Source organism: Dysgonomonas mossii DSM 22836, from assembly GCF_000213575.1.
In the GTDB taxonomy this organism is placed as follows: Bacteria; Bacteroidota; Bacteroidia; order Bacteroidales; family Dysgonomonadaceae; genus Dysgonomonas; species Dysgonomonas mossii.
Genome location: NZ_GL892005.1, coordinates 1 through 57,671 on the forward strand (window position 1 = coordinate 1; position 57,671 = coordinate 57,671).

43 protein-coding genes are annotated in these 57,671 nt (G+C 38.5%); 14 read left to right on the plus strand and 29 right to left on the minus strand.

Annotated features, from left to right (window positions below; all coding sequences use genetic code 11):
* Positions 1 to 492: hypothetical protein (locus tag HMPREF9456_RS17540; protein WP_006842092.1), on the plus strand; the 492-nt coding region annotated here is incomplete at its 5' end.
* A 73-nt stretch (positions 493 to 565) separates the two neighbouring features.
* On the opposite strand, the gene HMPREF9456_RS03580 is transcribed toward HMPREF9456_RS17540, so the two are convergent.
* From HMPREF9456_RS03580 to HMPREF9456_RS03655, 16 genes are all read right to left on the minus strand, one after another.
* On the minus strand, positions 566 to 1,009 hold the full coding sequence (locus tag HMPREF9456_RS03580) for a PH domain-containing protein (protein WP_006842093.1): 444 nt from the start codon (positions 1,007 to 1,009) through the stop codon (positions 566 to 568).
* A 187-nt stretch (positions 1,010 to 1,196) separates the two neighbouring features.
* The gene (locus HMPREF9456_RS03585) at positions 1,197 to 1,625 is read right to left on the minus strand and encodes a TraQ conjugal transfer family protein (protein WP_006842095.1); all 429 of its coding nucleotides are present in this window, start codon (positions 1,623 to 1,625) and stop codon (positions 1,197 to 1,199) included.
* 36 nt (positions 1,626 to 1,661) lie between these two features.
* The gene (locus HMPREF9456_RS03590; protein WP_006842096.1) at positions 1,662 to 2,123 is read right to left on the minus strand and encodes a DNA N-6-adenine-methyltransferase; all 462 of its coding nucleotides are present in this window, start codon (positions 2,121 to 2,123) and stop codon (positions 1,662 to 1,664) included.
* 3 nt (positions 2,124 to 2,126) lie between these two features.
* A complete protein-coding gene (locus tag HMPREF9456_RS03595) occupies positions 2,127 to 2,702 on the minus strand; it encodes a conjugal transfer protein TraO (RefSeq protein ID WP_006842097.1) in 576 nt (191 codons plus the stop codon).
* 1 nt (position 2,703) lies between these two features.
* Positions 2,704 to 3,690 (minus strand): conjugative transposon protein TraN, encoded by a 987-nt coding sequence (gene traN / locus HMPREF9456_RS03600; protein WP_006842098.1) that lies wholly within the window; start codon positions 3,688 to 3,690, stop codon positions 2,704 to 2,706.
* 43 nt (positions 3,691 to 3,733) lie between these two features.
* Positions 3,734 to 5,029, minus strand: a complete 1,296-nt coding sequence (gene traM / locus HMPREF9456_RS03605; protein WP_006842099.1) for a conjugative transposon protein TraM — start codon at positions 5,027 to 5,029, stop codon at positions 3,734 to 3,736.
* A 13-nt stretch (positions 5,030 to 5,042) separates the two neighbouring features.
* On the minus strand, positions 5,043 to 5,384 hold the full coding sequence (locus HMPREF9456_RS03610) for a TraL conjugative transposon family protein (RefSeq protein ID WP_006842100.1): 342 nt from the start codon (positions 5,382 to 5,384) through the stop codon (positions 5,043 to 5,045).
* A gap of 10 nt (positions 5,385 to 5,394) precedes the next feature.
* Positions 5,395 to 6,018 carry a conjugative transposon protein TraK gene (gene traK, locus HMPREF9456_RS03615; RefSeq protein WP_006842101.1) on the minus strand — a complete coding sequence of 208 codons (624 nt, stop codon included), beginning with the start codon at positions 6,016 to 6,018 and terminating at the stop codon, positions 5,395 to 5,397.
* A gap of 61 nt (positions 6,019 to 6,079) precedes the next feature.
* Positions 6,080 to 7,072, minus strand: a complete 993-nt coding sequence (gene traJ / locus HMPREF9456_RS03620; protein WP_006842102.1) for a conjugative transposon protein TraJ — start codon at positions 7,070 to 7,072, stop codon at positions 6,080 to 6,082.
* Positions 7,073 to 7,091: 19 nt separating this feature from the next.
* The gene (locus HMPREF9456_RS03625) at positions 7,092 to 7,721 is read right to left on the minus strand and encodes a DUF4141 domain-containing protein (protein WP_006842103.1); all 630 of its coding nucleotides are present in this window, start codon (positions 7,719 to 7,721) and stop codon (positions 7,092 to 7,094) included.
* Positions 7,722 to 7,754: 33 nt separating this feature from the next.
* Positions 7,755 to 10,253 (minus strand): TraG family conjugative transposon ATPase, encoded by a 2,499-nt coding sequence (locus HMPREF9456_RS03630; protein WP_006842104.1) that lies wholly within the window; start codon positions 10,251 to 10,253, stop codon positions 7,755 to 7,757.
* A complete protein-coding gene (locus HMPREF9456_RS03635) occupies positions 10,250 to 10,585 on the minus strand; it encodes a DUF4133 domain-containing protein (protein WP_006842105.1) in 336 nt (111 codons plus the stop codon). Before HMPREF9456_RS03635 ends, HMPREF9456_RS03630 begins: the two co-directional genes overlap by 4 nt.
* Complete coding sequence (locus HMPREF9456_RS03640; protein ID WP_026177017.1) at positions 10,585 to 10,884, minus strand: DUF4134 domain-containing protein; 300 nt, start codon at positions 10,882 to 10,884, stop codon at positions 10,585 to 10,587. The genes HMPREF9456_RS03635 and HMPREF9456_RS03640 overlap by 1 nt, the downstream gene beginning before the upstream one ends.
* A 131-nt stretch (positions 10,885 to 11,015) precedes the next feature.
* A complete protein-coding gene (locus HMPREF9456_RS03645) occupies positions 11,016 to 11,588 on the minus strand; it encodes a hypothetical protein (protein WP_018074742.1) in 573 nt (190 codons plus the stop codon).
* A gap of 118 nt (positions 11,589 to 11,706) precedes the next feature.
* A complete protein-coding gene (locus HMPREF9456_RS03650; protein WP_006842108.1) occupies positions 11,707 to 12,114 on the minus strand; it encodes a DUF3408 domain-containing protein in 408 nt (135 codons plus the stop codon).
* 4 nt (positions 12,115 to 12,118) lie between these two features.
* Positions 12,119 to 12,880: a ParA family protein gene (locus HMPREF9456_RS03655; protein ID WP_006842109.1), complete on the minus strand. Its 762-nt coding sequence runs from the start codon at positions 12,878 to 12,880 to the stop codon at positions 12,119 to 12,121.
* A gap of 889 nt (positions 12,881 to 13,769) precedes the next feature.
* Here HMPREF9456_RS03655 and mobA point away from each other — a divergent pair.
* From mobA to mobC, 4 genes are all read left to right on the plus strand, one after another.
* Positions 13,770 to 14,204 carry a conjugal transfer protein MobA gene (gene mobA, locus HMPREF9456_RS03660; RefSeq protein WP_026177018.1) on the plus strand — a complete coding sequence of 145 codons (435 nt, stop codon included), beginning with the start codon at positions 13,770 to 13,772 and terminating at the stop codon, positions 14,202 to 14,204.
* The gene (gene mobB, locus HMPREF9456_RS03665; RefSeq protein WP_006842112.1) at positions 14,188 to 15,405 is read left to right on the plus strand and encodes a conjugal transfer protein MobB; all 1,218 of its coding nucleotides are present in this window, start codon (positions 14,188 to 14,190) and stop codon (positions 15,403 to 15,405) included. Before mobA ends, mobB begins: the two co-directional genes overlap by 17 nt.
* A 58-nt stretch (positions 15,406 to 15,463) precedes the next feature.
* Positions 15,464 to 15,781 carry a DUF493 domain-containing protein gene (locus HMPREF9456_RS03670; RefSeq protein ID WP_006842113.1) on the plus strand — a complete coding sequence of 106 codons (318 nt, stop codon included), beginning with the start codon at positions 15,464 to 15,466 and terminating at the stop codon, positions 15,779 to 15,781.
* A 158-nt stretch (positions 15,782 to 15,939) separates the two neighbouring features.
* Positions 15,940 to 17,943, plus strand: coding sequence for a conjugal transfer protein MobC (mobC, locus tag HMPREF9456_RS03675; protein WP_006842114.1), 2,004 nt, complete (start codon positions 15,940 to 15,942; stop codon positions 17,941 to 17,943).
* A gap of 166 nt (positions 17,944 to 18,109) precedes the next feature.
* Here the strand turns inward: mobC and HMPREF9456_RS16940 are convergent, their stop codons facing one another.
* The 6 genes from HMPREF9456_RS16940 to HMPREF9456_RS03705 form a co-directional block, all read right to left on the minus strand.
* Complete coding sequence (locus HMPREF9456_RS16940) at positions 18,110 to 18,616, minus strand: RteC domain-containing protein (protein WP_018074743.1); 507 nt, start codon at positions 18,614 to 18,616, stop codon at positions 18,110 to 18,112.
* 210 nt (positions 18,617 to 18,826) lie between these two features.
* A complete protein-coding gene (locus HMPREF9456_RS03685; RefSeq protein WP_006842116.1) occupies positions 18,827 to 19,987 on the minus strand; it encodes an alpha/beta hydrolase in 1,161 nt (386 codons plus the stop codon).
* A gap of 12 nt (positions 19,988 to 19,999) precedes the next feature.
* Positions 20,000 to 22,846, minus strand: coding sequence for a glycoside hydrolase family 2 protein (locus HMPREF9456_RS03690; RefSeq protein WP_006842117.1), 2,847 nt, complete (start codon positions 22,844 to 22,846; stop codon positions 20,000 to 20,002).
* Between the two features lie 3 nt (positions 22,847 to 22,849).
* Positions 22,850 to 24,508 carry a carboxylesterase/lipase family protein gene (locus HMPREF9456_RS03695; RefSeq protein ID WP_006842118.1) on the minus strand — a complete coding sequence of 553 codons (1,659 nt, stop codon included), beginning with the start codon at positions 24,506 to 24,508 and terminating at the stop codon, positions 22,850 to 22,852.
* A gap of 16 nt (positions 24,509 to 24,524) precedes the next feature.
* Positions 24,525 to 26,003 carry a glycoside hydrolase family 30 protein gene (locus tag HMPREF9456_RS03700; protein ID WP_006842119.1) on the minus strand — a complete coding sequence of 493 codons (1,479 nt, stop codon included), beginning with the start codon at positions 26,001 to 26,003 and terminating at the stop codon, positions 24,525 to 24,527.
* A 99-nt stretch (positions 26,004 to 26,102) separates the two neighbouring features.
* Complete coding sequence (locus HMPREF9456_RS03705) at positions 26,103 to 26,969, minus strand: AraC family transcriptional regulator (protein ID WP_006842120.1); 867 nt, start codon at positions 26,967 to 26,969, stop codon at positions 26,103 to 26,105.
* 156 nt (positions 26,970 to 27,125) lie between these two features.
* On the opposite strand from HMPREF9456_RS03705, the gene HMPREF9456_RS03710 reads away from it, so the two are divergent.
* The 9 genes from HMPREF9456_RS03710 to HMPREF9456_RS03750 all read left to right on the plus strand — a co-directional run bounded on the left by HMPREF9456_RS03710 (position 27,126) and on the right by HMPREF9456_RS03750 (position 40,622).
* A complete protein-coding gene (locus HMPREF9456_RS03710; protein WP_006842121.1) occupies positions 27,126 to 28,703 on the plus strand; it encodes a sodium:solute symporter family transporter in 1,578 nt (525 codons plus the stop codon).
* A gap of 38 nt (positions 28,704 to 28,741) precedes the next feature.
* Positions 28,742 to 29,758 carry a glycoside hydrolase family 130 protein gene (locus HMPREF9456_RS03715; RefSeq protein ID WP_006842122.1) on the plus strand — a complete coding sequence of 339 codons (1,017 nt, stop codon included), beginning with the start codon at positions 28,742 to 28,744 and terminating at the stop codon, positions 29,756 to 29,758.
* Positions 29,759 to 29,851: 93 nt separating this feature from the next.
* On the plus strand, positions 29,852 to 32,992 hold the full coding sequence (locus HMPREF9456_RS03720; RefSeq protein ID WP_006842123.1) for a SusC/RagA family TonB-linked outer membrane protein: 3,141 nt from the start codon (positions 29,852 to 29,854) through the stop codon (positions 32,990 to 32,992).
* Between the two features lie 11 nt (positions 32,993 to 33,003).
* A complete protein-coding gene (locus HMPREF9456_RS03725) occupies positions 33,004 to 34,542 on the plus strand; it encodes a RagB/SusD family nutrient uptake outer membrane protein (protein WP_026177019.1) in 1,539 nt (512 codons plus the stop codon).
* A 15-nt stretch (positions 34,543 to 34,557) separates the two neighbouring features.
* Complete coding sequence (locus HMPREF9456_RS03730) at positions 34,558 to 35,520, plus strand: hypothetical protein (protein ID WP_006842125.1); 963 nt, start codon at positions 34,558 to 34,560, stop codon at positions 35,518 to 35,520.
* Between the two features lie 50 nt (positions 35,521 to 35,570).
* Positions 35,571 to 37,034 (plus strand): hypothetical protein, encoded by a 1,464-nt coding sequence (locus tag HMPREF9456_RS03735; RefSeq protein WP_006842126.1) that lies wholly within the window; start codon positions 35,571 to 35,573, stop codon positions 37,032 to 37,034.
* Positions 37,035 to 37,046: 12 nt separating this feature from the next.
* Entirely contained in the window at positions 37,047 to 38,531 is a 1,485-nt protein-coding gene (locus HMPREF9456_RS03740; RefSeq protein ID WP_006842127.1) for a hypothetical protein, read from the plus strand.
* Positions 38,532 to 38,542: 11 nt separating this feature from the next.
* On the plus strand, positions 38,543 to 39,727 hold the full coding sequence (locus HMPREF9456_RS03745; RefSeq protein WP_006842128.1) for a glycoside hydrolase family 26 protein: 1,185 nt from the start codon (positions 38,543 to 38,545) through the stop codon (positions 39,725 to 39,727).
* Positions 39,728 to 39,818: 91 nt separating this feature from the next.
* A complete protein-coding gene (locus tag HMPREF9456_RS03750) occupies positions 39,819 to 40,622 on the plus strand; it encodes an alpha/beta hydrolase (protein WP_006842129.1) in 804 nt (267 codons plus the stop codon).
* A 160-nt stretch (positions 40,623 to 40,782) separates the two neighbouring features.
* On the opposite strand, the gene HMPREF9456_RS03755 is transcribed toward HMPREF9456_RS03750, so the two are convergent.
* The 7 genes from HMPREF9456_RS03755 to HMPREF9456_RS03785 all read right to left on the minus strand — a co-directional run bounded on the left by HMPREF9456_RS03755 (position 40,783) and on the right by HMPREF9456_RS03785 (position 57,660).
* Positions 40,783 to 43,368 carry a beta-mannosidase gene (locus HMPREF9456_RS03755; protein WP_006842130.1) on the minus strand — a complete coding sequence of 862 codons (2,586 nt, stop codon included), beginning with the start codon at positions 43,366 to 43,368 and terminating at the stop codon, positions 40,783 to 40,785.
* A gap of 10 nt (positions 43,369 to 43,378) precedes the next feature.
* Positions 43,379 to 45,610: a beta-glucosidase BglX gene (bglX, locus tag HMPREF9456_RS03760; protein ID WP_006842131.1), complete on the minus strand. Its 2,232-nt coding sequence runs from the start codon at positions 45,608 to 45,610 to the stop codon at positions 43,379 to 43,381.
* A 158-nt stretch (positions 45,611 to 45,768) separates the two neighbouring features.
* Entirely contained in the window at positions 45,769 to 47,658 is a 1,890-nt protein-coding gene (locus HMPREF9456_RS03765; protein WP_006842132.1) for a hypothetical protein, read from the minus strand.
* Between the two features lie 107 nt (positions 47,659 to 47,765).
* Positions 47,766 to 53,360, minus strand: coding sequence for a helicase-related protein (locus HMPREF9456_RS03770; protein WP_006842133.1), 5,595 nt, complete (start codon positions 53,358 to 53,360; stop codon positions 47,766 to 47,768).
* The gene (locus HMPREF9456_RS03775; protein WP_006842134.1) at positions 53,350 to 53,769 is read right to left on the minus strand and encodes a DUF1896 family protein; all 420 of its coding nucleotides are present in this window, start codon (positions 53,767 to 53,769) and stop codon (positions 53,350 to 53,352) included. Before HMPREF9456_RS03775 ends, HMPREF9456_RS03770 begins: the two co-directional genes overlap by 11 nt.
* A gap of 218 nt (positions 53,770 to 53,987) precedes the next feature.
* The gene (gene topB / locus HMPREF9456_RS03780) at positions 53,988 to 56,123 is read right to left on the minus strand and encodes a DNA topoisomerase III (protein WP_006842135.1); all 2,136 of its coding nucleotides are present in this window, start codon (positions 56,121 to 56,123) and stop codon (positions 53,988 to 53,990) included.
* A 130-nt stretch (positions 56,124 to 56,253) separates the two neighbouring features.
* Positions 56,254 to 57,660: a DUF3945 domain-containing protein gene (locus HMPREF9456_RS03785; RefSeq protein ID WP_006842136.1), complete on the minus strand. Its 1,407-nt coding sequence runs from the start codon at positions 57,658 to 57,660 to the stop codon at positions 56,254 to 56,256.
* Positions 57,661 to 57,671: the final 11 nt, after the last annotated feature.

Genomic DNA, 57,671 nt, shown 5'->3' on the forward strand with positions numbered 1-57,671 from the left:
AAGTACCCACGGAAGAAAGTAACCGTTTATCATTGTGCCTACGATAAGCGGACAGGCTTACAGACAGGGTTTAATTTCCTATTATCAAAAGTCGCATCGGCAAAAGCGCAGATAACCAAAGTCGAACGAAAAATAGCGAAATATATCGACTATATGACGCACAACGATTTATTCTTCAATCCCGAAACGGATGAGCCATTACTCAAAGCCAACGCCAAACTGGAACAGAAAAAGAGAAATTATAATGAAGCCTATGCTATTTTACAGGCGGAAGTAATCAAACACAAAAATAACAAGGATATGTATAAACTATTTGTAGGATTTAAGAAATTAGGTGAGTTCAAGAGTATATTGGAAGCCAAACAGTTTGCCGACAAGTGTGGAGAAACGGGAGTGTTTAATCTGATAGGTCATCTGTATAAGGACAGTTGGTATGTCTTTGAACATCTGAAACCTAAAGAAGATAAAGAGGACAATGATAATGCGGACTGAAAATTTCAGTCCGTTTCTTTTTTCAATGAGCCTGAGCGGATAAAAAAGAAACAAAAAACCGATAGCGAAATTTTCAAATTTGATTATTTATTGCATTTCGAAATTTCATAGGATTAGCAACAAATCTGAATGTATTGGTAACACCACCGGTTGTAACGAGGATTGAACCAAAGCCGAGAATACGCCCCATAACCCCTTGATTTATACGCAGACCTTCGCATTTTGTCAAAACCAATTCCAAGGCATCTCTACTGAAAACACCGGATTTGAGGATAACCCGTTTATTGGTTACAACATATTCCGTACCCATCTTTAATAAAATCCTTTTTATTAAACTAAGACCTCCTAACACCAACAATCCTAAGCCTATGTAATGCAGAAATGAGCTTGTTGTAACAGGATAGAAAATAAGTCCAAGTAATAGTAGAACAGCAGGAAACACAAAAATATACCAGTGTATATTTGCTTTATATACTATAGTTTCTCCTGTTTGTAGATTATTATTTATATAGCTCATTGTAGTTTGTTTTTATGTATTCACAAATATAGTGAAAATAAAAATCGGATAAGATTTAATTATCCGACTTTTTAACATTTTATTTAATCAATCTCCTCACTCCATAATTTAACATCACTTGGAGCCGTTAGATACGAATAAGTCATACTTATCCAGTTGATAATATACAAAATCACCATCATGGTCATCATACTTCCTCCTCTCCGTTATCATTATTGAATGTAAAGCTCAGAGTCACATTGTTCCCTCTGTTATCGAAAAAGTAAATATCAATCACCTGTTGCTCATCAGACAGAGAAGTATAATAGAATCTGAATGATTCCTTTGTCAAATCATAATAATCATTTGGCAGGAACGGTTCACTTTCATCTATTCTCAACTCCCCTTTCCCATCAGGCTGAAAATACCTAAACCGATAAGTCGCTTCATCAAAATAGCCACCTCGTTCCAACTGACATCTGATTTCAGCAGTTTCTCCGACTTTCAGTTTTTTCGGCACAGGCAAGTGAGTAATCTGGAATTCATAGCCTTGGCGAATATCAATATCATCGCTACAGGCACACGCTATTGCAGCCAGCAATAGCGTAAAGATTATATATGATGCACATTTTTTCATTTTATATTTATTTTATATTGTTTTATTTCCAATTACTTACAAGAAAAGGAATTTCCCTTTCAGTGTATTATTCATAAGTATTTCCGCATTACTCATACTATAAGCAATCAGCATAGAGCCATTCCTTGGTTGCATTCCTTGTGTTCCATCCGGCTTATAAAATCGGATACGGTTATACAAGAACTTAATAGCTGTAGCATATTGGAGAACAATATCATGGAACCACTTGGCTTCAATTTTGGCAAATACCAAAGCAATACCATTGTTATGTTCAGCCATTTTCATAAGAAATTGTTGGATTAAAGGATTGGAATATGGAGGATTGAGCCACACTCTCCCTTCCCATTCCTGTCTTAAGCCATTTTCCTTTGTTGTATATATTTTCCTTGCGGATTTATTCAGTTTGTAAGCCTCTAAAGATGTTGCAGGATCTAAATCAAATTCTCCTAATGATTGAATAATTTCTTTCGGAGTATACCATTCGTCATTCTCTTTCATCTGCTAATTGATTATTACTTTAAACCCAATTCCGACCTGTGTATGGAATTTATTAATCTCTGAACCAAAGAGTATCCGTTCACGGGCATTGATAAGCAAAGCGAACCTGTCCGATAAAAATGTTTCAATCTCAAATGACACCGCACCACCATATAAGAAATTGTCTTCATTGATAATGGTTGCTCCATCAAACAACAGTTCCTCTCCCCAATTCACAGTTTCATAACCAGCCATAGCAGAAGCTCCAATAGAGAAAAATACTGTTTTATTTGCATCAGATAAGAATTTCAAATAGTAACCGCCTTCTACTGTTATCTGCGATACAGGAATCAGCATATCTCTATATTCATGTGATTTCTGCATATATTCTGCTCCGAATACCCAACGGTTACCATTCTTGGTATAAGTAGATAGAGCCAGACCAGCGAAGAACGCCTGCCCGTCTTTCTTTTCCAACGTAAAACCATCAACAAGACCACCCGTTACCTGTATGCCTTTCTGTCCCGGTAGATAGCGTTGAGCCTGAGCCTGTCCTATTAGGGCAAGGCTCAGAATAAAAAATAGTGTTATACGCTTCATCTTATTTGACCTTTAGTTCGTTAATCTCTTCCGCTCTCAACAGATCCTCATTCTCAATCACAAAGGACTGGTTACGTCCGCCATTTTTTTCAAATAGTTCTATAACCAGCTTCTTATCATTAGGGATCGTTATTTTATCGATTGTAAATACAGTTCGTTCTGTTTGATTACCACCAACTGTTGACATAAAATTGTATGCACGGAGTGGATAGATGACTGTTTCCTGAATAGCGGTTTGCTTCATCATTTTCTTATCGACAACTTTCATCCGCACAAAGTCAATATCGAAAGGAATATTTGAAGAGTTCTTGATAGATGTATGCAGATACAACAGGTTATTATGCGAATAGACACCTTTCAACAGATATTGAATACCAAATCGTTTGGACCCGATATGTTTAACAATCCGTTTATCTGTATTGTATATCGCTCTGTTTATCAAATAGACGATGCGAGGCGATTCGCTTCCCAATTCCTTCAAGTAAATATCCATCGAATTATTCGGGCGGTTGGTCGCAATACCATCGTGCATAAAATCTTTCATTTCTATATTGAGCTTCTCCGGCTCATTGGCATACTTTACATTAAAGGTGTAATAGCTACCTTCTTCGGTTATCACAGCCATATTGGTCTCCGTCTCAAAATTGCGGAGAGCAGCTTTTACCCGAAGGATATTTTCTGATGTTCCCGCTTTACCTGCAATAATACGGTTTGAACCTAAGTCCACATATTGGATTGCAGCAGGAAATATAATATGTACCGTCTTGTCGAATGTTACCTCTAGTCCGTATGGCGGTATCATTCGGTCAAAGGTTATTTTCTTGGATAGACCCTCATAATAATCCCCATAAGTAGGTTTAAGAACCTGTTGCAGATCCTCCTGCATCTGTTCCTGTGTTTCCATTGTTGCAGGAGTTGTTTCTTCTGTTTGAGCATTAGCTGTCATTGTTATAATAGCTAATGCGAATAATAAAATATATTTCTTCATTGTTCAATCTTGTTTTAATTTGATAATAAATAGGTCTGTGACCTTAATTGGCTTTCGGCATTAGCATTACCTTATAGCCCGATTTGAGTGTAACCTTTACTTCCTTTATCTTCTTCTGCATATATGCTGATAGGCCCTGTATAGCACCTTTTGTCAGGTCAGAGGTCAGTTGAGCACCAGTACTCTCAGTCATGGTAAAGCTTGTACCGACACTATTTCCCATGTTCGCCATTATTTCTTTAGCAGCGTTCATCTCCAATGAGCCGGGAATATAGATGCCCCGCTGCCCGTCCGAATCATAGGCGGACATTTCCACCGGAATAATGGTCCCTTGATATTCAATCGAAGATATTTGTATATCCATCCGTTCGCCTTGAATCTTGGCTACTCCTGTAACTATGGTATTCTCCGGAATAATCATTGTTCCTGCCATCAATGGCTCTGTCAGCCGCAAGCGGGTAGTCTGCCCATTGATTACCGTCTGATCGTCATGGATGACAGCCGATATGGTATTTTTCTGCGAAACGCCCATTTCTCCACCCATTGTGTTGAAACTTGTATTTCTGGGTTGGTCATACATGAGAAAATAATCTTCGTCGGATAATCTTTGGGACAAAGCAGAAACCGTTTGATTCTGTATCTGCCTGATGGGAGTAACTTTTGTCTTACCATTGCTATTTTTCACTGTCCCGTTAGAGATTCGTTTACTCAGGCTTTCTGAATTGCTGCCATTATCCTGTTGTGCTTGTGGTAAATACTTCGCAGCCATCTCATAGGATTTTTCCATCAGTAGCAACTGTTCGTCCATTGCACTTTTCGCACTTTCCTTTTCCTCTATACGGGATTCCAGTTCCTCCAGCTTCTTTTTCAGTTCTTCTTTCTCAGGGTCGGTCTTAGGCTTTTCGTAGAAACTACCTAATGTTTTATTGATATCCTGATAAGCAGTAACCGAGTTACTTATCGGTGCCTTTTTGTCCTGCTGTTGATTCGGCTGTTGCTCCGGTTCATCAACAAGGGAAAGCGTTACTTGTTGCTTATCTTTGGTTTCACCCTCCAGAATATCCATATATCCCTGTAAAGACTGCATCCTGTCTTTCTGCTTGTTTTGCATCTGTTCCTGTTCATAGGCATCTTTCTTGTCGCCGATAAGACCGCCACCATCAGGATCAGGTATGTCGGCATTCAGCCCGATACCTTCCTGTTCTTTGGCTTTATCCGCATCCGAAGGAGCAAATATTAGCCACATACAGCCTGTAAAAACAATCGCCATCAATGCAAATACCGCATACTTTTTAAGCTTTTGTTTTTGCTCCGAACTTATTCTTGATTGTTCGCTCATATTCTTTAAATCTCTACTTGTTAATACTTATATTATCAATAGAATCTTGCTTCATTCGTTGTTTTTCCAAATCAAGCAAATCTATATCGGTAGGAAAATCCATAAAATCGTAGACATCCTTTCTCTCCTGTTCCAGTTCCAACTGCCTGATATGCTCTATCTCCATCTGTTCTTTTTTCTCGCTATCTTTTCCCCAATTATAAATTGTGGAGAATGTGAAGTAGAGATTGCCAATTGTTAGTATCAGGAGCATTATCAAGATGATTACTATCCGTTTGTCAGGTGTCAGTTCCCCACACAGGTCTTTGAGTTTATCTTCAATCCAATACCGGACCTCTCTCAATCTTTCTTTCATAGGCATGGTTTTAGCGAGTAAGCACCCTTATATCTTTATTCTCTTTTACTTCAAATCCTTCGATAGTAAATCCATGCGGATTGTTATCGGAACGGACGGAGTTTAATAACCGGCAATAGGTTACCAAAGAACGTTCGGTAATGTTACTCTCGCGGATAATCATCTGTTTACCATAGGTAGCCACCTGATAGGGATAGACATTCAGATTACATACAACGCTGTCTATCTGCATCATCTGATTGATATTGCCTGATATAATCCGGTTATAATATCCTTTCTCCGATAAATCCTTATAATAATTGAAAGCTGTTTTATCGGAAAGGAGTAATGCCCTGTTGATATTGCTTTCGATAGCACTCTTATCAGGAGACAGGGTAAAGAAGAGCTCATGAAAACGCCTGACGTGTTCCCTCGCTTCTACAGGTCGGTTTTGCGATAAATCCTGCGAAAGAGCGAGCATCAGTGATTTTCCATTGTCCAGTACATATATTTTCTGACGTTGGGCTTCTGCGAAGTCGTATGCGCTATACACGGAATAACCTGTAATGATAGTACACATACACAGGAACACAATGCCGAAAATGCGGAGTTGCTTAAAGCTTGTTTCTATATTTTTTAATGATTTAAATTCCATCTTTCAAATTTGTTAATTAGCCTATTTTGTCAGTCTTATAGGAATAATTGGGAGCGGTGGCTCACCGCCCTTTTAGGCGACCAACTATATTCCCCCCGGCAGCTCCCGCAGCACCTCCGGCTATTGCCCCACCTTTAGTTGCTGTTTGATTTATGTTCTTACCGAAATTCCCCATGCCTCCGGCAGATATTATCCATCCGGCAACAGTCGGAATGGTAAAATACCCGACAATACCTATAATCAGGAATACAATGTAAATGGCATCCGAACTGTCCAGTGAGAAATTAGGGTCAGCTTGCATCCGTTCAATATCGGCTTGCAGCATTAGTGATTGGAGTCGTGCTAATATCGTACTGAACAGATCCGAGACGGGCAGCCACAGATATACGGAAACATACCGTGTTATCCATTGAGTAAGTGTCGATGAGAATCCATCCCAAACAGATATAGCAAAAGCTATAGGTCCGAGTATAGCCAGAACTATCAGAAAGAAGGTCCGGATTACATCTATCACCAATGCAGCAGCTTTGAAGATAACCTCCAGTATTTCCCGGAATGCTTCACGTATCCATTTCTTGGCATTGTATAATCCCCGCTCGATATACATTCCCGCTATCTGTCCTGCATCGGTAATTCCCAGTTCATCCAGTTGAGCCTCGAATATCTCGTTATCGACTAGATAAGCCGTTTCGGGATTTCTCCGCATGGCTTCATATTCCAGCTTATCTTTCTGCTCTGCGTATTTTTGCATATCGAATGTTTCTGATTGAAGCATTCCATGTGTTCCCTGAACGACAGGACTCATTATGCTGTTGATCGTTCCTAATACGACACTTGGGAAAAACATGATGCAAAGACCGATGGCAAAAGGACGAAGCAAGGGATAGACGTCAATCGGTTCTGCACGGGAAAGGGATTGCCAAACCCGATGGGCAACATAGAATAATGCTCCCAGTCCGGCTATCCCTTTAGCCACCCCGACCATGTTGCTGCACAAGGGCATCATCTGGTCATATAGAGTCCGCAGTGTTTCGTGAAATTGGTCAAAATTCATTTTTCAATTATATTATAGATTACCAGTAACGTTCGTTTGGATTGCCATACAAGGCATTAACTCGTGCAGTCTCTCCGCTTTTCTTTGCTCTCAGGTATGATACACCGATATTCTTGTTGGTATAGTAGCGAACGAGATTCCGATAGCTTACCATCGAGTCGTGACAATTATCCACTACTTCCATACGGTCTTTGTCTGTCAGGGAAAGAGTACTGATATTTACAACTCCTTTCAGTTCGTTCAATATATCATTGCTCTGTTCCAACAGTTTGGCGTATCCTGATGCGATGGCATTCAACTCATCAATGGAGTAATTGGGATCGGACATCATCTTTTGGAAATTGTTGACATAGATATCCGAAATCTCACCAACCATCAAAATGGTTTTCTGTACTTTTCTGGCATCTTTTACCAGATTATTCACCGCTTTCAGCGCATCATAGTATTGTTTTCCCTGGTTATAAACCTTTTGAACTTCCTTGAAATTGTTTATCATATTTGTCGCTGTGGTAGTAGTCTGGGTAACATTACGGGTTGTATTGACAATTCCTTGCGCCAGATTTGAAGGGTCTACTACTGTCCATTGGGCACTCATATTCGTTGTGAGAAGTACAAGGCTTACGCACAACATGAAAATTTTTGCTTTCATATTGAATTTGTTTTTAATTAAAAAAATGAATGTTTACTGACTTCGTTTACTCTCTGCCAGTTGTTTAATAGCCAGTTCTATATTCCCGTCCAGTTTATTGGCAAGGTTGAATAGCTCCAGCTTCTCGGTTTCTTCAGTCGTGAACGTAAAATATTCTTCAAGACTTACTTCGGTAGCATACACAGCCGATTGCACTCCACCTAGTCCAATCCAAACTTCCTTATAGAGCCTGTTCGGATTGTTCGCCATATTGATGGAGAGAATCTGTGCTCGTTCTTTATCGGTCAGCCCCAGCATCGCTTGTATCGAATCAAACTTGTTCATGTATTTGCGCTGGTCAAGCAGGATTTTACAGTCGGAATTGTTGATAATGGATTCCTTAACGATGGGAGACGAGATTATATCATCCACTTCCTGCGTTACGACAATGGCTTCTCCGAAGAATTTACGGACAGTTTTAAAAAGATATTTTATATAATCTGCCATCCCTTCTTTGGCTATAGCCTTCCACGCCTCTTCTATCAATATCATCTTACGGATACCTTTTAACCGCCTCATTTTGTTGATGAAGGTTTCCATAATGATGATGGTAACTATCGGGAACAGGATTTTGTGGTCCTTTATCGCATCTATTTCGAATACGATAAAGCGTTTGTTCAATAAATCCAGTTCCTTGTCCGAGTTCAGCAGGAAGTCATATTCTCCTCCGGCATAATATGGCTCCAGTACATTCAGAAAATTATCAATGTCAAAATCCTTTTCCCTGACTTTCTTATCATCCAATATTTGTCGGTAATCTGTTTTTACAAATTCATAGAACGTATTAAAAGACGGTTTGATAGTATCATTTGATTTGATAAGATCTATATACTGGCTGACAGCATTTGATAAGGCAACCTCTTCTGAGCGAGTGGGTGGCTCATCATCCCGCTTCCATAGGGTAAGGATAAGCGTTTTGATAGATTCCCGCTTCTCTATATCAAATACATTGTCTTCGGTGAAAAATGGGTTGAAAGCTATCGGGTTCTGTTCGGTATATGTGAAATATACACCATCTTCACCATTTGTCTTGCGGTTTATCATCTCACATAGTCCCTGATAAGAATTACCCGTATCTACCAACAAAACATGCGTGCCCTGCTCGAAGTATTGCCTGACCATGTGATTGGTAAAGAAAGATTTTCCACTACCTGATGGACCGAGGATAAACTTATTACGATTGGTAATAATTCCCCGCTTCATAGGTAAATCGGAAATATCCAGATGCAGCGGTTTACCTGTCAGCCTGTCAACCATTTTGATACCGAACGGAGATGGAGAGCTTTGATAATTCGTTTCCTCGATAAAGAAGCACAATGCCTGCTCTATGAAAGTATAAAATGATTCCTCCGCAGGAAAATCCCCCGCATTACCTGGAATACCTGCCCAGAACAAGGTCGGGGTATCTACCGTATTGTGACGGGGTTTACATTCCATCAATGCCAACTGGCTACCGACATCGTTCTTTACCCGTTTAAGTTCTTCCTTATCATCGCTCCAAGCCATCACATTGACATGACAACGCACTGATGTCAGCCCATAGCTATGGGCTTCGTTCAGGTAATCTTCGATCCACTCTTTGTTAATTTGATTGGAACGACTATACTTGGATAAAGAGTGCATATTTCGTGCCTGCTTCTCAAAGTGTTTGAGGTTTTCCGTATGGTCATCAATAAAAATAAGCTGATTGACGATATGGTTACAGGATAGCAATACACCTATCGGAGCAGCAAAGGACAAGCGACAATCACTTCTATCTGTTGACAGACGTTCGTAACGAGTATCGGTTTGCACTTGATTCGGCAAATCTTCAGTATCGGACAACGTATGTAAACACAAATATTTGTCTCCGATTTTCATTTCACCTGAAGCAAGAGCAATATCCTGTAAACAAGTTGTATTCTCTTGCGATAAGGAAAAATACTTTTCAACCAGACCCGCTTGATTTTCTGTCCCTACGATCTCATCGGTTGTCAATCGGGTTAGTTTGATAAATCCCGAGTCATTGACTATCCGCTCAAACTGTCCGACCGATTCCAGAAATTTCAATGCCGTTTCTTTATCCTGCATTTCTTTGGGAATAATGAAACTTCTGGTCAGTGCATTGAAGTTACTTTGTTGTCGTGACCGTTCTTTAGTAGTCTTTGTCAAATACAGATAACTGGTATGGTTCAGATATGGCCGTTCATTAAAATGTCGCTCGAAACTCCGTGACAGAAAACTGATATCCTCTTTATTCAATTCGGGCTTGTAGTTTTCTTCGATGAACCAATCCTGTTTACATACAATCGAATAATTGGGCAACACTTTGATGGCTTTGAGCCATGTAGCGTGTATTGCTTCATATTCGGAAGAAGTAACAGTAAAGAGTTCGGGTAATTCTACTTTATAAGCTACTGTTATATCCGCATCTTTACTGAGGATACAATCATGCTCTACAGCCAGTAAAGGGAACTTGCTTTCCAATGTAGCGGCTTTCATTATATTTCTCATTCGTTTCCTCCTTTCTGTTTTATCCGCATAAATAATCTAGGTATCTGCAACCGGTTGATGATGTACTTGGGAAGGTTAGCGATTGCTTGCACTTTCATCAATCCGAATTCTCCGTATTTATCATTCAGGTGGAAAGTTCCCCAGACCAGTATGCCGGCGGCAGTTCCTCCAAAACCAATGCAGATAACCTGATCAATACCTATCATGTACATAATCACAAAAACTATGAATACTGACAGCAAGCCACCTGCGAAGATGAATAGGTACTGAGATTTGAGTCCCCGAAACTCGGCGGGCTTTCCTATCCCTTTGTTGATTGAGAACTCTGCCATTAGAGGAAAAATGAGCGAAGTATAGTTGCTGCTACAATCAGGAAGATACAGGCTCCGAACCACGAAGCAGCCGTCTTAGAAGTATCAGGGTCACCACTCGAAAACTTACCATATACTTTTACACCACCGATAAGGCCGACTACAGCCCCGATAGCATAGATAAGTTTTGTGCCGGGATCGAAATAGCTGGTCACCATATTGGTGGCATCGTTGATACCTTGCAAACCATTTCCTTGAGCAAAAAGAGTTGAACCTATCGCTAAAAACATAGCCATAGAAAGAAGGATTTTCTTTCTCATAAAATCTTGATTTGTTTTAATTGCCGTGAGGGTGGATAGTCCCCACAGCGGGTTAGACTTGAATAATTTTATTTTAATTGGATAATTAGCTTGGTCTGAGACCGTTTTTAGTTTGTTCTACATAGGCTGATTCATTTAGGATTTAAAAACTTATTTACATCAAAGCTTTCCAGCTCCTCGGATTCTTTTATCTCTTTGGGCTTACCATGTTCTTGTTGATGAAGCGTTATATGTAGGTCAATCAGTCCGGATATTATATTTGCTGTTTTCCCTGAAGAAAGTTGCTCCACTATTTCGGTTTCTTTGTTTTCATATAATATCCTTCCTGCTTCCTGCCGTTCGCCTTGAGTTACTTTCGAAGATTCAATAACGTGTTTAATTTTTTGCAACTCATCAATTTCCACTCCCGAAGCGTAACACACATCTTTTCCGAATATCTCCTTTAGCTCAATAGCTTCTTCATCTTCATTAAGATTGTCCTCATTATCTGGTTCTCTGTCGAAAGAATAATCGATATCCATCGGAGCCGGATCACTTTCCGTTGCAAAGGTATGTGCATCGGTTTCGATTACCGGCTCTTTTGCTACAGGGGTGGTAGTGGTTGGCACAGGTTGGCTTAGAGTAAAGGTACTTTTGCCGACTATCGAGGCTTCTTTTCCTGAAGTTATCGGTTTATCTGAAGCCTTCGTCTTCTCCTTCTCCATCTGTTTTTTGCCTAAATGGAAAATGTGATATAACCGCATTATCGTTGGATACAGCAGAATCCAAAGTAGTAATAGTGTTGCTGAAATGGTTATTATTAGTGGTAACATATCCTCCGGTTTATATATTCTTCCGTAAAAGTTCATTTATCTCATCTTCATACATATTGAAGTGATTTTCCAATATATTATCAACATAGCCGAAGTAGGACAGCTCATTATCCGGGATTATGCTGATAATTTTCCTGATTTTATTATGAAATTCCTGACGTATATTTATATTCTTACCATTTCGGGAAGATGTCCTGTTTTCCTTCAGAAAGGTCGAAACAAAGTTAGGAGCTTTAGCTCTTCGCTTTTTTGATTCTTCTTTTGCCTGTACCGGTTCCTCAAATGTTTGTTCTTGTACTTCGGATTGCTTTTTTTCACTTGGAACAGGTTGTTCTATTTCGGGTTTCTTTCCTTTCATTAAGGACCTTAGGATCAAATCTTCATCCGACTCGTCTTGTGTAATTATCTTTTTGCCCATACGATTATTGATTTATAATTTGTAGGATTTCTTCAGCGAGCTGGTTCAGCCTCGCCTGTCGTATCATCATCTTATCGGCAGGAAACAAGGTAGAGCGGAATATGGTCTTTTGGGAGGATAGTAAATCCTTTCTGAATTTCTTGGTATCTGGCACAAAGCTTTTAAGTAGTTGAAGCCCCAGTTCTCCAGTTACTTTTTCATAAACATTGTAGATATCTGTCTTTTCCCGTCCGTCTACCATATTCCAGAAGAGGTGCATCCCTTTAATATTGCCTTTCCCGATTGATAGGTAGCCTTCATTCATAGCGACAGCAAATTGCAGGGTACTTTCAACAGCCAGCCTGTCCGCAATCATCGGAGGAAAAATATAATCCATATTGGCGATAAGGGTCAACACTCCTTTTGTGTTGAGTGTCCCAGGTAAATCGAAGAATATTACATCAAATTCTCTGTCGGAAGAATCGATTAATTGCCGTGCTGTAGTTATGGCATCCATCGTATTGCTGGGAATCACTGGATAAACTCCTCTGCTGTCAGATTTAAACTGGTTAAGAGCTAATTTCTTGTAATAAGAATCATTCATCACAAGTTTGCTTTCCCGCTCCCGTTCTTCATTGATACTGTGCTGCGGGCTATCGCAATCAATAATCGCAACATTCTTTCCCAATACATAATTAAAATAACTCGCCATTAATACGGTAAATGCACTTTTGCCAACACCACCTTTCTGGTTGCTGAAACTGATAAATAAGGGTTCTTTTTTCATGTCGTTTTTCTTTTAGTTTGATAAATCTATATTTCTTTCGATAGAGCTATGGATTCTTCTATCGTCTTGAATATTTATAGCTCATTATATCTTTTATTCTATCTATTGATCTGTATATCAGTCGATAAATATATAGGTGTATGAATCTATAGAGAGATATTTCTTTCTGGATATCTATGTATAGTCCTATCATTCTTTAGTTATATGGATAGATATATTCTTCGTTCGACTTTTCGATATATCTATAGTTCGATTGTTAGAAAATTCTATCAAAAGAAAGAATCATATATACCCGAATCTATCCATCTGTTTTTATATCTGTCGATTGATAAACAGATACATTTTCTTTACTATCTATCATTCGATAGAACAAAAGTAGAATAGCATCCTTCTTTAATCATTCATTTTCATAAGGGGTGGTAGCCGTTGGCAGTTGTTGGCATAGGTAAAGTATTATTTCAGCTCTCTGCAAGCCTCTAACTTTGCACAGTCGGAGTATAAAGATGCTCTAATCTTGAAATTGCTTATTGAAAAGAAGCTGGCTTTTTAAGGATAATAGATGTGCATAACAATGGTAATATTCGGGATAGTTATTCTCATTTTCCATTTGATAGCATCAGTCATTTTCGAAGCTAACGTTAATCCACCCTTTCAAGGTGGATTTTTATTGTCGTCAGACAATAGCAAGGTGGATTTTTATTGTCGTCAGACAATAGCAAGGTATGTTTTGAGTACACTCAAAACCGTTTTAAGTGCCTTAAAACACCTTGCCCGCTCCTTTGAAAGTAGGGGGGTAATCTTACTCCGAAGTCGTAAGATTTTGAAGAAACAGTATTAATGAATGGTCGTTTTTTAACGACAAGGCTAATTATCCAAATGTCATATGAATATGAAAAGAAATGAATCAAGAAAAGGAGGGCGAATCCCCAAAAGAGATCCAGCGAAGAATCGCCATGTTTTCTATCTGAATGATGAAAAAGAAGCTAAGTTCTTGTCATTGTTTGAGCTGTCGGGAGCAAAGAACAAGGCTCATTTTATTACATCCTGCATCTTCAATAATCCTGTAAAGGTGGTCAAAATAGACAAAGGACTACATGATTATTATATGCGCCTGACTACTTTTTTCGGACAATTCCGGGCAATCGGAGTCAATTATAATCAGGTTGTGAAAGCTCTTAATTCCAATTTTTCGGAGAAAAAGGCACTCGCATTTCTCTATAAACTGGAAAAAGCGACCATTGATTTGGTGGATTTACAGAAAAAGATTGTGACTCTAACCAACGATTTAAAACAAAAAATCAGTAACGATGGTAGCCAAAATTAGCGCAGGAAGTTCATTGTTCGGGGCATTATCCTATAATCAGGAAAAGGTTGAACAGAGAGAAGCAAAGGTCCTTTTCGGCAACCGTATTGTTGAAAATATGGATTCCGGATATACAATGCAAAATATGATAGAATCTTTCAAACCTTATCTGGATGCTAACAATAGAACTGAAAAACCTATACTTCATATATCAATCAATCCTCATCCCGATGATAAACTGACAGATGCGCAACTGTTGGAAATCGGACAAAAGTATATGAATCAGATGGGGTATGGCGACCAGCCTTACCTCATATTTAAGCATGAAGATCTGGACAGGCACCACCTACATATTGTGAGCATTAATGTGGATGAAACAGGTAAGAAAATCAGTAACTCCAATGATTTCTATAAGTCGAAGAAGATTACTAGAGCATTAGAAAAAGAGTATAATCTATTCCCTGCCGAGAAGCAAAAGCAATCGGATAATCTACCTCTCAAACGAGTAAATTATAAAGCAGGCGATGTCAAAAAACAGCTTTCAAATGTGGCGAAAGCTGTGATGAAAGATTATCGTTTCCAAAGCTTCAACGAATATAAGGCTGTACTTTCAATCTATGGAGTGACAGTAGAAGAAGTCAAAGGCGAAGTCAGAGGCAAAACCTATAATGGATTAGTGTATTCTGTACTAAATAAGAAAGGAGAAAATGTTGGTAATCCGTTTAAAGCATCATTGATTGGGAAAGCAGTCGGTTATGATGCCCTGCAAAAACGGATTACTTTTTCCAAACAATCGATGAAGGACAAGATTATATATAATAGGAGTCGGGATATTATATCTCCACTTCTAGCGAATAAGCCCAACCGAAAGGCTTTTGAGAAAGAGCTGGCTAAGAATGGTATCTCTGTAATATTCCGCGAGAATGATGAAGGTCGTATCTACGGAGCAACGTTTATCGACCATCAAGAAAAGGCTGTTTTTAATGGTTCCCGTTTAGGTAAAGAGTTTTCAGCGAATGTGTTTCATAGCTTGTTTAATGAAAATCATAAAGCGGAAGCCAATTATCTATTGCATGATAATAATTACGCCCAGGAACAAAACAGCGAGATGGAATCTTTGGGTGGATTACTGGATATGGTACAACATGGTGATAACTATGAAGAAATTGCCTTTACGAATCGGATGAAACGGAAAAAGAAGCGCAGAAATCCCAAGTTATAAAATCCATGACAGATTGACTTAACGTTATTCTTGGTTCGATGTTTGATATAGATTTACCATGAATGGAAAAATAGAAATCTTGGAAAATGATAAGAATCAACGTATAGATGATTTTTATCTGACTTTTAAAAAGAAACTGGAGGAAATACACACATTTCCTTCTGACTATGTTTTTAAGTTTATTGTATCTGCTGAACAGAGCAATATAGCAAAAGTGCATTCTATTTTTGAAAATGCAGATGCAAGTTTCTCTATGAGGGATAGTAAAAACGGTAAATATTCAAGTATTACGGTTAAAGCTCCTGTCAGTGATGCTGATGATGTTGTAATTTATTACAGGCAGGTTGCAGCCATTGATGGAGTGATGATGCTTTAAACTCGAACTACCCAGAATAAGAATCCTCAAACAGATAGTGTTTGGGGATTTTTTCATTGTATAGAATTATCCCATGGCCTAGTGTCGACGGTAAATTGTCTCATTTTTAGAACTGTATGGATATTAGTTTTGGACCCAAATTCTAAATTAATAGTATTATGCAACAAGAAGACGATTTAAGAGGGTTAGCTAAAGTGATGGAATTCATGAGAGCTATCAGTATATTATTTGTAGTAATCCATATTTATTGGTTCTGCTACCAATCAATAAGGGAAACAGGAATTAATATTGGAGTTGTAGATAAAATCCTGTTGAATTTTCAAAATACTTCCAGGTTGTTTTCTAATATACTTTGGACTAAGTTGTTTGCCTTAGTATTTCTTGGTTTGTCCTGTTTGGGGACAAAAGGAGTCAAAGGAGAGAAAATCACATGTAATAAGATATGCATATTCCTGTTCTTTGGCTTTATCTTCTTTTTTCTCAACTGGTGGATACTGGCTCTACCTCTGCCATTAATAGCTAATACTGCTGTCTACATTTTTACAATAACAATTGGTTATATCTTGTTATTAATGGCAGGGTTGTGGATGAGTAGACTATTGAAGAACAACCTGATGGAGGATATATTCAATTTGGAGAACGAATCCTTTATGCAGGAAACTCGCCTCATTGAGAACGAATATTCGATAAATCTTCCAACCCGCTTCTATTATAAGAAAAAATGGAATAAGGGCTGGATTAATGTTGTTAATCCATTCCGCGCATCTATTGTGTTAGGAACTCCCGGTAGTGGTAAATCTTATGCAATAGTAAACAACTACATCAAACAGCAGATTGCAAAAGGTTTTTCAATGTATATATATGATTATAAGTTCGATGATTTATCAACTATCGCTTATAATGAGTTGCTCAAAAATCTTGATAAATATGATGTTGCTCCGAAATTCTATGTAATCAATTTCGATAATCCGGCAAAGAGCCACCGATGCAACCCTATTGCTCCCGAATTTATGACGAATATCAGCGATGCATATGAATCAGCTTATACGATAATGCTTAATCTGAATAAAACATGGATTCAGAAGCAAGGGGATTTTTTCGTGGAATCGCCAATTATCCTGTTAGCTGCTATAATTTGGTATCTCAAAATATATAAGGATGGAAAATATTGTACTTTCCCCCATGCAATCGAATTCCTTAATAAGAAATATGCAGATATATTTCCAATACTGACATCGTACTCTCAATTGGAAAACTATCTTTCTCCTTTTATGGATGCATGGGAAGGTGGGGCGCAAGATCAGCTCCAGGGACAGATAGCTTCAGCAAAAATACCTTTGTCCAGGATGATTAGTCCTCAACTGTATTGGGTAATGACAGGTAATGATTTTACATTGGATATTAATAATCCGAAAGAACCTAAAATCCTTTGTGTCGGGAATAATCCTGACAGGCAAAACATATATTCAGCAGCACTTGGTTTATATAATAGCCGTATAGTGAAATTAATAAACAAAAAGGGACAGCTTAAATCGTCTGTTATTATCGATGAGTTGCCTACTATTTATTTCCGAGGTTTGGACAACCTGATAGCCACTGCCCGTAGTAATAAAGTAGCTGTTTGTCTTGGTTTTCAGGATTATAGCCAGTTAAATCGTGATTATGGAGATAAGGAATCGAAAGTGGTGCAAAATACAGTTGGTAATATCTTTTCGGGGCAGGTCGTGGGAGAATCGGCAAAGACATTATCAGATCGTTTTGGTAAAGTGTTACAAAAACGTCAATCAATGACCATCAACAGACAGGATAAATCGACTTCTATCAGTACACAGATGGATAGTCTTATTCCTGCCAGCAAAATATCGAATCTTACTCAGGGTATGTTTGTAGGTGCTGTATCGGACAACTTTGATGAACGAATCGAGCAAAAGATATTTCATGCTGAAATTGTGGTGGATAATGTTAAAGTTTCAGCAGAGATGAAAAACTATCGAAAAATTCCTATCTTGACCAACTTTATTAATACGGAAGGTGTTGATTTAATGGAAGAAGAGATTCAAAAGAATTACTCTCAGATTAAAGCGGATATCGGGCAGATTGTAAAGGAGGAATTGGAACGGATAAGTAGTGATGAGAATCTAAAGCACCTGATTAAAGGATAAAAAAGCATGGATGCATTATCTCCAGCTATAGGGGTACTGGTATACCTTACGAACAGGAGTAATGCTCCATGCTTTATGTGCATGAACATTATTTCCTTTTCTTTTGTTCGTGAATTTTAAATTACCAGTTTTCTATTCGCTAAAGAAAATGAAATACAATGATCTATTATTTATCTTTCCTTCTTATTTTTTTCTTTTTAAAAATTCCATTATCCATATTATCCATTCGTTCGTTTAACTTTTCAATCATTTCGTCAAGAAAGAGGGTGCGGCTTCCGACACGTCGACGGATGGCCCTGAATGTATCATAACAATCTTTTACTTCAAAGGAGAATAGCTGACAGAGGATTTCAACCAATAAATTAATGTCAATATCGCCATTCTCAAATTTCTTAGTTTCCAAGGCTCCATATGCAAATTCTACTAAATCGGCTGCTGTTCCGGTCCAATGAAGGTCTTGTTCTGATTTCTTTTCTTTTTGATTTCCTTTATTACTATTATTCTGTAATTGCCATTGTAAGATTTTAAGTTCTATATCAATAAGAGAGATTGCCTTGATTGTATATTTTAAGGCATTTTTTTTCCTCCTTATCGGATAAGCCGTCTCGTATTCCGACAAGTTCCAAACGTACAAAACCAAGATGGTAATAGAGTTTTGTGATGTTTGATTCAATTTGTAGTCTGTCTAATAACTTTAGTGCAAATTCGTCATAGGCTTCTTCAAGTTTTGTTAGAAAATTGTTACTTTCATCTTGTTTAGATAAGATAGAAAATAATTTCAAATTCATTAAATTTTTCATTTTAAAAAAATTATAATTATTAATTAGTGATACAAAGACTCAATACGTAGAGTCTACTTTATTCTAATCTTTTAATTAATTCTTTAAAATAATCTCTGTACAAAATCCCGTAATTGTTGCCTCCAGAATTCCCATTCATGACCATAATTACTATCATAGAATTCGTATTTAACTCCCATCTCTTTAAGATTTTCCACAAATTCGACGTGCCCGTCATAGCGAGGATCTTTTGTTCCGCAACTAATCCAGAGCAGCTTTAGTTCGCGATTGACTCTTCCAACATCAGATATAACGCCCGGAATGTATTTGTCATGGTTGAAATTGCCATCTCCTATAATCCCAGCACTAAATTGACCTATATATGAAAATTTATCCAAATTTCTTAATCCAATAACATAAGCTTGACCTCCTCCCATAGAAAGCCCGGCAATAGCCCTGTTTCTTTTATCTCTTTTTACACGATAACGTTGTTCGATATACGGAATAATATCATTTAGGAGTTCCTCTTCCAATATATCCATTCCTTCCACAGTACTTCCTCCTGCCCATGAACCGTCCGTCAATCCGTTAGACATAACGATTAACATCGGTTTAGCTTTTCCCGAAGCAATCAGGTTATCCAATATGATACTAGAACGGCCATCTTTTGTCCAACTGCTCTCGCTGTCCCCGCCTCCATGTCGCAAGTATAAGACAGGAAATTCTTCCAAATTATTTTTATGATATTCAGTTGGTAAGTATACATACATTTCCCGCGGTTTATGAAGTTGAGTAGAGATATACTTCAAGATATGAATTTCCCCATGAGGTACATTCTGCAGTTCATCATAACGTGGAATGGAACCGCCATGTACTTCAACGACACTTCCATACACTGACGTTCCGGCTTTTACAACCGGATTGGCAAAATCTATTGTAAGGATACCATCAATCTCGAATACATACTGGTACAAACGTGGCTTCACAGGATGGATTGTAACAGACCATACATCCTGCTCATCTTTTACCATCGGCTGTGATAAGACATCCCATTCATCAAAATGCAAAATGACATTCTTTGCACTGGGAGCCTTTATCCGGAATGTGATACTATTATCCTCGTTTACTACAGGAGAAAAAGGAGGCTCGGCAGGTTTCCACCATCCATCTGTACTAAACTTATTTTTCTTTTCTTGTGCATTTGTTGGTGTAATTAATGCCCCGATTATAAAAAAAGCTAATATTAATAATATATATTTTTTCATTTTATGATGTTTTTATTTATATGTTTGAATAATTCCTGTTTGAATGTTATAACCTTCTGTATATATACCATACAAATTTGCTTTCGGAGAAAGTGTTTGATCAATGATAAGTATTCGCTCCTCCTGTGGCATCAGTGTAAAATAACCGTCAGAAACTGAAACAGGGAGAATCTCTTTTTCTGTTTCTATATCTACAACTTTAATTTTTATTCCTATGGCAGGAGTCGAGGTAGGATTATAAAGTTTAAAATAAATTAGGTTATCGTTTTGATATATAATCTTTGCTTCCAATCCTGTATACGGCAAATCGTTGAATGATCTGTAAGTTCCGCTTTTACCTGTAAGCCAGTATTCATTCAAAGAAAGTATTTCTTCCTCATCTATCAATTTAAGGCGTAAAAGATAAGGTACATTTGTATTCCTTAATTTTTCAATAAACGATAAATGAACACTGTCACGTGAATTTGCATTCAAATCAATATTTGTTCTTTCCGAATAAAGCACTTCATTGGATAATGAATATGCTTTCATTTCTATCAAAATATTTTTTCTGTTATGATTTGTCGTATTTACAACAGCAATAGTGTAATCATGTGCATTCATTTGAATATGAAAAGGCTCACAAGCCTTCTTAGCACCATAATATGCTCCTGTAGTTTCATAATCCCATGAATAAGTTTGCCAAACTGTACTTGGCCAGGCCGGATGCGACATCCATAGCAATAGTCCTGATGTATTCTTCCACAGTTTGTTATTCCATGCTTCAAACATGGCACGGTGGCTATTGTAATTTATTAGTTGTGCTTTTTTACAAAAATCCGGCATGGAAACAGCTTCACCATAAAGGCTATCTATTGTAGCACTATATCCCCATTTACCAAAATAAAAGTCGTGGTAATACCAAACATCACCAATAGGCCATAGGTCAGCTTCACTCATCATCTTTTTCATAGAAGAAGCTAGTGGTACAGCCATTGTTCCCAATTCGGTAGAGAATCCCTCCGCTATCTGAGTAAAGTATACCGATTCATTTGGTTTATAATCCCACAGACCACTCGAACGCAGATTTAAATAACGGGAACTTCCGATATATAATCTTGTTCCATCTATTTTAGATGTTGCTTCTACCAATTCAGTTTCTAGCTCAGGGCGTGCATATCCTTCATTGCGAGGACACCAGATAATCAAAGAAGGATGATTGCGATACCGTACAATCACATCTTTTACATTGTCCATAAATAAATCTTTGTCCTCGGGTTCCAGATTAAATCCAAGTGTTGAATACCAGAAGTCATTCCATACCAAAATTCCATATTCATCACACAAATCAAAAAATACCTTCTCTGTTGATTCTCCAGCCCAGTTACGAATCATATTGAATCCAGCTTCTTTGTGTAATTTAATATATGGTTCCATTTTCAAACGGGATACCTTTTTCATAGCATCATCCATGCCCCAATTTCCACCTCTGCAAAAGATAGGGACACCATTGACTTTTACAACCAGATAAGGATTAGTATTATCTTTTATAACAGGCATTTTTGAACAGAAAGACTTATCTGTAAATGTCGGAATACTTATGCCATCAGATAAATTAACCCGAATGCCATTGTTCCATGGATAAGGATTATTTTGCAGCCATTGCAAAGGATTATAATCTACCCTTACATGTTTGTCTGAATCAGGGGTTTCTGCAATCAGCATTTCAAATGAAACCTCACGTATTCCAAAACGCTCTTTTACCTTATCGCTCTGTACTTTATTAACTGAGGCACTCACAGTTGCCTCATACAGATGAGGTTCACCATATCCATTAGGCCACCATAGCTTCGGATTATTTAGACATAATTCTGAATAAGTGGAGGAGGTGAATGAAATGGTTTGTTTAGATTGTGGGGACATTTCTACTTGTTTGGATATCTGCATTCCAGCTATATGTAGTAATAAGGTTGTTTTCTGTCTTTTTGACGATAAATTACTGACGTCTACGTTTACTGTTACCAAAGCTTGAGTGGTATCAGGTAGATTCAGGTCAGTAATTATCTGCATGTCTGATAACCTAATATCGTCCGTGTAAGATAAAGATACATCCTGCCAGATTCCAATATTGCGGTCTCGGATACCAGGCATCCAATCCCAGCCTTCGGAGGATATAAACGTTGGTCCGTCAAGACACAGAACACCCCCATTTGGTCCATAAGAGGTGCGGGCAGATTGTTCGTGCGGTATACCCGGATTATTGGGAGGGTAAATTATAACCTTAAGTTCATTTTCATCCCTGATGTGAGAAGAAATATTAAAAATACCTTTTTTAAATGCTCCTTCTATTCTACCGATAGAAATATTATTTAGGAACACATCGGCCATGTAATTAATACCTTGAAAATTGAGGAACACATTTTTACTGCTCTTTTCTGGTGATTTGAATTTCAATGTATAAATCCAGTTTTTACGGCATAGATCATCCGGGATTTTCATCATATTGAGTCCAAAATAAGGATCTTCATATTCACCTTGATTTACCAATGTTGTTAAAACTGTACCCGGAACCGTGGCTTTATATCTTTTTGCATATATTTCGTCGGCTGTTAATACCCATCCTTGATTAAGGCAGTATTCCTTTTCTGATAATCTTATTGGTTTGTGGTAGGATTGATTATCAATTATAGTATATAAAGAATCGAATCTGGAATAGGGTAATGTTGCAGAATCCTGAGGGACAGATAGTCCATAATTTTTCCCGATAGGAAATGTATCTGTTTTCTTTATATTATCATTGGTTACAACATTATTTTGTGCTGACAATCCGGTATGGGAAATTAGAATAAATATACTGAACAAGAGTATGAAATATTTCATTACTTATTTTTTTAGACTCTCTGTTAATACTGCACGTCCCTCTTTATCCGGGTCGTTTTTTACTTCACAATTATCATTCAATATCATTGTTTCTCCATTCTCCAAGGAAAACTCCGGCCAGTGAGGTAAAGATGCACAATTCGGATTACCTGTACGTGCAAAGTTAAGGAGTGAATCCGCCATTTTATACGATAGTTTCCGAGGTCTGGTCCCTCCTCCCGAATGTGTCAGCATCAGGTCAGTATTCAAAAACCAGAAAGAAATATCAAGACAATGAAAAGCGCGTATACGCCCGTCAAATAAAAAGGGTTCGAATCCAAACCATGCCATATATACAGGTGAATCCTGCTTTTTCTTAGCAATTGCCGATTCCACTACCGACATACGATTCGAATAAATCAATACAAGAACGTCAAACGGTTTTGCTGAAGGAAAATTACGTGAATATGCATCATATATAGCTTGTGCATTCTCTCCATATCGTTCCGAAAGTTTTTGAATCGCTTCTGTTCTGGTTATTTTTTCCTGAGCAGGATTATTTCTCTCCACTCCCCACTCGTGAAAAGTAGTACAGAAAATCATGGGTATATCGGGAGAGTCCGGATTGCTGAAAAATTCATCTTCGGGCAAATGAATTCCATCTCCTACGGGACCGAAACTTCCTCTTGCCATTCCCGCTCCTCCGCTCTCTTTTTCCATACGTGATGCTCCCTGGTAAGCAAGCTCCATATAATCTTTCCACGACATATCCTGTAATTTATCTACTTCCGATTCAGATAGTCCTGCTTCTTTTACAATATATTCTCCTAAGCGTTTCGAATAATCTTTATTATTAGCACGTATAGCCGAACCACTGAGCGAAACACCTTTATGGATAAGACCTTTTGTTTCGGGCATCGTTGCCAGCAAGCAAACCTTAGCTCCTCCACCAGATTGACCGATAATGGTGACATTGTTGGGATCTCCTCCAAAATTTTCAATATTGTCATGTATCCATTGCAAAGCGAAAACCATGTCCAATAATCCGGCGTTTCCCGAATTTTTATATTTTTCTCCGAAAGCAGACAAGTCGGTAAAACCAAAAACACCCAACCGATGGTTTATGGAGCAGAAAACAATGTTACCATAGCGAACGATATTTTCACCATGGTAACCATCCTGTTCGAAGCCGTTACCCCTTGTATATCCGCCACCGTGCAACCAGACAATCACCGGACGTTTTTTGCCGTCGGCAATTGCATTTGTCCAGATATTCAGAGCGAGGCAATTCTCGCTGATTTCATCGTAATTCCAATGGTCTACAAACATATCGTACGAAGTAGACGCACGGCTGTACACATCTTGCGGTGCACTGTTGCCGTAAAATACAGCCGGGCGGATGCCATCCCACTTTTCATGTTTCTGCGGAGGCATAAAACGGTTCTTTCCAGATGTTTCAGAAGCATACGGTATACCCAGAAATGTATATACCCCGCGAGAAATATATCCTTTCACTTTGCCGTATTCTGTATCGGCTATAGCGATATTTTCTCCGATTTGAATTTGCGGTTCATCTTCGGGAATGTTAGTATGATTCTGTGCCGGTAATGGAGACGTAACGGTGATAAATAATGCTGATGCTATCGTAACAGCCTTAATAAATACTTCACTTGTTTTATTCATAATTCTATTTGTTTATTTACCAGATGAAGGTTCCCACAGAACCGGGAGCGAGTGGTAGATTAGCGAAACGTCCGTTATATTGTACCTTAACTTGGTTACGAGACCAACTGTCATTAGCGACAATCAAAACAATCTTGCCTTCGGCAGTTTTAAAAGCTACATTCGGTAATACATCACTATGCTCCACAACCGTTGTACGACGCACTTCCGCCCGTTCTTCATCCTCAGTAATATCCACACCAGAGTCGAAAGGATGAGTTGATGAAATGCGTACAGAACCCGGGCGAACGAATTTGGACGCATGCGCTATTGTATAATAGGCTATATTTCGAGTCACATGGTCTCCATCGATAGTTATTGCACCCTGACACATCGAACAGCCTCCGTTATCGGTATGCGGGTCGTTTAGCGGGTTGGCTCCATAATTCCAGAGAACAACATTCTTACTCCAATTCCGAGTCACATCAATAAGAAGCCTTTTCACCGATAATGCAATATTTATTGTTCGGCTATCTGGTCTTTCGGTAAGCATCTGCTCTGTAAAATAAATATTTTTATCTGGTCTTGCCCAGTGTACGATACTCATACCGCTGAGATATCCCCGATAATGATGAAACGCAGAACCATCGACATATTGCGCTGTGATTGCATCACTTAAAATAGCTAAAGGATAATCGGGGCGGTCGCAATTATGGTCGAAAATAACAATCTTGGTCTCTATGCCTGCTTCTTTAAATGCAGGTCCGAGATGGTCCCTTACAAATTCATTATGCTCCTGCCAATACCACGGCATACTGGGAGTATTACGCGAGTTTAACGGTTCATTTTGTATAGTAACAGCATCAATATTTATTCCTTCTTTTGCCATTTGTTGAATGTATTTCACAAAATATTGTGCATATACATTGTAATATTCTTTCTTTAAAGCTCCTCCCTGTACATTATTATTCGTCTTCATCCATACAGGCGCAGACCAGGGTGATGCCATTATTTTTATATCAGGTACGATTTTCAATATTTCTTTCATTACAGGAATTACATCATCGTAATCATGTCCAAGATTGAATTTCTTTAATCTGGTATCTTTTTCTCCATCGGGAAGGTCGTTGTATGAATAGACTAAATTATTCAGGTCGGATGCTCCTAAGGTTAACCGGATATAACTGAATCCGACATTGTTCACATCATTCCTGAACATTTCTTTGAGAATATTTTCACGAGCATTTGCGCTCATGCGATTCAGATGAAACGCACTTCCTTCGGTCAAAGCGAAACCAAAGCCATCCATTATTTGATATTCCTGACGGTCATCAATTATGATAGGCAAGCCTTTTCCCTGCTCATCTCCGAAAGTTATCTTTTCGGATTGCTGCTGAAAAAGAGTATTCCGGTCAGGTGTAGTTATCCACGATTCTATTTGTTGTGCTTGTATGTAAATTGCATGTAGGGCTAATGCCAGTAAAAACAATTTTTTTAACGATATTAGATTTAACATTGTATTTATTTATTAAAAGTTTACATACAACAAATTTACTTTGGTAGGCAAACTTATGGTTATACAATGTCGCTGATTTGTTATACTATTATGAATATGCTAATATTTAATGAGCATTTGTTCAATTAATGTACGGTACTCGCTCGGAGTAGATCCTTTCTTTTTTTTGAAAATACGAATGAAATTGGATAAATTATTAAAACCGCAAAGGAAACATATTTCTGCTATGGAGTGCGTTGTTTCCGATAGCATTTGGCAAGCTTTTGCTATTCTCAGATTGATAACATAATCAATAAATGTACAACGGGTCTTCTTTTTGAAAAAATGGCTGAATGCAGATTCAGACATATTTACCATTTCAGCTACCTCACTTAACTTAATCTGATTCTCATAATTCTTTTCAATATAATCACATACTTTAGCGATACGACGGCTTTTAGATACTCTTACGATGGATTGAGAGTCATATATATTATCCATTAATACACTCCTGTCGGAAATAGAGAGATCATGAAGAATAGAAAAGAACTCCAATACTGTCTGGAAACCCTGCATCTTGGTTAATTTTAATATACGGTCTTTCATCTCCAACTGTGTTTTTTCTGAAAAACAGATACCTCGTTGAGCTTCATAAAGTAAGGCTTTAATCTGCGAGAATAGTCTTTTTTCTAGCATCGGAAAATTCAGTAGTTTTTCGGAAAACTGGATAGTCACCACATGATTGCCCTCTACAATTTCCCCTTGCCATGCGTGGGGGATATTCGGTCCTATCATTACCAAATCCAGAGTAGAGAATTCTTCCTCGGAATCTCCAACTATACGCTTCCCATATGTATCAATTACCAAATTAATTTCATAATCGGAATGATGGTGCACCGGATAATCGAATTTGGCGGACGGATGATTCAGAACAATGAACAAATCGTTATCAGACAATGGTGTAATCTCTTTTTGAATCTCTCGCATAAAGAAAGTTATTATAATGTGATATCATATACAAATGTAGAAATAAAATAAAAAAAGCAATAGTTAATTCAAAAAAGTACAACATTTCAATAAGATTGTATAATCATTAATACAACTTAACATATACTTTTGTAACATGAATATAAATCAATACCCATGGAAAATTTTTCAATCAGTACAGTAGATTTAATTATAGTAGTCTTATACATTATATTTATAATATGGTGGGGGCTTAAAAATGGGAAAAGTTCGGATTCCCAATCCTATTTTCTTGCCGGGCGGTCGATGCCCTGGTGGATTGTTGGCTTGTCATTATTCGCTGCAAGTATATCCAGTACGACATTAATTGGTCAGTCGGGGGATGCTTATGATACAGGGCTTGCTGTTTTCAATTACAATCTGACAGGGATAGTCGTAATGGTATTCTTTGCAGTATTTTTATTGCCTTTATATATAAGGTCTAAAGTTTTCACAATTCCTGAGTTTTTAGAAAAACGCTTTGATAAACGTTCCCGATTCTATTTTTCAGCAATATGCATTATTGGTAATATCTTTTTAGATGCAGCAGGCGCGCTATATGCTGCGGCCTTAATTATCAAATTAATATATCCAGCTGCTGATTTGCAGCTTATCATAATTATTTTTGCAGCCATAGCAGCCTCTTATACTATTCCGGGAGGGTTGTCTTCGGTAATAAAAACGGAACTAATACAGGCGATTATATTGATTATAGGTTCAATAATACTAACATTCTTCTGTTTCCAACAGGGAGGCGATTATTTTATCGACCTGTATAAGAATGGAGATATTCTGGCAAAACTTATTCGTCCGATGGATGATCCTGCCACTCCATGGCTGGGACTAATAGTCGGTATGCCTATCCTGGGTATATATTTCTGGGCGAACAACCAGACAATGGTACAACGCGTATTGAGTGCCAAAACGGTTGACGAAGGTCGTAAAGGTGTTATGCTGAACGGATTTCTTACGATGGCAACTCTATTTATAATAGCTATACCCGGACTTATTGCTAGAGGATTGTTCCCGGGACTCGACCGTCCGGATATGGTATATCCGACCATGGTAATTAACTTAATGCCGATCGGTTTGTTGGCTATTATTTTAGCTGCTTTGTTATCCGCATTGACATCTGCTCTAAGCGCCATTTTAAATTCGACATCTACCTTATTTACAATGGACTTTTATTCTCACTTCAACAAGAATGCCGATTCCAAAAAACTGGTAAAAGTGGGAAAAATAGCTTCATTAGTTATCATTGTCTTGGCTGCAATATGGGCTCCACAGATCGGTAAATTCGGCTCATTATTAAAATACTACCAGGAGATGCTATCATACATTTCACCTCCAATTGTGGCAGCGTTCCTTCTGGGTATATTCAGTAAAAGGGTAAACGGAAATGGTACTTTCATTGGGCTGATAAGCGGGTTGGCGATAGCGGTACTGATGCTGTTCTTCCGGCAGGAAATTTTCGGTAACATGCACTTCTTGCTTGTGGTTCCGTTTCTGCTCAGCGCGAGTATGTTAATTATGTATTTTACAAGCCTGATGAGTCCGGCGCCTGCCTATGGAAAGTTGGTTGATACTACTTTTCGGAAAAATGATCTAGTTGCGGAGTTCAGAGATCTTAGAGGGAATGCGTGGTATAAAAGTTATTTAGGATGGACAATACTTTTGTTAGGGCTGAGTGCTATTCTTTGGGTCGTATTTTGTTAGTCAATTAATTAAAAATCAATATAATAAAACTTTAATTTATGAAATTGAAAAAATTTCAGGGAAACCCTATTGTGTCTCCCAACGAGAAAAATGACTGGGAATCATTAGTGACATGCAATCCGGGAGTATACTATGACAACGGAACTTTTTACATGCTCTATCGTGCTGCAGGTAATGATGAAGAACATGTAATCCGATTAGGATTGGCGACGAGTAAAGATGGCTTTCATTTCGAAAGAGCTTCGGATGAACCAGTCTTCGGACCTGGAGCAAACAATTTCGACTCAGGTTGTGTGGAAGATCCGCGTATAGTTAAACTCGATACTGAATATTATGTAACATATGCATACCGCCCCTTTCCTCCAGGGCAATATTGGAAATTTGCTCATGATGTGGTAAAAGTGCCTAAAGTGGGTGCTAATGCACCTGCAGCAATTGCTAAAAATTTGGGAAATACGGGACTTGCTGTTACTACTGATTTTAAAAGTTTTCGTCGCTTAGGACGTTTGACCTCCCCGGTTTTGGATGACAGGGATGTAATAATCTTCCCTGAAAAGATAAATGGGCAATATGTATTGATGCATCGGCCAAAGCAATATATAGGAGAAAAATATGGCGTAAAATACCCTTCTATCTGGCTCAAATTTTCTGATGACTTATTAGACTGGGAGGACAAAGAAAGCCATTTGCTCTTAACCGGTATTGAAGGCTCATGGGAAGAAAAAATAGGAGGAAGTACCCCGCCTTTGAAAACAGAATATGGTTGGTTGGTTATTTACCATGGTGTTGAAAACGGAGGTTTGGGTTACTATAGGGCGGGTGCTATCCTTTTAGATTTAGAAAATCCATTGAAGATAATTTCAAAAGCTTCGGATTTCATCCTTGAGCCGGAATACGACTACGAGATTGAAGGGTATTACAGAGGGTGCGTATTTCCGACAGGAAATGTAATTGTAGATGACACATTATATGTGTATTACGGAGGTGCAGATAAATATGTAGGTGTTGCAACATGCAATATCCATGATTTTATCAAAACATTCAAAAAAGTATAACAAATCAGCAGGATTGGTAAATTTTTATTCATTGTTTCCCTATACTTTTGTTTTGTTAACTAGTTATAAATAATATTTAATAAAACTAATCACATGAAGAAACCTAAAGCCCAAAAAATGTCTATGGGTCTTCTATCCCTTAAAATGTTTTTTATATGTTTTTTGTTGGGTAGTTTTTGTACGGTACAGAGTGCCGTAAATCAAGATCCTGGAAAAATAACAGTCTCCGGTACTGTTATAGATACTAAAGGAGAGCCTCTTATCGGGGTGTCTGTCGTACTGAAGAATGCTGCTGCACATACTGGGACTATTACAGATATAGATGGTAAGTATTCTTTACCCAATATTCTGTCAAATGGAACATTGGAGTTCTCCAGTATTGGAATGACGAAGCAGGAAATCGCTATTAATAACCGAACAACGATTGATGTAACTATGCAAGATGATGCTATTTTGCTCGGAGAAACAGTGGTAATCGGTTATGGTTCGGTAAAGAAAAGCGATTTGACCGGATCTGTAGCTAGTATTAAAACCAATGTTATAAGTGATATTCCAGCTAATTCTGTGGAGGGTCTTTTACAAGGACGTGCTGCCGGTGTACAGGTAATCAACTCTTCTCAAGATCCGGGTTCGGGATCGACTGTGCGCATCCGAGGAAATAGCTCATTACGCGGATCTAATTCTCCTCTGATTGTTGTTGACGGCTTCCCATTGGGTGATGCCGGAGACCTAAAACAGATCAATACAGATGATATCGTTTCAATGGAAGTATTAAAAGATGCTTCTGCATCAGCTATATATGGATCTCGAGGAGCAAACGGTGTAATTATAGTTACTACAAGAAGAGCAAAAAAAGGAACCACAGCGGTTTCAGTAAAACAGCAGCTAACTTTTTCTGAGTTTTCTTCAAAACTAGATTTATGGAGAGATCCCGTACTAATGGCGATGTTGAATAACGAGAGCCGTATTAATGGCGGTGAACAACCTCTTTATATCGGCGCAGTGAATTCGGCCGGGGTTTATTATCCTTCAATAGAAGAGTTGCAAACTACATGGACTACCAATACGCGTTGGGATGATCTTGTATTCAGAAATCCAGTGTCAAATAATACTACAATTTCTGTAGCCAGTTCGAACGAAAAGACAAGTTTCAACTTGAGTGCTAATTACTATACTGATCAGGGTATGTATAAAAAAGATGACTATTCGAAGGGCGGATATAATCTGAATGTCGAACATTATATTTACAGTAATTTTAAAATACGTGCTTCTAATATCCTATACTCGGGAAATAGAGACAATCATGGTGGGCTTGCCTATTGGAGAAATCCGATCTATCCTGTTTATAACGAAGATGGAACATACTACCAAACTACAGCTACGGACTACGATCATCCTATTGCCCTGCGTGAACTTAGAAAAAATAAAACAAAGATGTTAGATGTTATTTCATCGGCAGCATTAGAGTGGCAGATTCTTCCCGAACTTAAATTAACCAGCCAGATAAACTATAAATATGGAAAGTCTACTAACGACCAATATTTACCAAAAAAATACACACAGGCCGGAAATGAAAATAAAGGAAGAGGAATTATAGGGAATACAGAAGGACAGAATTTTGTTTCTGAGACATTTGCCAACTATTCCAAAATATTCAATGATAAACATGAATTTGACGTTATGGCAGGTCATTCTTTCGAATGGTATCAATATAGAGATTCCTATCTGACAGCCAGTGGTTTTGTCAACGAGTCTTTAGGAAATGAAAACATGGGAGCAGGTGAACAAGCTAAAAACTTATTATCAAATGGATATTCTAAGAGTAAGCTCCTTTCTTATATGGGACGCCTTAACTATACTCTTGACAATAAATACTTGGCCACTCTAACTTTCCGTGCCGATGGCTCGTCCAAATTCGGTAAAAATAATAAATGGGCTTATTTCCCATCAGGAGCATTAAGCTGGAAAGCACACGAAGAAGATTTTGTGAAGAACTGGAAACTATTCGATGAATTGAAATTCCGTCTAAGTTATGGTATATCGGGTAATCAGGGTATCAGCCCTTACCAAACATTAAGCCGTTATGGAACAACCAAATATTACAATGAAGGAGAATGGCTGACAGCTATCGGTCCTGGTTATGTATCGGGAAGTGCAGGACAAGATGGTATTTATAAAGTCTGGAGCGGTATTCCCAATCCTGATCTGAAATGGGAAACAACATCCCAGTGGGATCTTGGTATCGATATGGCTTTCTTCAATAGAAGATTAACGGCTACCTTTGATATTTATAATAAAGAAACATCAGACTTACTACGAGAAAGAAACCTTGCATTATCTTCAGGATATGACCGTATGTGGGTAAATGATGGCAAAATACGCAACCGTGGGTTTGAAGCAACATTCAATGGTATCATAGTGGATACAAAGGATTGGGGATTCGATGCGACATTTATCTTCTCAATGAATCGCAATAAAGTTTTGGATTTGGGTAGTAGCCTCGAATCTGGATTGATAACCGATCCTCGTACAGGAATGCAATATGAGGTGATTGGAAACCTCCGTGAACAATATCGTGCGTATACCAATATCCTGGCTATCGGGCAACCTATCAATGTTTTCTACGGATACAAAACAAATGGCATTATACAAACCTTACAAGAAGGGCTTGATGCAGGACTTACAGGAGATTATGCACAACCTGGAGAATTCAAATATCTTAACATCTATGACGGGGATGGCACAAAAGGTGTTATAAATGAGAATGATAAATGTATTATTGGAGATCCTAATCCTGATTTTACGGCCAGCCTAAACCTTGCTTTCCGCTGGAAAAATTTTGATGCCAGTATATTTCTGAATGGTGTTTTTGGCAACGATGTATTGAATACAAAAATGTTTGGAGATCCGCATAATGCAGCCTTCCGTTGGACACTTGATAATCCGACCAATAAATACCCAAGACTAAGAAGTAACCGTCAAACAATGTTATCAGATTATTGGATAGAAGATGGTTCTTTTGTAAGAATACAAAATCTCACAGTAGGGTATACATTTAAATTACCAAAACAAAAAGTTTTTGCTGAAAGAGCTCGTCTATATATGAATGCTTCCAATTTATATACATTTAGCAAATTCGACGGATATGATCCGGAAGTAGATCAAACCGGTATATACGCAGGTGGTTATCCTCGTCTGAGAAAATGGACTGTTGGTATTGATATAACATTCTAAAACTAATAATCATGAAAACAAAAATAAAATTTTTATTAATGTTCTGCTTCATTATGGGCTTTACAGCCTGTAATCTGGATGAAGATCCTTACGGATTCTATTCTGAAGATAACTTCTACAAAAGTTCAGAAGATGCAAAAGCTGCTATCAATTATGCATATGCAACACTTACATATTTGGAATATTCTCGAGCACTAGTTTTTCTCGGGGATATGCCTACCGAAATTATGACGACAAAATCCGATGCTGCAACAGACAATCAATCCTTGAATTTGTGGAAAACAGACAATTTCAATACTAATGGCACTTTGATGAATTTCTTCAAATATTCATATATTGCTATCAACCGTGCGAATGCGGTTATAAAAAAGCTTCCTGGTACTGATATGCCGGATGATTTAAGAAACCAATATATGGGAGAGGCTTACTTTTTAAGAGCTTATAATTACTATTATTTGTCATGCAACTTTGGGTTAGTTCCTATTCACAAAGGAGTAGTAGAGACTTTGGACCAGACTTCAGCTCCACTAGCTGCTAGTATGGATGAATTATATGATTTCATAATAGAAGATTTAAAGTTGGCAGAAGAGTTGATGCCTGTGTATTCTACTCCAACTATGGGACGTGTAGATAAGGTTGCAGCACAGGCTTTATTAGCAAAGACATATCTTACTATTGCTTCGGGCAAAGAAAATGGTGTATTGCTTTTTAAAGACATGAACAAGGATGTAAACTCTATGTACGAAGAAGCCAAAAAGTATGCAGGACGCGTCATGGGATTTGATCCGGCTTATCCTCAACACACTTATGGATTCGAAAATGATTTACTGAAAATTTATGATATAGATAATTTTAACGGTAAAGAAAACATTTTCCTAATGTCAATGGATCGGACGGGAGAAAGTGAAGGACAATATTCCAAAATATCGAAAATGTATATTCCTTATATTGATGGCGCAACGATCTGGCTGAAACAGGGTGATTCAAATGAATATATTAAATCGCATGACGGATGGGGCGAATATCGTACCGAAATAGGATTTTACAATAGTTATGATAATGATGACAAGCGTAAGACAGACCTTATCGTTAATAAGATTTATAGTGAAGATGGAACACTGAAAGCGGAGTGGACTCCGACAGGTGGAAAAATTCCATATCCTTTCTGCCGTAAATTTATCGACCCCAAATTTGACGGAGATAAAACGAGCACACGTCCCTATCTAATTCGTTATTCTGAGATAGCGTTAGCCTATGCAGAAGCTGCCGGGCCAACATCGGAGGCTTATAGCGCTGTTAATTTTATACGTAATCGCGCCGGACTTGGAAACTTAATTTCTGGACTTAACACTAGTGATTTCAGAGAGGCTGTGTACAAAGAACGTAAATATGAGTTGGCTTTCGAAGGTGCATATTTATACGACTTAAGGCGCCTTAACCGTATAAAAGATATTCAGGAAGTGAAGAATATGGGATTGAATGAAAGCCAATATACTTTTTACCCTATTCCTCAATCTGAGATTAATTTGAATCCAAGTTTAAGACCTTAATTAAATTTAGAGATCATGAACAAAGTATTAAAATATAGTTTATTTGTAATTTTTGCTATCCTTACCCAATCTTGTGTAAAGGATATGCAGGACGACTTGAATGAGGGTGGCTGGAGCAATGACCGAATGGTTTTGGATATAAAATTAAAAAATCAAGTTGGAAAAGCCGAGATAGCCAGAATAGACGATGCTTCGGGCGAAATAGGATTGTCGTTAAATATAGATGCAATTGAAGATCTTTCTAAAGTAGAGCTAGAAAAATTACAACTATCGTATGATGCCAAAGCATCAATAAATATTGGTGGCTCATTAGATTTTAGCAATGCTGAAAGAAGTACAATTCTTACAATAACTTCTGCTACAGGGCTAGTACGTGAGTATAAAATATATGCAACTGAATTCAGGGAAACTGTAATAGGCACCTGGGCTATCAACGATCTAATTGTTTACGGAGGAACAGGTCCGGAATATGGAGGAGGAGCAGTTCTCCAACTACAAAGTAAATCGTGGTGCTGGTCTGATAATTATGCACCTAAAACAGAATGCGACAATATCCTGACTTTCACAATGGATCAAATTACAGATGAGGGTAATACTTCGGGGATTTGTATCAATAATGCAGGATCGGATGGAAAATATGCAGACTTTATTTTCCAAGGTTCCCAGAACAAAGATAATCCCGGTGTTGATTTAGACCTGAAACATTTTTATCGTCAAATACCGGAAGGCGAGAGTCGTTGGACACGCAACTATGCACTTGGAACTATTTCATTTACTGCTGAAGATGGAACAGTAACCACCGGAGTATTGGAAAACGCGGGAACATATGATTTAGGAAATGGAAAATCTGTAACTGTTAATAATAATGCTTTTTCATTTAACCTGAATGGTACGGATGACTGGGATAATATTTACAGCGATTTTGATAAATTTGCCAAGAAAGCACGTAAATATTACATAATGATAACTAAACAATAATCATACGGGCAGATAAGCCTTCGGGTTTATCTGTCCATATTTTATAAACAATGAAAAAAGGTTTGTTTTTATTTCTCTCAGTTCTCGTTCTATCTTGTTCCCAGAAAGAGCCGGATGCAGTAATTTCCATTGATATAAATACCCTCATAAACGATTCTTATATAGGGAATGGAGCACAATGGGACCCATACCAACTGGATTACGGTAACGGCAGGCTGGAAATATCCGAAGCCGACTGGAAAAAGCTGTATGACAGGCTCGACTTTATGCGTCCGCAGTTTATCCGCATTATGGTAAATACCTCTTCATTTCTGGATGACGGAGAATTTACTCCCGGAAAAGGTATGGAAACATTATCGAAAATGCTGGATTACTGCCAGAGTCGAAATGTAACAGTAATGTTCGGGGATTGGGGATGGAGTGTAATCAATACCCGTGAAGCAAAGATTAACGATAAGAACATGAAACATGCGGCCGAACTAGTCGACTACCTTATCAATGAAAAGGGTTATACATGCATCAAATACTACAATCTGATAAACGAACCAAACGGCGACTGGTCATCAACAAATACAAGCTATTCCTTATGGGCTTCAGCTATAAAGCAACTTCATAAGAATATGGAAACTTTAAAGTTGAATGACAAAGTTGACATTGTAGGACCCGATGTCGCTATATGGGGTAAGGACGAAGCATGGTGGATAGACAGCACAGCCGTACAGCTAGGCGATATGGTCGGACTGTATGATATTCATACTTACCCATCTAAGATAACCGTTAATTCAGGAGAATATACGGATATTATCAAAGCTTATAAAAACAGTGTACCGGAGGGGAAAAAGATAGTAATGGGAGAAATCGGCTTCAAATTTGTCGAAGAAGCCGATTCACTTTACAATCAGGATAATATCCGCCGTGCAAAAGCCAAAAAACATGCTTCACTTGAAGATTCACAGATGTTCGTTTACGATTATATGTACGGAACGGATATGGCAGATGCCTTATTCCAGACTATCAACAGCGGATATTCGGGTTCAGTGGTATGGATGCTCGACGATGCCATGCACTCCAATGAAGCTCCCGATAAATTGAAAATATGGGGATTCTGGAATATATTTGGAGAAGAACAGTTTGGAGCTGAGGAAGAGAATGTACGTCCATGGTATTATGCTTGGTCGTTGTTGAGCAAATATATTCCTGCTAAATCTAAAATCTATATGAGTGATATTATGGGTGATAACAACGTAAAATCGGTAATATCGGGAAAAGACGGTAAATATATGCTCGCCATAGTAAATGTTTCAAAAGAAAAGAAAGAGATAAAGCTGGAAAGTTCGAATATGCCTGAATTAACGGGTTGCAAGAAGTTCGTTTATGCTGATGGTACATTGAAAACAGAAGGTGACTATTTACTTTTACCGAATGAAGAGAATCTGAAATTGAATCTCTCAAAAGGAGAACAGTTCACAATGCCTGCTGAATCACTCATTGTTTATACAAATTTTGATTATTAATAGATGACCGATATGAAAATAAAAAATATAATAAAGGCTATTGCATTAAGTATGGTTGTTTTGTCCTGCTCCGCACCCAAAGAGGAATTACAGATTACGGTTAGTTCCGATATTATCAATGCTGACTATATCGGAAACGGAGTCGAATGGGACCCGTATGATGAAGCTGAAGCATGGGGTTCATCCATATCCGAAGCAGATTGGCAAAAGCTTTTCAAACGGCTAGATTTCATGCGGATGGGATATGTGCGGTGTATGATAAACAGCCCTTTCCGTTATTATGATGCAGAAACAGGCAAATATGATAAAACACGGAATATAGAATCGCTTTCGCGCGTATTGAAATATTGTACCGATAATAACATTACCGTTATGTATGGAGAATACAATCCTCCGACATGGGATATGAAAGTCGACCAAAAATGGGTGGATATGTCTGTCGATTACCTCAATTATCTGGTCAATGACCTTGGATTTTCATGTATCAAATATTTCGTGATTTTCAACGAACCCGATGGTGACTGGGCCTCTACGAACGGCGATTATGAATTATGGAAATCTATGTTGCTCCGTTTTCATACTAAGATGAAAGAATTCCCCGGATTGAGTGAGAAAGTGAAATTTGCAGCACCAGACGCTGTCATGGATTTTAAAAATCCGGCATCTGCTTATGACGCTATAGGCTGGGTAAAGCAAACAGCTAACGATGTAGACTCTATTGTCGGTTTGTATGACTTACATGCTTATCCGGGGCAATACGAAGTGCGTTCGGGTAAATATGTCGATATTCTGGCACGGCACAAAGAATTTGTTCCGAAGGATAAAAAAATCGTTTTAGGTGAAGCGGGATATAAATACTGGCGTGAGGCAGACTCTTTACTGATGAAAGAATATAACCGCCGAACAGAAGGGCACCCGTTTACGAAAGGAAGCGATTCTAACATGCTGGTCTACGATTACTTCTATGGGCTGGATATGCCTCTTCTCTGTATGGAGGTAATGAACGGCGGTTATTCGGGTATTGCAGCATGGATGCTGGATGATGCTATGCACAGCAGTGGCGATTCAGGCAAAACGGAAGATATCAAATTGTGGGGAATGTGGAATATTCTGGGAGAAGAGGTATTCAACGATCCATCTCAAGAAGAAATCCGTCCGTGGTATTATACATGGTCGCTTATGTGCCGCTATTTCCCTTCCGGAACTAATATTCTGAAAACAACAATAGACCGCACTCAAGGAATCTATATGGTTGCTGGCGAACATAATGGAAAGCATGTCTTGGCTGCTGTAAATATTGGAGAAACTGATAAGAATCTGAGTATATCTTTACCGGTGGAACTCCAAGATGTTTCAAAATATTTATACGAAGAAAACAATATGAAGAAGAATGAAGATGGACATCCGGTTCCGAGTGAAACTCGTTTAAATATTGGTAAAGAATACAAAACAATTCTTAAAGCACAAAGCTTTATTTTATTAACGAATATGGACTAAAAATGAATATTATGAAACAAAAATATAGTTTATTATTTGCACTGGTTGCGATTCTGTTTACAAATTGTACAGATGTGGATGATGTTCCGGCTCTGTATCCGGAATATGAAGAAGTAAAAGAGCTTTCAATAGTTGACAAAAATGCCACAACCGAAACTAAAGCTTTATATTCTAATTTATGGGCTATACAGTCCAAAGGTTTTATGTTCGGTCATCATGATGACCTGTGGTATGGTCGCAAATGGTATAATGAAGAAGGTCGTTCGGATACTAAAGATGTGTGTGGTGATTATCCGGCAGTTTTCAGTTTCGATGTTTCGGAAATAATGGATGACCGCTATCAGAACGCAGCAAACGCTATCCGCAGAAAAGTTGCTATCGAAGCATATAATAGAGGTGAAGTATTGACAGCATCTATGCACCTAAATAATCCATTGACAGGAGGTGATTCATGGGACAATTCTAATAAAAATGTAGCTAAAGAGATACTTACAGAAGGTAGTGAAACAAATGTGAAATTCAAACTGTGGCTTGACCGCTTGGCTGATTTTGCTTTAAACCTGAAAGGTTCCGACGGTAAGAATATTCCCGTTATTTTCCGTCCGTTCCACGAACACACACAAGGCTGGTCATGGTGGGGAAGTTCCTGCACTACACAGGAGGAATTTATCGCCTTATGGAAATTTACCGTAAACTATCTTCGCGACACGAAAGGCGTACATAATTTCATCTACGCAATTTCTCCTCAGATAGATTCTGTTCAGGGACGTGATAACTTCCTATTCAGATGGCCGGGCAATGATTATGTGGACTTTTTGGGAATGGATGCCTATCATGGACTCAATCCAAATACATTCACCTCAAATCTGTTTACTTTGTCACGCCTTTCGAAAGAATTGAAAAAACCTTGCGGAGTTACTGAAACAGGAGTTGAAGGAATACAACGCGGAGGTGTACCTGAAAAGAATTATTGGACACAACAGATACTTACTCCAGCATCAGGACAATTTATCAGCTTGATTGTTATGTGGCGTAACGCTTATGATCCGGGTGAGAGTGGAAAACATTTCTATTCAGCGTTTAAAGGGCATGCTTCAGAGAAGAACTTTATAAAAATGTATGATAGCCCGGTTTCGTTCTTTTCAGGAGATTTACCCAATATGTATCAGATGGCAGAGGGGTTGACAGTGAATTAATTCCCATTATTACAGATTCTTGAAAATATTCTTAAGTTTGCACAACATTTTTTGTTATGCAAACTTTTTTCATACATCATAATAAATCACAATGAGAAAAACCATTATCATTATTGCTTTTCTGGGCTTGTTTTTAGCTGATGTATACAGCCAAAATTACATACTGAAAGAAAATATTTCCTATATCTCATCGGACGAGAAGGATGAATATCGGAGAGAACGTTGTAAACTGGATGTATATTATCCTGAGGGAGAGACAGATTATCCGACTATAATATGGTTTCACGGCGGTGGATTGGAAGGTGGCGAAAAAGGTATTCCCCTCGAATTGAAAGAAACGGGTGTAGCCGTGGTTGCAGTAAACTACCGTCTCAGTCCGAAAACTAAAAATCCGGCTTACACAGAAGATGCTTCGGAGTCTGTCGCATGGGTTTTTAATCATATTGCGTCCTATGGCGGAAACACGGACAAGATATTTGTATCGGGACATTCTGCCGGAGGTTATCTAGCACTAATGGTTGCGCTGGATAAATCTTATCTGCAAAAATTAGGTATCGATGCGGATAAAATTAAAGGGGTGATTCCGATAAGCGGACAAACAAATACGCACTATACAATCAAGAAAGAAAGGGGACTTTCGTTCGATATTCCTTATATGGACGAATATGCACCCATTACACATGCGCGGAAAGATGCTCCACCCATACTGTTAATCACAGGGGATAGAAACATGGAACTTCCTGCTCGTTATGAAGAGAATGCACACTTAGATGCTATATTAAGGTCAGTAGGAAACAAAGATGTAAAACTTTACGAATTACAGGGTTTTGACCATGGAAATGTGTATGCCCCGGGTTGTCTGCTAATGCTGAACTGGATAAATAAAATGAATTAAGACAAGTTATAAAAAAACGAAAAGAGGCTGTCCCAAAAGCATTTTTATCTCTCTGAGATTTGAGTATTTGAAAACAGTCTCAGATACAGACCCGAAGAAAAACGTATAAAAAAGAGGATGTTCTGACTTTTGGGACAGCCTCTTTTACATTTATGAAAAGTTAATGTAGGCAATCTTTCAGAGAAATGACTTTTATTTGGTTCTTAAAATCTTCCATTGATAATTCTGTTTTTACACTAATTGGTTTTTCCTTATTCGGCAACAAATCAAAATAGTTGTCTTCAAAGAAATTGTCGATTCCATCCACTGATAAATATACTGCTCTTGCGAACTTATCACTATTCAAGGTTATTTCATACCCATTGTCTATGGCTTGTATTTTGTATGTGATATTTGCTTCAGGCAGGTTTATCTCTTTCTGATTGAGAAGAAAATAATTATTGCTGTATTGCTTATTGTTATCATCGATGAAATCCGCTACTACGACAATTTCATTTTTAGCTTTACCTTTCATCAGTTTAACTATTGTTTCCGAATAAACCTTAGTACTTGCATTTGCAGGTATATTGATGGATTTAATCTCTTCTGAAATTACACGACCATCCAATGTCATCACGGAAATATGCAATTTACCTTTGGTATTTTTCAGCCTGTCTGAAACAATGTATATATCCAGATTATCGTCTTTTAAAATAGGCGAAACAAGTATATCTTTAAACGCTTCACGGGTAAAATAATGCTGGGCTTTCCAACGGCCATAATAATCCCGGCTTGCCCATGAAGCCACAGGCCAGCAATCGTTATGTTGCCAGAACAATGAGCCCATGCAATATCCCATATCACGGCGGTGCGCTTCCATGGCTATTTTCATGGCATCTCCCTGCAAAACCTGACTCATATAAAGGAAAGACTGAAAATCCTTTGGTTGTCCATATTCATTTATCAGGCATTTTTCAATGGTCTGATTGGCATGTGCCCCGCCCCTTTGATGCGACATCATCACTTCAGAAGTGATATTCCAATCCTTTTCTTCGGGAGCATACAGTTTTACAGTAGCCCATTCGGGGAACGACTGAAAACCATATTCGCTGAAATAACGGCTCTTTTCGTCATTATAAGTGCTTATAGGAAGCCCTTTCTGCCATGTATCCCAATAATGCATATCGCCATCGGTCTTGTCCCTTCTTCCGTCTATATCGGTAAACGGAGAAGAAGGCGTATAGCTTGACATCGGGTCGTATTCTTTTACGACATCGGGCAGAACGACAAAATACTGGTCATAAAACTGCTTCCATATAGTTTCCGCAATTTTTGGGTCTTTTGCTGTATAATTCCTTTCCCACCCCCAAATTTTCCATGCATCGAGACATTCGTTGTTCCCGCACCAGATGGCTATGGAAGGATGGTTACGTAATCTCTTTACGTTGTCTATCGCTTCCTGCCGGATATTTTCCAATAATTCGCCCTCAGCAGGGTAAAGACTGCAAGCAAACATAAAGTCCTGCCAGACCATGATACCGTATTCATCGCAAAGTTCATAGAAGTAATCGTCTTCATAAATACCGCCTCCCCATACGCGGAGCATATTCATATTGGCATCTACTGCATCCAGAATAGTCTTCTGGTATATATCTTTTGTAACCCGCGGAAGGAAAATATCACAGGGTATATAGTTCGCTCCTTTCGAGAAAACAGGGACACCATTCAATTCGAAATAAAAGCTTTTACCGAATTTATCCGGCTGTCTAACAAGCATAACAGAACGTATTCCTATTTTTTCACTTTTATTGTCAATCGTCCTGTTGTCTATCGATACCTTTACATTGAAAGTGTAGAGATGAGGTTTGCCTAATCCGTTCGACCACCATAATTCAGGGTTTTTCATAGTGAAGTTCAACTTCACTTTATTTATCCCTTTTTGGATATTTACGACTTCAGAAGACAATACTTTTCCCGACTGCTCATCTGTTATTTCCACTTTTGCGGAAGCTATGTCTTTGTCTCCTACTATTTCCAATACGGTTTCGATATCCGCATTCTTAGCAGAAACATTTTTCTGGATATAATGAACGTTATCAATACGAAGTCCGTCCCATGCCTCCACAAATACAGGACGCCAGATGCCGGAAGTAACAAGACGGGGCCCCCAGTCCCATCCATAATGATATCCTGCTTTGCGGGCAAATACGCTTAATCTCCGGTCGAAAAGTCCGCCGTTCTCTGATTGGTCGTTTATAGCTTCATACTGAAAAGGCAAAGCTTCCCATTTTGGCATATCGACCTTTATAGGTGAATGAAAGTATATCTTAAGCTTATTATCTTTTGGGTGGATTATATTTTTCACATCCACACGCCATTCCCGAAACATATTATTTGCTTCGAGTATCTTGGTTTCGTTGAGATAAACATCGGCATAAGTATCCAATCCTTTAAAGTACAAATCAATATTCTCTTTTCGGAAAGTCTCATCATCTATATGGAAGGTGGTTTCATAAATCCAGTCTTCCTTATCCACCCATTGTGCTCCTCTCTCATTCAAGCGAAAAAAAGGGTCTTCCAGGATACCGTTATCCATCAGGTCGGTATGCACAACACCGGGAACAGTAGCAGGATACCAGTTGTTTAATCTTGCCTGTTTAAATTTCCATTCCGATTTTATCTCCGTTAAAATCGGAGAAGCTTGCAGATTATTTAAAATTAATATCGTTGACATAATCATAAGTAGTATTGTTGTTATTCTTTTCATATGTATATATTTAGTTGATTATTTCAAATTTAGTATTGATAACATTTTCACTGCTTCCCCCTACAAATAATTCGAATTGTCCAGATTCAACAACCTTTTGCATATCTATATTCCAAAAAGCAAGTTTGGATACAGGGATTTCAACTTTAACTTTCATTGTTTTTCCAGCTTGAAGATTTATACGGTCAAAATGTACTAGTTCTTTTACTGGTCTTATAATATTTGCTACTATATCACGGAAATAAATCTGTATAACTTCAGTAGCATCATATTTCCCCGTATTGGATAAATCAAAAGAAACTTCCAGAGTATCATCTTTTTTGATCTTATTGTGTGACAATTGGAGGTTGGAATAAATAAATGTAGTATAAGACAATCCATATCCGAATGGATATAAAGGGTCTTTTCCTGCATCCAGATAGTAAGATTTGTTACCCAATGAGGTTTGTTCAGCTTCTATAGGTATTTGGTATAATGTTGTTTCATTGCCATCGGCAGGTCTTCCGGTATTGTTATGATTATAATATATTGGTATCTGCCCCACATTTTTAGGAAATGTTACAGGTAATTTTCCTGATGGAATAACTTTTCCTGTCAATAGACTAACTAATGCCGGTCCTCCCATCGTTCCCGGATGGAAAGAGTATAATACAGCATCAGATAGAGCAACTTCTTTTCCTATTGATAAAGGACGCCCCGCCATAAAAGTCGTTACAAGAGGTTTTCCTGTATTCGCCAGTTCTTCAATGAGTGCTGATTGGGCTCCTAGTAAATTTAAAGTTGTCAACGAATGAGCTTCGCCGGAAAGTATAGCTTCTTCACCTACAAAAGCTAATATTACATCAACCTTTTTGGCTAATTCAACGACTTTACTAAAATTGTATTTACTTGTATCGCGGGAGATAGACAGCGCAGGTTCGTATATTATTTCTATTATATGTCCGGACTGTTCTTGTAACGATATTAATGGAGTTCTTGTATATTTTTTGTCTCCGTCGAATACCCATGTTCCCAATTGATCATGTGGTGCATTTGCCATTGGACCTGTAACAAGAATCCTCTTAATATTATTCATATTCAATGGCAAAACATTATTTTCATTCTTCAGTAAAATTGTACTTTGCTCGACTGCCTCCTGTGCAGCTTCTAAATGAGATTCAGCATAGTATATTTCTTCTCTTTCATCTTGTATGTACGGCTGTTCAAAAATACCTAATTCAAATTTTATCCTTAGTATATTTCTTACAGCATTATCTATGTCTGAAAGGGATACTTCTCCCTCTTTTAATAATTGAGGTAGATGATTGATATATGTTTCACTGACCATTTCCATATCTAATCCCGCATTAACGGCTTTCATTGCGGCTTCTTTCCCGTTTTTGCAATAACCATGCTTTGCCATTTCAATGACTGATGCCCAATCAGATATAACAAAACCATTGAATTCCCATTCATTCCTTAAAATATCAGTTAATAAGAACTTACTGCCCGATGCCGGAATCCCATCATTATCATTGAATGAAGTCATTATTGTGGCCACTCCGGATTGGACTGCTTCTTCGAAAGGACGCAGATATAGATTTCGCAATCTTCTTTCCGACACAAAAGTTGAATTATAGTCTCTTCCTCCTTCAGCAGCACCATAAGCGACAAAATGTTTTGCACATGCCAAAATACTACGAGGATTATGAAGACTGCGACCCTGAAATCCTCTGATAGATGCTTTACCCATTTCTGAGACTAAATAAGGATCTTCTCCAAAACCTTCAGCTATTCTTCCCCAACGTGGATCGTGAGTAATATCAATCATTGGGGCAAATGTCCATCTTATTCCTGCTGCAGAAGCTTCTGTCGCAGCTATCTGCGAACTTTTCTCAACAATTTCCGGATTGAATGTAGCAGCTTGACCTAATGGTATAGGAAATATAGTTTTAAATCCATGTATTACATCTCGTGCATTAATTAATGGGATGCCGAGACGTGATTCTTCAACAGCTATTTTTTGTATTTCGTTAAAAAGATTGGGATCAGTTATACTCATTACTGATCCGACATGACCTTTTTCAGTTTCTTCTTTTAGCTTATTCCAGTCTTCACAATGCAACTGGTTCATCTGACCTATTTTTTCTTCCAAGGTCATTTGTTTTAATAAAGCCTCTATTCTGTATTCTATATTAACTTGAGCAAATAAGTTACCGAATAAGAAATAAGTAGCAATAATGGTAAAAAGTTTCTTTTTCATAATACTTATATAAATAGTACAAATCTATTAATAACTTAGATTTAAGAATTATACAATATAATTGAAGGATTATACTATTTTGAAATAACTCTTCTTTAACATAAAGAGCAAAGCTGATATTTCGGCTTTGCTCTTATATTTTTGCAATTAGGATGTAATTACTTTATGAAAAACTTTTTTGAAACTATATCGTTGCCTCGTACGACCTGAACTCCTATTATTTTATTACTACCAAGATGGTCGAGGTTAAATTCTGTGTTTTGATTTTTTATTTTCTGATTGGATAATATACGACTTGTCGATACATCAACTATTTGCATAGTTGCATTTTTGTATTCATTTTTTATGTTAACTTTCAGTATACCTCCGCTAACAACAGTTATTTCAATATCATCTACTATTTTTTTACTTTCTACAAGGTGATTATCGGTTAGGGAATAATCAGATGCCATAAATGTCTGTCGTTTTCCATTAGGATAAACTAATTGTGGATAATTCTGATAAAAATTATTTGTTGCCGGTGTTATTCCTGCAAAAGTGCCGTATCCGTCATTTTCCCAAGGGCTTTTCCATGCACATACTCCGCTGTAACCATTCCAATATGCATTCAGGTAAGCATTAGCCAAAGTCATATTCCAGCCCGATTCATTTACATTATATCCGGGTGTTTCACCGATAACTACGGCTTTGTATCCGTCATCCATCCATTCTCCGATAGTTTTATTAAAGAAAGCTCCTGACGATTGCCACTGATACCAGTGCGGAGAATAGAAGTCAAGAAATGCATCAAGGTCATTGTATCGTGCTCTCAAAGATGCTTCACTATAATTATTGCCTGCATAGGTATCTGCCCATGTCCAACTATTGTATTTGTTGCTATTGCATATAATCCACATAGAACCTGATGTAACAGGTTTATTGGTATGTTTATGTATGTAGGAAGCACAGATAGCTATAAATCGTATAACATTATCACGGGATAAATTACCACAACTGGCATCCCTCCACATATGTTCTATTTCATTACATATATCATAGCCCATCACATATGGTTCGTCATTATATCGTTTTACAAACGGAACAAGAAAATATTCACAATACCATTTTGTTTTGTTTTCATCATTGATTATTTGCCGGAACTGGCTCCAGCGGGTTGCATTGTAATTGTTAATTACCATATCGAAAGACCAGAAAGTGGGCATAATATATATTTGTCTTTCTCTGGACAATGCCACAAGCTTGTCCATATCGGTCCAGAACTGTGAGGTAGCGCCTGTAACCAGTCCATCCCCATTCAACGATGGGCTTGTGTTACCTCCTCCATGTACCCATATCCGAGCCAGATTGATATTGTTTTGTTCGTAACGGCTGAATTCTTCCTGCCACCATTGGTGGTTATAATTCCTTCCTAAAAAATCGAGACGATAATCATTGTTCCATTGCCATGCAGTATTTATACCGTTGAAGAAAATTTGCTTACCATAGGCATAGAACTTATTACCGCTGATGGTTACAGTAGGACTGCTAGAATTCACGTTTTTATTAACAAGAGCAATTTCGTCGATATAGAATGAAAAGGCCGGTTTGGATTCATAGGCTCCCGGAACTAAACTAATCCTGTTGAATTGCCCGTCCGAAAGCCTGTCTAAAGGTAATATCACATCCTGCCATTGCCCGTTTGCATTGTATTTTGGATAGGTTTCCCAATCCGACACGGAAGTTCCGGTGGAAGTATTTTCGAGTTTATACACAAATGAGAAGGTTCCTATATTAGCAGACTTTACCCGTATTTTAATTCCCGAATAATTAGATTTTGTAAATGTGTTATTCAGGTTAAAATAAATTCCGTTTCCTTCATTATTTGCAGGAACAGAAACAAGACCTGCTTTACCAAGACTGCCGTCCGTAGATGTTAGGACATTGATTGACACATTTCCCCACGTATCAAAATTAGACGAAAGATAATTAAAGTTAGATACAATTTTGTTTTGAGAGCTACTAGTAATTGCAATTAGCAGTAAAATTAAATTAAATATTAGTTTTCTCATGATGATAATGGTTAAAATTAGTATAATGCAAACCTAAACACACTAATTGACAAACAATTATACTATATAACTAAATGTTAATACTTTTCTGAAAATTAATTTTATAATTATATTTTTATACCTCTTGATTTATTTTGATTCCCAGTATCAGGCTTTGCCATAATTATCCTATCAGGATTAGCATCTATTATATCTTTGATAGATAATATTTTTCCTGAATGTCTATCAGGTTCTTCACTATTCATTTTTAAAGCAGACAATTCTAGTTTCCTTTCAGGGATTGTTGTATTGGTTATTAATTCCTGATTCCTATTCTCCAAGCTTAAATTAATCTGCCTGCTCAATGAATCAAGTTGCGATTTCAAGTCCTTCAATTCTGGCTCTTTCTTCCAAGTTGCCATCATCACCTCTTTCAATACAGGTAAATCCTTTTCCAATTTTTGATTGTCCGATTGGTATTTCTCAATCAAAGCAGGTATTCGATCCAAAGCTTTCAGGAAGTTGGTTGAAGCCAATATCGGATCAGTAGCAATATGCCCATTGTTGTACGAATACTTGATATTTCCCTCTCCCTCGATAAAGAAGCGGTTATCCTTAAACATCGAGCCTTCCTTCTGGCTATCCTCCGTTTTGACAAGTATTTTAAAGTCATACAATTCTCCGATTTTAAAGTATTCGCCATTGGTTCGGGCATTATTGGCCAGTTGATTGAGTTTATCTCCGATAGCATTCAGATCAGTAGTGTTCAGATTATCCAATTTTATCGGATTGAGTTTATTGCCCTCCTTGTCCATCTGTACCTTTTCATTGAATTGTTTCAGGTCTTTTGTCATCCTTGCTACCATTTCAGAGTTACTGTCTACTGTACGGGTAATATCCTCAAACTTATAAATAGCCGAAGACTTGCTGCGGTTAAATGCCTGCCGTTCGCTTTCCAACGATGCTATTTTCTTTTCCAACTTGGCTTTTTCCAACAGGTCAGTATTACCTGATAATACAGCCACATACTCCGAAAAGTTCATACCCGAACCTTCGTCCAAACTACCTTCGTCAATGGTACGGGTAGCCATATTGTTTGTCTTTAGCTGATTGATAAACAACTGTTTGTTTTGTAATAGATTGAACTTATATGAATCGAGGCTTTTTTCAACCGCATAAATCAATACATCCACTTTATTATCTGCATACAGCTTGGCTATCTCATTACCTTTACGAATAGCCCGTCCATCCCGTTGATTGAGGTCAGACGGTCTCCACGGCGTATCTAAATGATGGATTGCGACAGCCCGCCTTTGTGCATTCACTCCCGTTCCCAGCATAGAGGTAGAGCCAAACAATACCCTGATACGTCCTGCGTTCATCGCTTCTATCATCGTTTTTCTGGCATTATCTGTCTTAGCTTCCTGTATAAAGCGTATCTCATGGGCAGGAATTTTGTGATCCTCAATGAGCTTGCGTTTTATCTCTGAATATGGATTCCATTCATTGGGCTTATAGGTCCCTAAATCAGAGAATACAAACTGTGTCCCTTTTTCTTTTGCGTATTTATTATAATACTCCGCTATCTTAGCTGCACAATGGGATGCTTTATTATCGACATGGTCCCCATAAGACATATCTATCATACGCATATCTAACGACATCTTTCGGGCATAATCTGTTGCTATCAACATTTTTGCCTTTTCTTCTTTTTCAGATAGAGGTTGCCTACCTAGTATCGTAGCGTCTCCTGTTTCAGCAAAGCGCATCAGTTTCTCTATAAAGATTTCCTGTTGTGGTGTAGGAGGAATATTATACAATACTTCATTCTTTTCGGGTCTGTCTATCCCTATATCCCTTGCTGTACGGAAGTCTGTTATCTCCGAATAGAAGGATGCCAGTTCAGGCACTTTAATAAAATACCGGAATCGTTCTTTCTGTACTATCTGGTTGGTAACAGAAAACTCATAGTCCGTTGTTTTCTTGGCAAAGACAGCTGCCCATGCATCAAAGGAATTGATGCCCTGCTTTTCCAGTTCCTTTGGACGCAGGTATTTGAAAAGAAGATATAATTCCGTTAAGGAGTTTGATATTGTTGTTCCCGATAAAAATGTTGCTCCTAAATCTTTATCCCTTCTTTCCTGTATGGTACGGATAGCAAAGAGCATATTCATGGCCCGCTGGCTTCCTTCGGGATTGCCTAATCCTGCTACACGGTCATGCCTTGTGGTAAAGGTGAGGTTCTTGAACTGGTGGCTTTCATCTATAAAGAGATGGTCTATACCCATCATCTTAAAGTCTACGACATCATCGGTCCTGTCTTTAATCTGTTCGGCCAGGTTGCTTAGCTTTACTTCCAGATTGGCCTTTCGTTTTTCCAATCCCCGGAGCATCATTTTGGATATATCTTTTCCCTGACTACGTAATACATTCAGGTTTTCTTCTACCGAATCCAGCTCTGCCTGAAATATCTCCTGCTGCATTTCCGGTGATTGGGGTATCTTTCCGAACTGGTCATGGGTAAGGATAACTGCATCCCAAGAGTTATTCTTTATATCATTGAATATCTTTACCCTTTTCTGTGGAGTAAAGTCTTCTTTCCCGGGATAGAGTATCTTAGCATTGGGATATGCTGTGCGGAAGGTAGAAGCTATTTCATGTACATTGGCTTTCAATCCTATAATCATGGGTTTATTAGCCTGTCCTAATCGCTTCATCTCATAAGCAGCTGTACACATGATGAGTGTTTTTCCTGCACCAACCTCGTGGTCACAGATTCCTCCTCCGTTTTGCTTGAGCATCCATACACAATCCTTTTGGGACTGGTATAGGTCAGGAATACCCAAGCCCTTCAAATCCAGCCCGGGAAAGGTTTGGTGTGAACCTTCATATTGGGGACGTACAAAGCAGTTGAACTTGCGGTTATAGGAATCAGCCAGTTTATTTTTAAATTCGGGTGATTGCTGGTCTAGCCAGTCGGTGAAGCCGTTGCGGATTTCATCGATCTTGGTATTGGCCATCTGTATGGCTTGCCCGTCCGGCACTTTTACATCTTTATCTTCTCCCGTATCGGGGTCCGTAACTTTGATTGTTTTAGTAATATTAGGTGTTGTATTGAGCAGGGCGTGCGTTAAGAGATGAATACCTGTATATAACCTGTTCTCACTCTGTACGGCAAACTTTTCATTGATAATCATATTACTCCTGTCCGCTTTGACAGTAAAGTCATCACGGGAAGCATAATAGGATATATTGACATCCGTTTCAAAGAGTTTACCCATATAGTCTTCATAGACTCCCGTATCAATCCAACGCTCCCCGAAATTGAAGTCCAGTTCTTCAAAACGTATCGGTTGCGGTATAGCTTCCTGTAATGCTTTTAGTGATGTTTGTGAAGGAATATCATCGGGATGATTTTGCAGATAGTGTTCAATGGCTTCTGATTTTTCTATAACATTGCCTGCAATAAACCTGTCGCTGACTTCATAATTTTGAACTAAGGGATTAAAATAGATACGTCCTTGCAAGTCTGAAACGATTTCTTCCTGTTGTTTTCCATCCATCAGGGATAGCATATAATCGATATCCACTTCCCCATACTTATTCAAAGAAGCTATCAGGGCTTCATCTGAAGTGTCGGCAACAGTAATTTCATTGGGATTGAAGGCCACAGGCATAGAAAAGATATCGGCTTTAATGAAGGCCCCTCCAACCTCCCCAAAGGGGAGGCTCTGTTTCCCCACTTCGGGGGAGTAGGGGGCGCGTCTTTCTAATGATAGTATCTCCCTGCCTCCGGCATCCATCTTGATAACATCGAGGTTCTTCTTATCATTGAGATGCCCATAACGGCGTACAAAAGAATCATAGTACAGGTTCAGGTTGCCACGCAGAGAAGCGTGTTCGGTCAGATGCTCGGCTTCATGATTGTATAGTTTATGATAAGTATCGCGTATCTCTATATAGCGACTAATCTTAGTTCGTTGGTCAAATGCAACATCCAGTGCCTGAAACTCGGCATCGTCCCGGTAGCGTTCTTTTAAGAAGCCTACTTGTCCATTATCTTCAACCAGAGAGCCTCTTTTGTGGAACTCAAAAAGTTCGCCCGAATAAGGACGAGGTTCAAAAGAGCGTTTGCGTTCTTCCTGCCGTTTTTGTTCTTGTCGAAGCCTTTCCTGCTGTTCGGCTATTCGTGCATCGGCTATGGGATAAAGCCCCTCCTGACCTCCCCGAGGGGGAGGAGCAGAATTTCCCTTTGGTGGATTCTGGGAATTTTCTTTGGAAAACATACTAAGCTGTACAGGTTTTCCTTTCGATACAGGTTTCTTTCTGTTTCTGACAGGTTTTACCTGTGTCCGTTCTTCCTGTGTAAAACCGAATAAATCATATAAGGAAATAACCGGATCGGAAACATTGACTTCCAATGCCTGATAGCTCGTTTTCTCTTTTTTTACATCTGTTTCGATACCTAAATCTTCAGGGCTGGGTTGCTCATCCCATAATTGCCGTTCTTTTTCTGCGGTATATGCTCCGAACTCCCTTATATCTTCTGCATTGGGCAGGTTATTCTTAACTGCATGAGTATTGTATAAATCAAGATTGAGGTTATCTCTCAAATCGGCATTCAGCATTTTTTGCATAGTTTCGGCTATACCGTCCATTCCTCCTTCATGGATAAATACCTGTGCCGGTTTCCCATATGGGTCGGTATCTATAAATGCTTTTGTTTGTACTACCCGAACATGATTATAGAAGTAATCGTTGTTGTATATACCGGTTATTGGTAATGGTGTACTTCGGACAAATAATTTTTCTCCGAAATTCAATTCTTCTTTAGCTGTATTCTTTTGCAATAAAATCAGGTCACTTCCAACTTCTGTTCCCGCATAATCGGTAAAGAGGTTATTGGGCAGACGTATAGCTGATACAAGGTTTGTATTTTCCATCAACCACTTGCGTACTGGCTCGTTATTGGGAGAATTCATTACTCCCTGAGAGGTGATAAATGCCATAATACCACCTTCCCGCAACGATTCCACTCCTTTTACAAAGAAATAATTGTGTATAGCTCTGGTAGAATCACGATGCAGTGCATCCTGTTTCATAAAGCTGGCATCAAAAACACTCATATCTCCGAATGGAATATTGGAGGAAACTACATCGAAGTAGTTATTGTATCTGCTCTCGATAGTTTCAAAGCCTTCAATCTTTACTTTGTCTTCCGGTTGGAGATGCGATAGAAGTTTTCCGGTCAGCAGGTCTTTTTCAAAACAGAATTTCTCCGTATCATCATTAGAAAATGCTTTTGGAAACTCGCCCATTCCGGCAGAAGGATCAAGAAAACGGTTTACTTCTATCCCTGCATCTTTTAGTGTACCGGCTATTGTTTGTACTACTTCGGGAGGTGTATAGAATGCAGTAAGCACCGAATTCTTGATGCTATTGAAGTATTGCTTATATTCCTTTTCTGATGAGGCGTTATCCCTGATAACCCGGTGTAGTTCAGCAACCATTGGGAACAGTTCCAGTTCTGATTTTGCCCATGCAGAAGTATCAGCTAGAGAGTTTGCAGGATTGAGGACACATTTAAGTCCTCCGAATCCCGAATAGCCCTGCATTATTGCTCTTTCCTCATCGGTAGCTGTCCTATGCTCTCTTTCGATAGCAAAGACAGTACGGATGGCTTCGATATTGGCACGAAGGTGAGTCTTCTTATTATAACTCATTTTCTTCCAGCCATAAGTCAATAAATCCTGTTAATTCAGTATAGAGTTCATCATATTCGGGAGAATAAGCGAACTCATCGGAGATAGGATATTGTAGGAACAGGAACTCACATTGTGATAGAATACATATGGCATAATCTTTTGCCTCGCTTTGCGGAACAATATCGGAGAACTCATTCCACAATACATTGACAATAGTATCATGCTTGGAGAATAGTAGTCCTTTGAACAATGTCAGATTTGCCAGTTCTTCAGCTTCGGCCTGCGATAGTCTTTCTTTTATCGCATTGGAATAGGCTTCGGATGCTTCATCAGCTCTGGTTTTGATAAATTCTGTATCGGATGCCAGATGCGGATGACATTCTTTGAGATAGGAAAGAAGAGTTAATCTGTAATAGGATAACTCCATGGTGTTATTCTGATTCTTATTCTGTATCATAATTATATTTTTTTGATTGTTGGAGAATTGGAATTATGCCTACCTTTGTTTTATTCAGGTTATTTACTCCGTTTTCGGATATATGTCGGGAGGCATATCGGGTTAGACCGGATAGCTTGGATAATTAGCTAGGCACTTGGGATGGATACCCAAGTGCCGTTTGTTTGGAGGGAGTCACAGGCCCTTTGTTACTGCTTTTTCTTCGATTTATTACTTCTTTGCTTATTGTCAGCAAAGATGAATTTTACATTATACTCTTCATCTAATACCAAAGAAGCATCGAAGTCTTTCCCCGCCTTGCTTTTGAACCCTTTTATCGGTCCAATCTTTTGACCTTTACATAATTCGGTAACCTGAGTATCATTCAGTGTTTTCCCCGATTTGTTCCTGAAAAGTACAAAATCGCAGTTTTCATTCTTGCATCGGGCAACCATCGGATAGATTCGGATATTTCCTTCTTTACATTTCGGGCAGGATATTTCCGATTGCTTTTCCCGGAATACAATATTGGAGGATAACAATTCTCCCGTTACCTGCGAGGTATAGACACCAATGCTCTTCATAAAAGTATCTGCATCAAACTCGCCTCTTTCTATTTTAGCCAGTGTTTCCTCCCACATCCCTGTCATTTCCACATCGGCTATTTTCATCGATTTGACAATCCCATAGATAGCCAGTCCTTTCTCTGTCGGCATAAGGGATTTTTCTTTTCGGAAGATATATCCTCTTGTTATCAGTGTTTCGATGATAGATGCACGGGTAGCAGGTGTTCCCAAACCACAATCCTTCATGGATTTTCGTTGTGCCTCATCATCCAGCTCTTTTCCTGCATTTTCCATTGCCGTCAATAAGGAACTTTCGGTATATAGCTGTTTCGGCTTGGTTTGTTTCTCAATCAATACACTTGACGTAGCCAGTATGTTATCTCCTTCATTAAATGCAGGTAAACGGACAGAAGTGTTTTCTTCTGAATCTGTTTGCTTTTCTCCGTTATCCTTTGCCGGTTGTTCGGAAAGAATAGCACGCCATCCGGCTTTAATAATCACCGAGCCTTTGGCTTCGAAATCCAAGTTGTTTGATGTGAATATAATTCTTACCTGTTCCTTACTGCATTTTGGAGAAATGGCTTCCAGCATACGTCCTGCAATCAGGTCATATATTTTACGTTCATCCTTTACTATATCATGGGCATAGGTTTCTGTGATAAGCAGGGCATGATGATCTGTTACTTTCTTATCATTGACTCCCTGTTTATTCAGGTTGCCTTTTTGCAGTTCTGTTGCATAGGTTACAAATAAAGGATGTATTTTCAGGCATCGAAGTAACTCGGGTATTTGCTCAAATACATCTTCAGAGATATAACGGCTTCCTGTTCGGGGATAAGTAATCAGTTTCTTTTCATAAAGAGTCTGAGCCAGACTTAGTGTTTTGTCTGCCGAGAAACCATATAATTGGTTGGCTTTCTTTTGTAAGCCTGTCAGGTCGAAGAACAGGGGAGCTTCTTCTGTTACATTCTTTCGTTCAACCGATTTTACCTCAGCCTGTGGATTACTCTTCAATAATTCATAGAGCTGGTCGGCATCTTTTTTCTTGTCAAATTTATCTTTGGAATAGGCTTTAAATGTGATATTGTCTTTCTCTATTCCTAATGCCAGTTGCCAGTAGGTCTGAGGCACGAATTGTTTGTTTTCCTTATAGCGGGAACATATCATGGCTAATGTTGGTGCCTGTACCCGCCCCAGTGAATAGATACCTTCTCCGACAGTAATACTTAATGCCTGGCTGGCATTGATGCCAACAAGCCAATCGGCTTCACTCCGAGATTTGGCTGCTTTGTACAAATTATCATAATCAGTTCCGGTTTTCAGATTCTTTAATCCTTCACGAATAGCCTCTTCAGTCAAAGAACTTATCCATAAACGGTCAAAAGGTTTGGTTGATCCTAAGTAAGAATAGATGAGCCTAAAGATAAGCTCCCCTTCACGTCCGGCGTCAGTGGCGACGATTATCTTATCGCATTCATCAAAGACATTCTTTACAATTTTAAGTTGCTTTAATGCACCGGGATCGGCTTTATAGCCTTTTTCTCCTTTTACCTGACGGGGTTGGAGGGTAAATGTTTCGGGAATAATCGGAAGATTCTCCCTTTTGAATCCTTTGAATCCGTAACCTTCGGGCATGGATAGTCCTACGAGATGTCCCAATGCCCATGTTACAAGATAGCCGTTACCATACAAGTAACCGTCTTTTTTTTCGTTTGCCCCAACGATAGCCGCTATTTCACGGGCTACGCTTGGTTTTTCTGCTATTATAGCTGTTTTCATATTTGTTTTTTGTTAGAATGGATAAGTTTTACTGGATAAGATATTTATCGCGACTCGGCATAGTTCAAACAGGGTTTGACTCTGCTCTCGCTGCTCTAAATATTGGATAATTAGCCTGAAATAGAGGGAACTACATTTTTACTCCTCGTGATTTGGTCTGTTGTTGCTCTTTTTTCTCTTCCTGCTTCTCCTGTTGTTTTTCAGAAGGCTGAGTTTGTCCCTGTTTGAGAGGTTCTTCATTCTTCTTGGTTGCTTCATTGGTTTTGCCTTCGGAGTTGACAGCAACTTGAGTCTTACTATTGTTGTCGGGAGTAACTTTTTGTGCTTTATCGGGATTCCATTTGAAAAAATCCAGTTTTTCTTTCTCTGTATTCACTTTGATATAGGCATTGAAAGTTTCACCTTTTTTATCGAGCATGCCTGTTACATAGATAGTTTTGTTCTCTTTCAGTTTATCCTGTTGTTCCTGAGATAATTCGACACCCAACAATTTGGTCGGAATACGGAACTTTTTTTCCTGCGGCTGGGACTGGTCCTGTTTATTCGCATTCGATTGCTGTTGGTCTTGGGAGAGTTTATTGGCATTGTCGAATTTGAACTCCAGACCTCTGCGGTCGGCATTAATCTGTACGGTGGCATTGAATTCTTTTCCGTTTTTACCTGTCATTCCTCCGATATAGACTCCTTTTCCTTCGGCTAAATCTTTTTTTTGCTGTTCGTTCAAAGCAACTCCTTTGATTTCATTGGGTATTTTTATTCTGTCGGCACGGACAGCAACCAGTTCATTAGTCATTTTGTCGATAGACACAAAGGCTTTCATCTTCTCGCCTTTGGCGGGTTCTATCTCAACTAACCGTCCAGCATGCCCTGTCTGGCGAAGATTTTGTTTGTCATCTTCATTCAGGCGTGTTCCGTAAAACGGCCTGTCCAGTTCGGGTTCTTTCCGCAGGGCATGAATGGCCACAGTTAAATTACCTTCTGCTGTTTCCCGAAGTGAGAGGCGAGCATCGGTTCGGATAGTCATCCCGTCGATTTCAACTTTAATAGGTATGAGTCCGGGAGATTTTTGCCAGTTGAGCATTTTATCCATGCTCTTGGTCTGCTCCAACATTTCTTTGGTTACACCCAGTTTTTCAAATTGGGACCAGTCAATACGGGATTCATCGATTGCCTGATATTGTTTCTTGGCAAATTCTTCGGGTAATACCCTGTGTTCATTTAGGAACTTTTTATTAGAAGGGTTCTCTGGGTCTTTGAGCATTGTTTCTAATACGTTTACAACATTTTCAAGTGCATTGAGTGGCACTTTGAAGAAATGGAAATGTGTCGGTTCCTTACATTGACGTAAGAAATTGGACATAAAGTTTTCCAAAGCATCGCCGTGCTTATTGATCTTCAGGAATTCAGGTTCATTCTTTTGCTCAGGCTTAACGGTTTTCGGTGTGCCGTCTTCATTTATACCTGAAACAACATTCAGTTTATTGCTGTCCTTTTCTTTTACCAGCAGGACATCCTGGCTTTTTAGCTTTTCGTTCATAATAATTGTGG

Coding starts and splice junctions, on each gene's coding strand:
- HMPREF9456_RS03595 (WP_006842097.1), bottom strand. CDS start 2,702: ATGAAGCGTATAACACTATTTTTTATTCTGAGCCTTGCCCTAATAGGA.
- topB (WP_006842135.1), bottom strand. CDS start 56,123: ATGAAAACAGCTATAATAGCAGAAAAACCAAGCGTAGCCCGTGAAATA.
- HMPREF9456_RS03630 (WP_006842104.1), bottom strand. CDS start 10,253: ATGAGAAATATAATGAAAGCCGCTACATTGGAAAGCAAGTTCCCTTTA.
- HMPREF9456_RS03655 (WP_006842109.1), bottom strand. CDS start 12,880: ATGAAAAAAGAACCCTTATTTATCAGTTTCAGCAACCAGAAAGGTGGT.
- HMPREF9456_RS03750 (WP_006842129.1), top strand. CDS start 39,819: ATGAGAAAAACCATTATCATTATTGCTTTTCTGGGCTTGTTTTTAGCT.
- traM (WP_006842099.1), bottom strand. CDS start 5,029: ATGAGCGAACAATCAAGAATAAGTTCGGAGCAAAAACAAAAGCTTAAA.
- HMPREF9456_RS03625 (WP_006842103.1), bottom strand. CDS start 7,721: ATGAAAGCAAAAATTTTCATGTTGTGCGTAAGCCTTGTACTTCTCACA.
- HMPREF9456_RS03700 (WP_006842119.1), bottom strand. CDS start 26,003: ATGTTAAATCTAATATCGTTAAAAAAATTGTTTTTACTGGCATTAGCC.
- mobA (WP_026177018.1), top strand. CDS start 13,770: ATGAAAAGAAATGAATCAAGAAAAGGAGGGCGAATCCCCAAAAGAGAT.
- traJ (WP_006842102.1), bottom strand. CDS start 7,072: ATGAATTTTGACCAATTTCACGAAACACTGCGGACTCTATATGACCAG.
- HMPREF9456_RS03745 (WP_006842128.1), top strand. CDS start 38,543: ATGAAACAAAAATATAGTTTATTATTTGCACTGGTTGCGATTCTGTTT.
- HMPREF9456_RS03730 (WP_006842125.1), top strand. CDS start 34,558: ATGAACAAAGTATTAAAATATAGTTTATTTGTAATTTTTGCTATCCTT.
- HMPREF9456_RS03670 (WP_006842113.1), top strand. CDS start 15,464: ATGAATGGAAAAATAGAAATCTTGGAAAATGATAAGAATCAACGTATA.
- HMPREF9456_RS03720 (WP_006842123.1), top strand. CDS start 29,852: ATGAAGAAACCTAAAGCCCAAAAAATGTCTATGGGTCTTCTATCCCTT.
- HMPREF9456_RS03690 (WP_006842117.1), bottom strand. CDS start 22,846: ATGAAATATTTCATACTCTTGTTCAGTATATTTATTCTAATTTCCCAT.
- HMPREF9456_RS03755 (WP_006842130.1), bottom strand. CDS start 43,368: ATGAAAAGAATAACAACAATACTACTTATGATTATGTCAACGATATTA.
- HMPREF9456_RS03645 (WP_018074742.1), bottom strand. CDS start 11,588: ATGGAGAAGGAGAAGACGAAGGCTTCAGATAAACCGATAACTTCAGGA.
- HMPREF9456_RS03765 (WP_006842132.1), bottom strand. CDS start 47,658: ATGAGAAAACTAATATTTAATTTAATTTTACTGCTAATTGCAATTACT.
- HMPREF9456_RS03735 (WP_006842126.1), top strand. CDS start 35,571: ATGAAAAAAGGTTTGTTTTTATTTCTCTCAGTTCTCGTTCTATCTTGT.
- traN (WP_006842098.1), bottom strand. CDS start 3,690: ATGAAGAAATATATTTTATTATTCGCATTAGCTATTATAACAATGACA.
- mobB (WP_006842112.1), top strand. CDS start 14,188: ATGGTAGCCAAAATTAGCGCAGGAAGTTCATTGTTCGGGGCATTATCC.
- HMPREF9456_RS03725 (WP_026177019.1), top strand. CDS start 33,004: ATGAAAACAAAAATAAAATTTTTATTAATGTTCTGCTTCATTATGGGC.
- traK (WP_006842101.1), bottom strand. CDS start 6,018: ATGGAATTTAAATCATTAAAAAATATAGAAACAAGCTTTAAGCAACTC.
- HMPREF9456_RS03715 (WP_006842122.1), top strand. CDS start 28,742: ATGAAATTGAAAAAATTTCAGGGAAACCCTATTGTGTCTCCCAACGAG.
- HMPREF9456_RS03785 (WP_006842136.1), bottom strand. CDS start 57,660: ATGAACGAAAAGCTAAAAAGCCAGGATGTCCTGCTGGTAAAAGAAAAG.
- HMPREF9456_RS03640 (WP_026177017.1), bottom strand. CDS start 10,884: ATGAGAAAGAAAATCCTTCTTTCTATGGCTATGTTTTTAGCGATAGGT.
- HMPREF9456_RS03580 (WP_006842093.1), bottom strand. CDS start 1,009: ATGAGCTATATAAATAATAATCTACAAACAGGAGAAACTATAGTATAT.
- HMPREF9456_RS03740 (WP_006842127.1), top strand. CDS start 37,047: ATGAAAATAAAAAATATAATAAAGGCTATTGCATTAAGTATGGTTGTT.
- HMPREF9456_RS03685 (WP_006842116.1), bottom strand. CDS start 19,987: ATGAAAAAATATATATTATTAATATTAGCTTTTTTTATAATCGGGGCA.
- bglX (WP_006842131.1), bottom strand. CDS start 45,610: ATGAAAAAGAAACTTTTTACCATTATTGCTACTTATTTCTTATTCGGT.
- HMPREF9456_RS03635 (WP_006842105.1), bottom strand. CDS start 10,585: ATGGCAGAGTTCTCAATCAACAAAGGGATAGGAAAGCCCGCCGAGTTT.
- mobC (WP_006842114.1), top strand. CDS start 15,940: ATGCAACAAGAAGACGATTTAAGAGGGTTAGCTAAAGTGATGGAATTC.
- HMPREF9456_RS03650 (WP_006842108.1), bottom strand. CDS start 12,114: ATGGGCAAAAAGATAATTACACAAGACGAGTCGGATGAAGATTTGATC.
- HMPREF9456_RS03705 (WP_006842120.1), bottom strand. CDS start 26,969: ATGCGAGAGATTCAAAAAGAGATTACACCATTGTCTGATAACGATTTG.
- HMPREF9456_RS03610 (WP_006842100.1), bottom strand. CDS start 5,384: ATGAAAGAAAGATTGAGAGAGGTCCGGTATTGGATTGAAGATAAACTC.
- HMPREF9456_RS03710 (WP_006842121.1), top strand. CDS start 27,126: ATGGAAAATTTTTCAATCAGTACAGTAGATTTAATTATAGTAGTCTTA.
- HMPREF9456_RS03775 (WP_006842134.1), bottom strand. CDS start 53,769: ATGGAGTTATCCTATTACAGATTAACTCTTCTTTCCTATCTCAAAGAA.
- HMPREF9456_RS03770 (WP_006842133.1), bottom strand. CDS start 53,360: ATGAGTTATAATAAGAAGACTCACCTTCGTGCCAATATCGAAGCCATC.
- HMPREF9456_RS03590 (WP_006842096.1), bottom strand. CDS start 2,123: ATGAAAGAGAATGACGAATGGTATACTCCGAAAGAAATTATTCAATCA.
- HMPREF9456_RS03695 (WP_006842118.1), bottom strand. CDS start 24,508: ATGAATAAAACAAGTGAAGTATTTATTAAGGCTGTTACGATAGCATCA.
- HMPREF9456_RS03585 (WP_006842095.1), bottom strand. CDS start 1,625: ATGAAAAAATGTGCATCATATATAATCTTTACGCTATTGCTGGCTGCA.